Annotated in this window: 53 protein-coding genes (1 of these 53 running past the window's edge); 24 read left to right on the top strand and 29 right to left on the bottom strand. The window is 43.4% G+C overall.

Annotated elements, in window-relative coordinates:
• The 9 genes in view from LX64_RS08005 to LX64_RS07970 are tightly spaced (at most 55 nt apart) and all read right to left on the bottom strand, a layout consistent with a single transcriptional unit that may run on beyond the window.
• A protein-coding gene (locus LX64_RS08005; protein ID WP_211324772.1) for a CIS tube protein crosses the window boundary here: on the bottom strand, positions 1-322 show its 5' end (the start). It extends 392 nt beyond the left edge of the window; only the first 322 of its 714 coding nucleotides appear in the window; it begins with the start codon at positions 320-322; its stop codon lies beyond the left edge, outside the window.
• A complete protein-coding gene (locus LX64_RS26125; RefSeq protein ID WP_170132811.1) occupies positions 322-489 on the bottom strand; it encodes a DUF5908 family protein in 168 nt (55 codons plus the stop codon). Before LX64_RS26125 ends, LX64_RS08005 begins: the two co-directional genes overlap by 1 nt.
• A 19-nt stretch (positions 490-508) precedes the next feature.
• Positions 509-970, bottom strand: a complete 462-nt coding sequence (locus tag LX64_RS08000) for a phage tail protein (RefSeq protein ID WP_111597124.1) — start codon at positions 968-970, stop codon at positions 509-511.
• Positions 971-972: 2 nt separating this feature from the next.
• The gene (locus LX64_RS07995) at positions 973-1,416 is read right to left on the bottom strand and encodes a phage tail protein (RefSeq protein ID WP_111597123.1); all 444 of its coding nucleotides are present in this window, start codon (positions 1,414-1,416) and stop codon (positions 973-975) included.
• 41 nt (positions 1,417-1,457) lie between these two features.
• Entirely contained in the window at positions 1,458-2,303 is an 846-nt protein-coding gene (locus LX64_RS07990) for a hypothetical protein (protein WP_111597122.1), read from the bottom strand.
• Between the two features lie 39 nt (positions 2,304-2,342).
• A complete protein-coding gene (locus LX64_RS07985) occupies positions 2,343-3,296 on the bottom strand; it encodes a hypothetical protein (RefSeq protein ID WP_111597121.1) in 954 nt (317 codons plus the stop codon).
• Positions 3,297-3,351: 55 nt separating this feature from the next.
• Positions 3,352-4,758: a phage tail sheath family protein gene (locus tag LX64_RS07980; protein WP_111597120.1), complete on the bottom strand. Its 1,407-nt coding sequence runs from the start codon at positions 4,756-4,758 to the stop codon at positions 3,352-3,354.
• Between the two features lie 11 nt (positions 4,759-4,769).
• Positions 4,770-5,993 (bottom strand): hypothetical protein, encoded by a 1,224-nt coding sequence (locus tag LX64_RS07975; protein WP_111597119.1) that lies wholly within the window; start codon positions 5,991-5,993, stop codon positions 4,770-4,772.
• 5 nt (positions 5,994-5,998) lie between these two features.
• Complete coding sequence (locus LX64_RS07970; RefSeq protein ID WP_111597118.1) at positions 5,999-6,601, bottom strand: DUF4255 domain-containing protein; 603 nt, start codon at positions 6,599-6,601, stop codon at positions 5,999-6,001.
• A gap of 784 nt (positions 6,602-7,385) precedes the next feature.
• Between LX64_RS07970 and LX64_RS07965 the strand changes: the two genes are divergently transcribed.
• Positions 7,386-8,420: a TraB/GumN family protein gene (locus LX64_RS07965; RefSeq protein WP_148707241.1), complete on the top strand. Its 1,035-nt coding sequence runs from the start codon at positions 7,386-7,388 to the stop codon at positions 8,418-8,420.
• Between the two features lie 51 nt (positions 8,421-8,471).
• Here the strand turns inward: LX64_RS07965 and LX64_RS07960 are convergent, their stop codons facing one another.
• From LX64_RS07960 to LX64_RS07910, 11 genes are all read right to left on the bottom strand, one after another.
• Positions 8,472-8,780: a cupin domain-containing protein gene (locus LX64_RS07960; protein ID WP_111597116.1), complete on the bottom strand. Its 309-nt coding sequence runs from the start codon at positions 8,778-8,780 to the stop codon at positions 8,472-8,474.
• 104 nt (positions 8,781-8,884) lie between these two features.
• Complete coding sequence (locus LX64_RS07955) at positions 8,885-9,334, bottom strand: VOC family protein (RefSeq protein ID WP_211324771.1); 450 nt, start codon at positions 9,332-9,334, stop codon at positions 8,885-8,887.
• A 64-nt stretch (positions 9,335-9,398) separates the two neighbouring features.
• A complete protein-coding gene (locus LX64_RS07950) occupies positions 9,399-10,214 on the bottom strand; it encodes an AraC family transcriptional regulator (protein ID WP_111597115.1) in 816 nt (271 codons plus the stop codon).
• A 61-nt stretch (positions 10,215-10,275) separates the two neighbouring features.
• Complete coding sequence (locus LX64_RS07945) at positions 10,276-10,824, bottom strand: NADAR family protein (protein WP_111597114.1); 549 nt, start codon at positions 10,822-10,824, stop codon at positions 10,276-10,278.
• A gap of 188 nt (positions 10,825-11,012) precedes the next feature.
• Entirely contained in the window at positions 11,013-11,342 is a 330-nt protein-coding gene (locus LX64_RS07940; protein ID WP_111597113.1) for a hypothetical protein, read from the bottom strand.
• Between the two features lie 45 nt (positions 11,343-11,387).
• Entirely contained in the window at positions 11,388-11,837 is a 450-nt protein-coding gene (locus LX64_RS07935) for a MauE/DoxX family redox-associated membrane protein (RefSeq protein ID WP_111597112.1), read from the bottom strand.
• Between the two features lie 101 nt (positions 11,838-11,938).
• Positions 11,939-13,165 carry an ABC transporter permease gene (locus LX64_RS07930; RefSeq protein WP_111597111.1) on the bottom strand — a complete coding sequence of 409 codons (1,227 nt, stop codon included), beginning with the start codon at positions 13,163-13,165 and terminating at the stop codon, positions 11,939-11,941.
• 15 nt (positions 13,166-13,180) lie between these two features.
• On the bottom strand, positions 13,181-13,936 hold the full coding sequence (locus tag LX64_RS07925; RefSeq protein WP_111597110.1) for an ABC transporter ATP-binding protein: 756 nt from the start codon (positions 13,934-13,936) through the stop codon (positions 13,181-13,183).
• Positions 13,936-15,153 (bottom strand): efflux RND transporter periplasmic adaptor subunit, encoded by a 1,218-nt coding sequence (locus LX64_RS07920; RefSeq protein ID WP_111597109.1) that lies wholly within the window; start codon positions 15,151-15,153, stop codon positions 13,936-13,938. Before LX64_RS07920 ends, LX64_RS07925 begins: the two co-directional genes overlap by 1 nt.
• A 21-nt stretch (positions 15,154-15,174) precedes the next feature.
• On the bottom strand, positions 15,175-16,494 hold the full coding sequence (locus tag LX64_RS07915) for a TolC family protein (RefSeq protein ID WP_111597108.1): 1,320 nt from the start codon (positions 16,492-16,494) through the stop codon (positions 15,175-15,177).
• Between the two features lie 154 nt (positions 16,495-16,648).
• Positions 16,649-17,629: a hypothetical protein gene (locus LX64_RS07910; protein WP_111597107.1), complete on the bottom strand. Its 981-nt coding sequence runs from the start codon at positions 17,627-17,629 to the stop codon at positions 16,649-16,651.
• 543 nt (positions 17,630-18,172) lie between these two features.
• On the opposite strand from LX64_RS07910, the gene LX64_RS07900 reads away from it, so the two are divergent.
• Entirely contained in the window at positions 18,173-18,622 is a 450-nt protein-coding gene (locus LX64_RS07900) for a GNAT family N-acetyltransferase (protein WP_111597595.1), read from the top strand.
• On the opposite strand, the gene LX64_RS07895 is transcribed toward LX64_RS07900, so the two are convergent.
• Positions 18,623-19,489: a LysR family transcriptional regulator gene (locus tag LX64_RS07895; RefSeq protein WP_111597105.1), complete on the bottom strand. Its 867-nt coding sequence runs from the start codon at positions 19,487-19,489 to the stop codon at positions 18,623-18,625. It lies immediately after the preceding gene.
• 57 nt (positions 19,490-19,546) lie between these two features.
• On the opposite strand from LX64_RS07895, the gene LX64_RS07890 reads away from it, so the two are divergent.
• Positions 19,547-20,428, top strand: a complete 882-nt coding sequence (locus LX64_RS07890; RefSeq protein WP_111597104.1) for a DMT family transporter — start codon at positions 19,547-19,549, stop codon at positions 20,426-20,428.
• A 152-nt stretch (positions 20,429-20,580) separates the two neighbouring features.
• Positions 20,581-21,339 carry an SDR family NAD(P)-dependent oxidoreductase gene (locus LX64_RS07885; RefSeq protein ID WP_111597103.1) on the top strand — a complete coding sequence of 253 codons (759 nt, stop codon included), beginning with the start codon at positions 20,581-20,583 and terminating at the stop codon, positions 21,337-21,339.
• Between the two features lie 86 nt (positions 21,340-21,425).
• Here the strand turns inward: LX64_RS07885 and LX64_RS07880 are convergent, their stop codons facing one another.
• Positions 21,426-21,737 carry a protein kinase family protein gene (locus LX64_RS07880; RefSeq protein WP_111597102.1) on the bottom strand — a complete coding sequence of 104 codons (312 nt, stop codon included), beginning with the start codon at positions 21,735-21,737 and terminating at the stop codon, positions 21,426-21,428.
• 207 nt (positions 21,738-21,944) lie between these two features.
• Between LX64_RS07880 and LX64_RS07875 the strand changes: the two genes are divergently transcribed.
• Together LX64_RS07875 and LX64_RS07870 are read left to right on the top strand one after the other, a co-directional pair.
• On the top strand, positions 21,945-25,070 hold the full coding sequence (locus tag LX64_RS07875) for a SusC/RagA family TonB-linked outer membrane protein (RefSeq protein ID WP_111597101.1): 3,126 nt from the start codon (positions 21,945-21,947) through the stop codon (positions 25,068-25,070).
• 14 nt (positions 25,071-25,084) lie between these two features.
• Positions 25,085-26,590 carry a RagB/SusD family nutrient uptake outer membrane protein gene (locus tag LX64_RS07870; protein WP_111597100.1) on the top strand — a complete coding sequence of 502 codons (1,506 nt, stop codon included), beginning with the start codon at positions 25,085-25,087 and terminating at the stop codon, positions 26,588-26,590.
• A gap of 69 nt (positions 26,591-26,659) precedes the next feature.
• Here LX64_RS07870 and LX64_RS07865 read toward each other — a convergent pair whose 3' ends face one another.
• On the bottom strand, positions 26,660-27,763 hold the full coding sequence (locus tag LX64_RS07865; protein WP_111597099.1) for a calcium:proton antiporter: 1,104 nt from the start codon (positions 27,761-27,763) through the stop codon (positions 26,660-26,662).
• A 250-nt stretch (positions 27,764-28,013) separates the two neighbouring features.
• Between LX64_RS07865 and LX64_RS07860 the strand changes: the two genes are divergently transcribed.
• Positions 28,014-29,171 (top strand): MFS transporter, encoded by a 1,158-nt coding sequence (locus LX64_RS07860; RefSeq protein ID WP_111597098.1) that lies wholly within the window; start codon positions 28,014-28,016, stop codon positions 29,169-29,171.
• A gap of 57 nt (positions 29,172-29,228) precedes the next feature.
• Here LX64_RS07860 and LX64_RS07855 read toward each other — a convergent pair whose 3' ends face one another.
• Positions 29,229-29,666: a PepSY-like domain-containing protein gene (locus LX64_RS07855; RefSeq protein ID WP_158538576.1), complete on the bottom strand. Its 438-nt coding sequence runs from the start codon at positions 29,664-29,666 to the stop codon at positions 29,229-29,231.
• A gap of 128 nt (positions 29,667-29,794) precedes the next feature.
• Between LX64_RS07855 and LX64_RS07850 the strand changes: the two genes are divergently transcribed.
• Positions 29,795-30,619: an OmpA family protein gene (locus tag LX64_RS07850; protein ID WP_158538575.1), complete on the top strand. Its 825-nt coding sequence runs from the start codon at positions 29,795-29,797 to the stop codon at positions 30,617-30,619.
• 6 nt (positions 30,620-30,625) lie between these two features.
• Here the strand turns inward: LX64_RS07850 and LX64_RS07845 are convergent, their stop codons facing one another.
• From LX64_RS07845 to LX64_RS07835, 3 genes are all read right to left on the bottom strand, one after another.
• The gene (locus LX64_RS07845) at positions 30,626-32,230 is read right to left on the bottom strand and encodes an ATP-dependent DNA ligase (protein WP_111597095.1); all 1,605 of its coding nucleotides are present in this window, start codon (positions 32,228-32,230) and stop codon (positions 30,626-30,628) included.
• The gene (locus tag LX64_RS07840; RefSeq protein ID WP_111597094.1) at positions 32,227-33,222 is read right to left on the bottom strand and encodes a ligase-associated DNA damage response exonuclease; all 996 of its coding nucleotides are present in this window, start codon (positions 33,220-33,222) and stop codon (positions 32,227-32,229) included. Before LX64_RS07840 ends, LX64_RS07845 begins: the two co-directional genes overlap by 4 nt.
• A gap of 121 nt (positions 33,223-33,343) precedes the next feature.
• Entirely contained in the window at positions 33,344-33,814 is a 471-nt protein-coding gene (locus tag LX64_RS07835) for a carboxymuconolactone decarboxylase family protein (RefSeq protein ID WP_111597093.1), read from the bottom strand.
• Between the two features lie 307 nt (positions 33,815-34,121).
• On the opposite strand from LX64_RS07835, the gene LX64_RS07830 reads away from it, so the two are divergent.
• Positions 34,122-34,718, top strand: a complete 597-nt coding sequence (locus LX64_RS07830) for a hypothetical protein (protein ID WP_148707240.1) — start codon at positions 34,122-34,124, stop codon at positions 34,716-34,718.
• Between the two features lie 140 nt (positions 34,719-34,858).
• Here LX64_RS07830 and LX64_RS07825 read toward each other — a convergent pair whose 3' ends face one another.
• Positions 34,859-36,325 (bottom strand): aminoacyl-histidine dipeptidase, encoded by a 1,467-nt coding sequence (locus LX64_RS07825; protein WP_111597091.1) that lies wholly within the window; start codon positions 36,323-36,325, stop codon positions 34,859-34,861.
• A 239-nt stretch (positions 36,326-36,564) separates the two neighbouring features.
• Here LX64_RS07825 and proB point away from each other — a divergent pair, with 239 nt between their 5' ends.
• From proB to LX64_RS07750, 15 genes are all read left to right on the top strand, one after another.
• Positions 36,565-37,641, top strand: a complete 1,077-nt coding sequence (gene proB, locus LX64_RS07820; protein ID WP_111597090.1) for a glutamate 5-kinase — start codon at positions 36,565-36,567, stop codon at positions 37,639-37,641.
• A gap of 10 nt (positions 37,642-37,651) precedes the next feature.
• Positions 37,652-38,899, top strand: a complete 1,248-nt coding sequence (locus tag LX64_RS07815; RefSeq protein ID WP_111597089.1) for a glutamate-5-semialdehyde dehydrogenase — start codon at positions 37,652-37,654, stop codon at positions 38,897-38,899.
• A 215-nt stretch (positions 38,900-39,114) separates the two neighbouring features.
• Positions 39,115-39,678 (top strand): RNA polymerase sigma-70 factor, encoded by a 564-nt coding sequence (locus LX64_RS07810; protein WP_111597088.1) that lies wholly within the window; start codon positions 39,115-39,117, stop codon positions 39,676-39,678.
• Positions 39,679-39,778: 100 nt separating this feature from the next.
• Positions 39,779-40,267, top strand: coding sequence for a GNAT family N-acetyltransferase (locus LX64_RS07805; protein WP_111597087.1), 489 nt, complete (start codon positions 39,779-39,781; stop codon positions 40,265-40,267).
• A gap of 1 nt (position 40,268) precedes the next feature.
• Positions 40,269-40,754, top strand: coding sequence for a MarR family winged helix-turn-helix transcriptional regulator (locus LX64_RS07800; protein ID WP_111597086.1), 486 nt, complete (start codon positions 40,269-40,271; stop codon positions 40,752-40,754).
• Between the two features lie 44 nt (positions 40,755-40,798).
• Entirely contained in the window at positions 40,799-41,158 is a 360-nt protein-coding gene (locus tag LX64_RS07795; RefSeq protein ID WP_111597085.1) for a cupin domain-containing protein, read from the top strand.
• A gap of 266 nt (positions 41,159-41,424) precedes the next feature.
• Complete coding sequence (locus tag LX64_RS07790; RefSeq protein WP_111597084.1) at positions 41,425-42,570, top strand: FecR family protein; 1,146 nt, start codon at positions 41,425-41,427, stop codon at positions 42,568-42,570.
• Between the two features lie 183 nt (positions 42,571-42,753).
• Positions 42,754-46,215: a SusC/RagA family TonB-linked outer membrane protein gene (locus LX64_RS07785; protein WP_111597083.1), complete on the top strand. Its 3,462-nt coding sequence runs from the start codon at positions 42,754-42,756 to the stop codon at positions 46,213-46,215.
• A gap of 10 nt (positions 46,216-46,225) precedes the next feature.
• A complete protein-coding gene (locus LX64_RS07780; RefSeq protein ID WP_111597082.1) occupies positions 46,226-47,707 on the top strand; it encodes a RagB/SusD family nutrient uptake outer membrane protein in 1,482 nt (493 codons plus the stop codon).
• 161 nt (positions 47,708-47,868) lie between these two features.
• The gene (locus tag LX64_RS07775; RefSeq protein ID WP_111597081.1) at positions 47,869-48,600 is read left to right on the top strand and encodes a DUF4843 domain-containing protein; all 732 of its coding nucleotides are present in this window, start codon (positions 47,869-47,871) and stop codon (positions 48,598-48,600) included.
• Positions 48,601-48,620: 20 nt separating this feature from the next.
• Complete coding sequence (locus LX64_RS07770) at positions 48,621-50,147, top strand: PKD-like family lipoprotein (protein ID WP_111597080.1); 1,527 nt, start codon at positions 48,621-48,623, stop codon at positions 50,145-50,147.
• Between the two features lie 76 nt (positions 50,148-50,223).
• Positions 50,224-52,833 (top strand): zinc-dependent metalloprotease, encoded by a 2,610-nt coding sequence (locus tag LX64_RS07765; RefSeq protein ID WP_158538574.1) that lies wholly within the window; start codon positions 50,224-50,226, stop codon positions 52,831-52,833.
• Between the two features lie 6 nt (positions 52,834-52,839).
• On the top strand, positions 52,840-55,491 hold the full coding sequence (locus tag LX64_RS07760; protein WP_111597078.1) for a zinc-dependent metalloprotease: 2,652 nt from the start codon (positions 52,840-52,842) through the stop codon (positions 55,489-55,491).
• Between the two features lie 486 nt (positions 55,492-55,977).
• On the top strand, positions 55,978-56,235 hold the full coding sequence (locus LX64_RS07755; RefSeq protein WP_148707239.1) for a hypothetical protein: 258 nt from the start codon (positions 55,978-55,980) through the stop codon (positions 56,233-56,235).
• 182 nt (positions 56,236-56,417) lie between these two features.
• Entirely contained in the window at positions 56,418-56,954 is a 537-nt protein-coding gene (locus LX64_RS07750; RefSeq protein WP_148707238.1) for a hypothetical protein, read from the top strand.
• A gap of 65 nt (positions 56,955-57,019) precedes the next feature.
• Here the strand turns inward: LX64_RS07750 and LX64_RS07745 are convergent, their stop codons facing one another.
• Complete coding sequence (locus LX64_RS07745) at positions 57,020-57,349, bottom strand: hypothetical protein (protein WP_111597075.1); 330 nt, start codon at positions 57,347-57,349, stop codon at positions 57,020-57,022.
• Positions 57,350-57,671: the final 322 nt, after the last annotated feature.

The following is a 57,671-nucleotide window of genomic DNA, read 5'->3' as shown; positions in this document are numbered from 1 at the left end:
GCATTTTGTAAACGGTGCCGAGTAGTTTGTCTACCTGCTCGCGCACTTCTGTACCGTTCAAAATATTCCCTTCGATCGTACCCGTATTGTCCAACGTGAAGTCGAGCTTCAATTGTTCGGGCGCCGTGAATTTGTATTCCGGTGCACCGCCTTGGTTACCGCCGGTTGTTTTTTGCTTCGCTTCTACCTTGTAAGATTGGGAATAGTTTTCGGGGTTGATGGGGATGGTAAAATCTCCACCGGCCGACTTATCCTGCTTCTGGTTCAAGAAGGGTCGAATCACAATTTTTTCAACGTTCGCGGTTTCTTTATTGCTCGCCATTAGCGTTCTTTTTGTTCTTTAATCACTTCTAATACCTTCTCTACGCAAAGCTTTACAATCTCTTCAGGATTGCCGCCGCCTTGCTGCTCGCTGTTGCCGGCGTTTTGCTTGCCGGCACTTTCATCTACAGCTACTTTAATCAACAGTTCTCTTATTTCTACAGGCATACCGATTGCTTTTAGGTTGTTATTCCAAGGTGAAATAGTTATAGTTTAACTCGAAAGTTTCTATCACCACCTCGCCTTTATCAGCATTAAAATCTGCCACCTTCCAGCCTTTCGGCCATGCACGGTGTACTTTCCAAGTCATCAACGGCTCATGTTTTTCATTGAGGAGATTAATAACGAGGTCGACCGGTGTGAAGGTGAAGTTGTTAAATGCTTCGTGGCACCATTGCGAGATCGCGGAGTCTTTCGGTTTGAAGATGCCGCGGCGTAATACCAAATCCGTTACTTTACTTCTCAGTGGGATCGTGTGTTCGAAACGGTTTTCACCCCCTTCGCGCAATGAATCCGTTTGCATTTGATAATTGAGGCCCGACACCGATGCGAACATCACATCGTTGTCGGCTTGTTGTTGCGAGCCTTTTTTATCAAATAAAAACTCTACTTTGAAATGAAACCCAACGGGCGGATATACACTGTTCATGGCTATTTATTTTCAATCACCAAACCTTCATGCACCAACTCCACGCTTTCAATAGCGATCTCGTTTGCATCAGCTTTCAAATCGGCAGCTTGCACTTTAATTGGCCAAGCGTTTTTCACTTTCCATACGATGATCGGCTTGTGCATTTCATCGAGTAAGCTAATGGTGATGTTACGACGGTATTTACCGTTTTGTTCTTGGAAGAACACGGTTTCTTTCCACCAATCGAAATACTCGTTGTCGGATTGAAACGTACCACGTTTTAACGTGATGTTGCTATATTTCTGTAAACCGGGTTGCTTGGTTTTATGATATTCAGGGCTCGCACCATGACGGTACTCAATCGCTTCCGTTTCCACGGTTAAGCCTGTCACTTCCGTGAAACCGATGTTTTTTCCACCCCATTCTACTTGGAAGTGAAACTTTGGTAATGGATAATTTGCCATTGTATATTGTTTGTACGATTTAATAATTTATACCCGTTCCGCTATTTCTTCGCGTCGGCTTTTGCAGCCAAAGCAGCTTCGAGGGCTTTTTTCAACGCTTCTTTCTTCGCTTCTGCCATGGCACGATCACCGGCTGCTACTTCAATATCCTGTTGCAGGGTTTTGAGGCTGTTGCTTTCGGTGGTGTATTTTTGGAAGATGTCGGAATAGAAATCGTTTTGCGAATCATCCATCGGGAAGATGTCTTTATCGCGCGGCTTACAAGCGCTACAAGCCACTGCTTCATTCTTATTGGTACACTTGCCATTTTTATTAGCGTATAACAACAAGTTTTTCAAGTGTTTTACTTGTGTACCTAAGCCTGCAGGTCCTGCCAAGTGGATGCGCAGTTCTTTTTCTGAATGGAAGGTATCGAGCAAAGCATTTACAGCTTCTTTGGAAGCGGTAATGGCTTCGTCGATGCTCGTTTTCAAGCTATTCAAACTACCCATGATCGAGTTGTTGCCTTTTGCTACAACTTGGCCACCTATACGGTCGGATAATTTCTTCACTTCACCGGCTAACACTTCTAAGCAATCGAGCAAGCCTTTCGATTCGCAAATGAGGATGCGGATGGCAGCAAGGCTGTGTTTCGCATTTTCACCTACTTTATCGGTTTGTTTACCCGTGCGTTGCAAGGTGCCGAGGTATACCATTCCCAGTTTGTTGGTTTCTGAAATGGTATTCAACAAGTCGGAAAACACGGAACATAAACGGTTCACTTGTGTTAACTTGTTTACTTTTTGTTCTTCCACCGCCTTTGCTAGCGACCACGCTTGCTCGGCTTTGGTAGCATCTTCCGTTAAACGGTCGATATATTGTTGAACGGTATCGTTATTTTGAGGCATGATGTAAATTGTTGAAATTGAAAAATGAATGTTCCAGTACTATTGCTGTTTGTTTTGGCTTGGATTTTCGCTTACTTCTTCATCATTATTGAAGGATGCTTCAGCATCTTTAGCAATTTGATCCAAGTCTTTACAGCTAACGTTATCACAATTCAAATCTTTCAAATAAGTACCGATCTTGTTCACTGCTTCTAAATAATCGGTGGCCGTATCTTTCGTACTATTCGCTGTGCTAAGGCTTACTAAGGCTGTAGATAATACTTTCCTACTGTCTTCCAGTTTTTTCTGTACATCTTTCAGCTTCTTGTCAACATCTGACACAAACTTCGTCGCATCTTCGGTGATGGTTTTCGACAATTGGGTTAAACTGTCGATATTGATAAACTCGTTAATTCCGGCCACTTTAACGGCAGATTGCGCCACATCATCGGCCTGGTTAACAATACCATCTACAGAGGTAACGAATGCAGCAGATGCATCTTCGATGATAGGTGCACCGGTTTTCTTTAAGATTTCACGAATTACTTTTAGTTCTTCGGAATTGCTAGAATCGGCGATGGCATCATCCAGTTGCTCTGAATAGAGATTTACATTGTTCACTTTTTTCTTAGCATTCTTGATGGCGTCTACGGCTTTACCGTACCGAGATGTCATCTCCCCTCCTTTTACGACGATGGTTTTCGACAATAAATCTGCGATACCGACCACATCTTTCGAGGTGCTAACAGCAATGCAGTTATTGAGGAAACTGTACTCATCGACTGCTTTAATAAAAGCACGGGTAATTTTTCTTTCGTTGCAGGCGGTATCGTCGGCTTGTTCGAGTTTCTTAGCTAACGAGTCGTGTGAAGATTGCGCAGATTGTATTTCAACTTTTACTTTATCCGCGTACGCCTTTTTTAACTGCTCGAATTGTGAATTTGCAGGGGGATTGCATTTCGCCTTCGGCTTTTCAGCTGGTTTGATGTCAGCTTCGTTATTTCCGTTACTCATTGTAAGGATGTTTTGGGGGTGATTAGTTTGAGGTTATTCGAAACGTGGACACGGATTAAGATTCTTGCATTTTGTGGCTGAATCTTAAGATGATGAATTCTGCTGGACGAACAACGGCCAAACCGATTTCAATAATCATCTTTCCTTCAAGAATATCGAAAGCAGTCATGGTTTCATTAATACCTACTTTCACATAAAACGCATGTTCTGGTTTAGCACCTGCCAGCGCACCTGCGCGCCATTGGTTAATCAAGAAGTTCTCGATCATCGCTTTTACTTTTACCCAAGTATTGGCATCATTGGGTTCAAATACGAAACCTTCTGTGGCGTTTTTAGTAGATTCTTCTACCATGTTAAAGTAACGACGAACCGATACATAGCGCCATTCGTTAGAGTTACCATCCAATGTGCGGGCACCCCATATTTTAATGCCTTTACCCGGGAAGAAACGGATCGCGTTGATAGATTTACCGGCGTTGGTGTCAACGTTTAAGTCCTTTTGGATATCGTCGTTCACTTCGCAAGTTAAACCCGATACAGCAATCAACCCTTCATTAGCGGGCGCTTTCCAAACACCGCGGGCATTGTCAACGCGTGCATATACACCTGCTACAGAAGCACTCGGTGGCAAAATAATCGAGTAGTTAGATAAAGCTAATTTCACATTCGCTTTTTCCAAGTTGCTCAACCCATCGAAGTTAGAGGCAGTACCACCATTGATTAATACGGTAGATAAATCAACGGTATAATCGAACGTAGAACGTACATTCGGGAAATAAGCAGCACCATAGCTTACATGGTCGCTTACAGCACCTACTTTATTGCGGAATTCTGCTGCCGCGGCCAATACTTTAGAATCGGTATCTAGGTCTTGTCCATCGGAGAATAAATCCATTACCACGAAGCGATCTTTCAATTCGAAGCATTGTTTCAACGATTCGTCCAGCAAGGTAGCATAGGTATCTTTTGCCATAAACTGGCCTTCCGGGTAAATGATCAACGTAGGTTCGTTTTGTTTGCGCAACATGGCTAAAGCAGCACCATACGCTGTACCATCGGCAATGGGTGAACCGTGTGCTAGGAATGGACCAACAGAGATGATGTAACATGGGCCGCCACCGTTCGCGAAGAACTGTTGTAAGGCATAGTACATCGTGTGTTTAGAAAGACCTTTACCGTCTTCCTTGTTGTACGTAACATTATAACGCTTACCCAAGCGAGGGTCTTCGTCGATGTTTACGATGAAATTCACTTCGGGCTGCGCGGCGCCGAAAATGTTTACGTATTCGAGCAATGAGCTAATACGTATTGGCTTTAGGGTTACATCCAAACCGTCTTGTAAGGCAGTTTGCGTTGCACCAATGAAAGCCGGGATAGCCGTTTCAACCGCCGTAATGGAGGGCGGGAATTTTGAAACTTCTTCGATATACACCCCCGGGGTGTAATATGTGCTGTTTGCCATATTCGATCAATTTATATTGTCAATTTAGGAAGTAGAATTTCTGAACAGATTAAATCGCCCTGCTTGCCGAGGTTCTCCCCGCTGGGGTTCGGTAAAGGGATGGACGTATATTGTACTTTCTGGTAAGCTTGCATTAATGGATACGGTTGCTTGCTGATAAACACGCGTTTCATACCGGCAGGAACAGGTAACACTTCATCCCAATTCGCATCTACTTGAATAGGCGCGCTGTTTTGTAAGTAGTACTTCCAATACGTATCGCGGTTATCAAAACGCAACTCAAACGTAGGCCCTTGCGGTTGCACAAATTGATCATCGGCATCTACCAAATCGAAATTCGCATCACCTGCGTGCATCACTAAATCAATCACACCCCAACTATTCGGCTCGTACACCAGCGGGTTAATGTACACTTGGTAAGTACGCTCAAAACTGTTGTTGCCATTTACATGCAACGTGTAATAGCCTACCGGTACTTGTTGAAAATCCAAGTGAACGGTTTGCAAGGGCAGCGTGCTCGTAAACGGCAATTGCATCACGGCTACATTGCCTTGCAACAAGGTGAAGGTAGCTTGGGTAATGCCGCTGGTATCGAAAGTGAAAGGGAATTTACGGGGGAGCAACATCCGGTCGTTTTCATTAATACAAGATTCGTTGCTGATGGTCGACCAACTATTGGCCAATGTATTCGTTCTTTTTTGTGCGCGTGCCGGGTTATTATTCACGATAGCCGTTTCGCCCATTTCATACACCACGCCTTCTACAGCAGGTTGTAACGGGGCCGATAAGCTGGGGAATGTTTTATTACCGGTGATGGGGTCGTTTGTAAAGTAAAAACGTGCAGGCATAGCCGGGTTTAAGCGGATGTTGCTGCGCATGAGTACGGGTGGATGTAAGAGGCGGATATAAAATTGCAACCGTAGATCGCCACTAATGGGGATGGTTGGTACCAAGTTGCCATTTTCATCATACCCCGAAGAAACACCTAGCACAACCCCCATAGAAGTTTGTCGAAAAACGATCTTCTGGTTACGCATGGTTTTCTCGGTAAGCGGTGTCGGTACAATTTCAATTTCGTCGGATAAAGGGTACCTGTTATTTGCTAACAAATCGGCTAAACGGGATTGTTGATCTGTTGCGTTTAATGCATAGAAAGGACTCCCCTCTTTATCGAGATAGAAACTGTGAAAGACATTCACTGCTGCCAACCGCCTATAACTTATTTGAAACGACATGTATATTATTTTGAAAAGGATAGATTTTCGCGACCATGGATTTCTTCGATGATCGTACCGAAGCCGATGGTGCGGTTTTCGGTGATCGTTACTTGCCGTACTTTATACAACACGCTGGGCATTTGTTTGCCACCGAGGGCACCCCATAGGTGATTCAATTGTTCGAACGACAAGGAAAAGAGTTCCAAGATCAGTTGTAATCTTGCGGCTTCTTCGCCGAGATTGATATTACTTTCAGAAGGGGAATTTTGTAGCGTGAAACTATTTTTACCTTGGAAGAATTGCAATACTTGCGAGAGGCGTAGTAAAGCATCTTCGTAGTTTTTATAGTTTGCCGATACCAACATGTACAAGTTTAAATGTAGTGGTGGGTTGCTATAGGCAACAGATTGGTTACGACTGGAGAAGTGCATGCCATTTTTGAGCGTTGCTTCTTCTTCAATGTTCACCATGCTTAATATAACACGTTCTTCTGCACCTGGAGGTCGATCAGGTGTTTCTAACGTGGCCACATTATCCAACACTACGTGTGAATCGGCCGAGGGGCTTTGCGTTTGGATATAGCTATCCAATTGGTCTCTAAGCAACTTAAAGGCAGTAAAAATCATGACGAATGATTTTTAAGACCTGGACTGATGCGGGGCATGAAAATCCCAACCGGTGTACGGCACATCAAAACAGGTTATGTAAAAATGGGAAACAGCCGAAATATGCGAAATAATTCAGCCTTTTATGCAACATACAATGCTAATAATAAGATTGACTTTTGGGGCTTCAACAACTATGAGCGTATGTTACAGTGAAAACTTTTAATTACTTGAAAAAACCTTTCTAGTGACTCTTACGACTTGTGCTTTGAGGTTACGTGAAAACTTTTTTCATTCTTTTGGGAGCTCGAAAACGAGCCTAACAACAATGATGCGAAACTAGCATTAAATTCTAAATAAAAAAATTTTTGTTGACTAGATTGCAGAGATTCCGTAGAACTACGTATACGTAAAAATACTTTTCACTTCACATCGCCTAAAAATCATCTACAATAAATATTTAATTTTTATATCAATCTTTGATATATCATATTCATATATACGCTTACACCTCTTCATTATTAGCCATCCTAACCATTTACTTTCTGCAGGATATGATTATTACACGTTCCCCATCCCGCTCAATAGCCCGGGTAATTTTTCACTTTCTATGTAGAATAATTTCGCAATTATACCGGTAGGTATGTACCATCTTTTCCGCCTACCCCCAAAGGCTAAATATAGCATTTCATACTGCTACAGGTAGGCAATAAGTAGACTACAAGGGTATTTTAAGCAAAAGTTAACCTTCTTTTAGGCTATTTTTTGTATTATTGAGCCCTTTAGAAAGCAATCATCCAAATTCATGAAACAAAAAGTAGTAAGTTGCTTATGCCTGCTGGTGAGTGTTTTATTTATGCGATCCGCAACAGCACAAAACATCCATATCCCTGTGCAACCCGGTGATAGTACGAAGGTGGTATTACTATCGGAAGTACATAATGTAGGGGTTAACAAGGCTTTACAGTACGATATAATCGAACAGTTATCAAAGAAAGGCTTTCGGCATGTGTTGCTAGAAATGCCCTTCTCTTATAGCATTATTGCCAATGGCTATATGAAAACAGGCGATAAGTTCCTCCTGGAACAATTGGCCACTACTTGCGAGCAAAAGGCATTTTGGCAGAAAGCGTATGCTTTGCAACAAACCTTGCCGCCTAACCAACAAATTCACTTCTGGGGCTTAGATTTTGAAGTCGACAAAAACCGTATTCCTTATTGGACGTCGGCTTTACAAGTGCTCAGCCGCTTTTACCGCTACCCGCAAGAACTTAGGAATATTTTCATGAACCTACCGCCTAGCGCTTCTAAAAACGAAGTAATGACGGCCGGGTTTGAAATACAAACCTACCTGCAAAAGAACTTCCGCGATACCAGCGAAGGCATGCAATTATTGCGCATCCTCCTGAACAGGACGCCTAAAGCGCCCAAAAACCGCGACGCGGAAATGTACAAAGCCTTCCAAGAAATCGACGTCTTCATTAACCAACGATACGAAACGCCTAAATATTTCGGTGCCTTCGAAGTGGCCCACGTAAACCCTGCGAATAAATCGGCTTTCGCCATGAATATCCAAGGCGAAGCATCACAATGGCGAAACGCGGTGATGCTAATTGGCACACAATACGTGCATTGCAAAGCAAGCGCGCCAGGCGAGAAAGTAGCAGATATCGAGAATGTAGGCATGTTAAAAGGCAAACCTGCCGAAGCGCTAGATGCTATCGCCAAACAAACACAAGGTGCAAAGATCGAAGTGTACGACCAAGCTATACCTGGCCTGCAAATGATGTTGGTGATCTATAATTCCGATGGCGAGAAAGACAAATCTACTTGCCCTTAAATAATGTGCTATCATAGCAAAAAAGCGTCTCTACCGGTAGAGACGCTTTTTTTATGACTTCTCCGCGCCTATTAACACGGCCAATTGAATCACCGGCTGATCGGATCGGTTACTCCATGCATGGTTCGTTCCTCTTTGAATTACAATATCCCCTGGCTGCAATAACGTTTCGCCTTCCTCCATGATCAAATACAACGTTCCTGATAATATCACGATATAATCCAAAGTAGCCGTTTCGTGCATTAATGGATGAGGCTGCCCAATAGGTGCTTCAATACCCAAATCTTTATCCGGCGGAATTTGCACATACCGGAAATAAGTACCTGTTGGCGGCGTTTGCGGGAATGCACTATTCTCCATCTCGTGTACGCCACCTAGCGATGCGGGCGTTCGATCCGTAGCCCATACATCCGAAATAATCAGTCCAGGGAAATGCTCCGATACATCACTTCTATATTCATTCCCTATTCCGGTTGCGAATACGTTACAATATCAATGCCCACCCCGTTCGGATCTTGTATGGCAAAATGGCGATCGCCCCATGGTTCGTTTCTTAGTTCAATTTTAATCGGCACCTTTTTCTCTTTAAGGGTCTTATATACTTCATCTACATTCGGTACTTCGATGGTGAGATATACACCTTTGCCTTGAAACGGTGATTGAAATAAGGGTTGTTGTGAAGGATGATTAGGTAGTAAGAAACTCAATTCGGCCGATTTACCTGGCGTATGAAGCAAGAGATAAAACTCGTTCTCGAAGGTAACACCAAAATTAAGCACTTCCGTGTAGAACTTCTTTGTGGCGGCGATTTCGGATGTAATAATGCCTGCATTTAGTTTCATGTGCATGGGTTTTGATTGTGCTTGTAATGTGATATTGATGAATAATAAAATAACTGTAATGATGTGTTTCATATGCTTTGTATTGAACACAAAATTAGCAGGTGTAAACATCCCGGTATTGTAAAAAACGGACAACTTACTTTTCGAATACTTTATTCGGCGTTAAGCCATAGAGGGTTTTGAATTCTTTGATGAAGTGCGCTTGGTCGTAATACCCCGCATCTAAGTAATGCAAGTGCCGGCGTAGGGCTTGGTGAGAAGGTTTGCCTTGGAGCATTTTTTGGAAACGCACAATCTTTTGGAAGGTTTTGGGTGTATCGCCAATATAACGTTCAAACAAGCGGCGTAATTGACGGGCACTAATGCCTTCTTGAAGGTCTTTTTCTATGTGCAGGTGGGTATCGGCCTTCATAATTTTCTCCAACGATTCGTACAACCGGGTATCAATTTTTATTTCCCGTTGTAAAAGGATACGCAAGAAATGTGCATCAAGCTGTTCCATGATAGCGGACATATCCACGACCTCTATGTTACTACTTGCTAAAAACTTGGCCGTTTGGGGAATTACATCTTGTAACAAGGTAGCTTGTTGTGCAAGTTCATGCGCTTGTACATTGAAAAGCTGGGGAAACATGGTAGGTAAGAATCGTATGCCGATGTAATGAAAATCCCGGCCAACCGGGAACGCTGTATACCGATCACTAAATCCCATTACGTAAGCATCCGAAGGATTACGCCGATCGAAGAAAATATCCATACAACCATCGGCTACTACCCGGTATAAAAAATCTTGGAGTAAAGGCACGGTTGTATACAATTCCCAATAACAATAAATCAACGACTGTAAATGTTCGTCGGGCCAATACTCTTTGTATTGTACACCGGTGTCGGCGTGTTGTATGAGCGGTTGTACGGGTTTGAATATTGCTCGCATGTTCGGGATGATCGACATAGGGCGAAATTAGGGAAATAATTGGGTTACACCGTTGGATGTACCCAATTACTAATGAGTGCTAGGCTTTACGGAATTCGTCGCGCACTTCGGTTAATATAAAGCCAAGTAGGTTTTGTCCGCGCCAGGTATCTACGTGCAGTGCTTTCGGGTTGTCTTTTCCCATCCCGATGCCCCAAATGTCATCAAATGGGCTGGCCTCTACGAGAATTTTATCACCTGTTTTCAGCAAGCAAGCTTTCATTGCTTCGTTTTGTTGGAACTTGTGATAGGTACCTTTTTTTACTATTGCGTAAGCATGGGCTGTCCACTTGGCGGGATCAAAGTTTTTTACTTTACGACCCAAGGCTTTGGCTACGGCCGGTTTATCGGCGGCCAATATCTCGGCTAGCATTTCTTCGTCGTTAAATAGGCGTGCTTTCTCTGCCATCATCCAGTGTTCGGCGGTTTTGTAGGTAATGCCTTCTACTGTAAAAGACGCAGGAAACCATTGGGAAAAACAACTTGCATCTATGCTTTGTGGAGATTTAGGCGTATGGCCCCAGAAAAACAAAAATTCGGCATCTTTTCCTTCATTGAAATTCGCTTTCAACCATTCAATTGTGTACATGTCGTTTAATAATTAGGGTGCTTAGGTTAAATGGAACATACTTGTGTGTCCAATATTTTACGGCGACGAAGATACAACGAATTCTTATAATTGTGTAATTTCTACAATAAACATGTAAGCATAAAAAAAAGCCCAAGCTGCTATACAGACTTGGGCCGAACTGGATTATTAAACCGTTCAGAAATGCCTTATCTTGAAAAATAACGGTAAGCACTTACACCTACAATGCTAGAACCTGATGTAGGTAAAGTATGACTGAATCCTCCTCTTGATTGTGGTAACACGCGGGCATCCACAGAGCAAGGCCAGTTGTTCGTACCGGTACAAGTGTAATCTACGCCTTCGATCTGTGTTTCTAAAGGAACAGGATCAACGTAGTAGTAATCAACCCCACTTATATTCACAACACTAATAATGCCATAAGAGTGAACAATACGCTTTTCCATAGCACCTGCTATAGCGTAAGACATGCCCAATATAATTACAGCTAGGGTAACGAATATTTGTCTTCTTTTCATAAAGATAGTTTAAGGAAGTGAAAAAAAATAGTTTTATTTTTTTTATTATGCACTAGCCAGTTTCGTAGGCGCTTGTTCCACCGGCAGTTTTCTATTCCATATAAATGCCCATATTGCCAACGCTAAAAATATACTGTTCATCACCAAGTGCTGTGGCCAACCCAGTTGCGATATGATACCACCACAAGTACAAGGCACATGCTCAAACACGTTGGCCGTAACAAGCCCTACATACACGGTGAATATCAACATTAATAAGGCGGAGCCAAACAACCCCAAGGTGCGCGTTTTCGGTATTACCAGCAGTATTACCAGTAACACTTCCGAACCAGGGATCAGCCAAAACAACCAAGGTGTAAATTCCTCGCCGAAAGGCTGCTTGTTTAATTGGGCGGTAAATCGTGGAGGATCAATCCACTTAGAAGTAGCAGTATAAACAAACAATAGGATTAACAAGAGGGAAATGACCTCTACTGTAGTGCGTTTTAGTTTCATAATAGGCTTACATAATTAATGGACGATGAACACGGTACATGTTACACAGTTCCGAAATTAACAATGCCCACTGTAATGCCACCGCACTACACAAGATTAATTTATTCGTACCGCAAGGCCTCAATAGGATCTAGCCTCGACGCTTTTAAGGCAGGATAATAACCGAAGAATACACCCGTTATCGTACAAACCGCAAAGGATAATATGATCGACGATTCCGATACCAAGGTGGGCCACTTTAAGAAAATGGTAATGAGCTTCGCCGTGGAAATACCTAGCAACACGCCTAGTATACCGCCCGTAATGCTAATTAATATCGCTTCCGTAAGGAATTGCAACAAAATATCGATCCCCCGCGCACCAATCGACATGCGCAAACCGATTTCTTTCGTACGTTCAGTTACCGACACGTACATGATGTTCATGATGCCAATTCCACCTACTAACAAAGAAATAGCCGCGATAGCGGTTAATAGCACGGTGAGTAATTGACTCGTAGAGCTGAACGTATTGATCAACTCTGCTTGTGTACGTACCATAAAATCATCATCGTCGGTATCTTTCAACTTGTGGGTTTTACGGAGAATACTACTTATTTCTGCTGTAGCTTGTTCCGTTACGTTTTCATTCAAGGCGGCAGCATAAATGTTTTGTATGTAAGTAATGGCTAGTAAACGTTTTTGTACAGTGGCAAAGGGGGCAATAATAATATCGTCTTGGTCTTGTCCAAAAGCATTCTCCCCTTTCTCGGCTAATAACCCAATTATTTTAAAAGGGATTCTATTGAAACGAATAATTTTCCCAATAGGATCATCGCCGGGTGAAAAGAGGTTTTCGTACACGGTTTGACCAATCAAGCACACTTTCGCGGCACTGGTACCATCTTCATCCGAAAACACTACGCCTTGCTTGGTTTTCCAATCGCGGATCTCTAAGTAACCAGGCGTAACGCCTTGGATGGTGGTAGGCCAGTTGAAGGCGCCGTTAATCGCTTGTCCTTTTGAGGATACGGCCGGGGAAATACTGGATATATACGTTGCTTGTTTTTGAATGGCTTTTACATCGTCGAGGGTAAGGGTTTGTAAAGAACTGGCATCTAAGCGGGCACCGCCACCGGGCGAAATATTGGAACTGGGGCGAATGGTAATCATGTTAGAACCCATGCTCGACAGTTGGTCTTGGATGCTTTGTTTCGAACCTTGGCCAATGGCCACCATAGCAATTACCGCTGCCACACCAATGATGATGCCCAACATCGTTAAAAATGCCCTGAGTTTGTTTCGTTGCAAAGCTTTAAGGGCAATGCGCAGTAGATTGAAAATACTCATCTCTTACTCTTACGGTTAATAATCGTCTGCCGGTGGTAAATTATCTAACGCCTCGCGGGCGGATTTAATATCATTGTTGAAGGTATCTTTCAACACCTTCCCATCACGGAGGAACACCGTTCTGCTGCTAAACGCGGCGATATCGGGTTCGTGCGTAACGAATACGATTGTTTTTTTATCTACTTGGTTCAGCTCTTGGAACAAGGCCATGATCTCGTACGAGGTTCTACTATCGAGGTTACCCGTTGCTTCATCCGCTAAAATCATCACCGGTTCGTTTACCAAGGCACGGGCAATGGCTACCCTTTGTTGTTGCCCACCCGATAACTGGTTGGGCGTATGATCTAAACGATCGCCCAGTTTCACTGCTTCTAGGGCCTTTATGGCCCGTTCCTTTCTTTCGTGGGTAGAAATCTCGGCATTATACAGCAAAGGCAATTCTACGTTCTCTAGCGCCGTTGTACGCGGCAGCAGGTTGTACGACTGGAACACGAAGCCTATTTTGTGGTTACGTAACCGGGCTAAGTCATTCCTGCTTAAACCACTTATCTCTACCCCGTCGAGTAAATAGGTGCCACCTGTAGGTTTATCCAAACAGCCGAGAATATTCAGCAACGTAGTTTTACCCGAGCCGCTGCTACCCATAATGGTTAAAAACTCGCCGGGTTCTACGCTGAAAGTAACGCCTTTCAATGCTTTCACCACCTCGATACCCACTTGAAAATGGCGTTCCAGGTGCTCTGTATGTAATATGTATTTCTCTCCTGCCATTAGTTTCTTCTTTGGTTACCCCGTGGCCTACTAGGCATGAACGGGCTCTTCACTTGTTGATTCCCTTTCGCTTCTTTAGCGCTTACAAGCGTAGCATCGGTGATCACGTTATCTTCCGTGGTGAGGCCATTGAGTACTTGTACATGTGTTTCGTCGTTCATACCGATCGTAATGGTTTTTCTTACGATATTCGAATCTTGCTTCACCCATACCGACGCATGTTTAATGCTACTCGTATCGTTCTCTTTCTTCCTGGGATGGGGCGGGCCGGGTATAATATTGTATGTTTTACCGAGCATACTTGAATCGGGTTTGAATTGAAGGGCGCGGGCGCTGATTAACACGGCATCTTCTACTAGTTTCGTGTAAATGGTAATATTGGCTGTCATACCCGGTTTCAGCTTCATATCTTCATTCGCTGTTTCGATGATGGTGTTATAGGTAACCACGTTAGAACTGATAGAAGGGCGCAGCCAAATATCTTTCACGGAACCTTTGAACACATCTTCGGGGTAAGCATCTACCGTGAAGGTTACCTGTAAGCCTTTTTGTACATTGCCGATATCGGCTTCATCTACGCTGGCTTGTACTTGCATTTTTGTTAAATCTTTCGCAATTACAAACAGCGTGGGCGTATTGAAACTGGAGGCCACGGTTTGACCAATGCTTACGTTCCGGTACATCACCACGCCATCAATAGGCGAGAAAATATCGGCGAAAGATAAATTCTGTTTGGCGGAACGTAGTTGCGCTTGTAAGCTGGCTACGCTCGCCTTGGCAACATTGTAAGAATAAGTAGCAGTTTCGTAATCGGCCCTACTGATAGCCCCTACATCGAATAATTGCTTTTGGCGGTTATAGTTTTGTGTTTGATAAACGAGTTGATCTTTGGCAGAAGTGAGGTTGGCCGTAATTTGATCGACCGTAGCTTGTAGCAACGATTTATCAATCTCGGCAATGAGCTGTCCTTTCTTCACAGTTTGATTAAAATCGGTGAAGATGGCCTTTACTGTACCAGAAATTTGCGTACCTACCGACACGGTATCTACGGGTTGAATAGAACCGGTGGCGGTAACGGAATTAGAAATGCTGCCTCTTGTAGGATGTTCCGTTTCGAAAACTACTTGCTGTGCGGGTTTTCGTAAGAAGAAAAACCAAACCAGCGCGATCGCCAGCACTGCTACAAGTACAATAATGAGCCATTTATATTTTTTCATTACTTACCTAATTTATCGTTCTTAAAGTGTAACGGCTATGCCCATGTAATAGTCGTATATCTTGCGTTGTAGAATGTTTGCATATTTCGCTTGCAGAAAAGCTTGCATACTTTGTATGTACAAATTCTTCTGTTGTAAAAGCTCCACCAAGTTCGCCCCGCCTAAACGTAATTGCGCTTGCACAATTCTATAGGCTTCTTCTGTGGATGTTACTTGTTTTTGCGCTGCGCTATATTGACTTTCCGCGTTCAACAACCCGATATATGCTTGCTCGATTGCTTGGGTAAGCAACGTGCGCGTATTCAGTAAATTCAAGTTGGATTGGGAAAGATTAATTTTTGCTTTATTCTCCGCCGTTCTCACCGTTCTATTGGAGAAGATGGGAATCCCTACCGTGAGCGAGGCCCGTTGGTAGAAGTTATTATTCAACTGGTTGAAATATGCTTCCGTGGTATTATCGGTATACCCCGTAGATAAAGTACCGCCGAGGCTTACCGTGGGGTAATGCCCTGCCCTAGCCATGCGTATTTGGATTTTGGCAATCTCGATGGCGAGTTGACTGTTTTGTACTTCCGGGCGGGTGCGCATAGCCACGTTAATAGCAGTATCTAGCGGCGGTGCATCAACGGGTATTTCAACTTTATCTTCCACGAGGATATCGAAATCGCTTTCCATGGGAATTTGAAGTAGTTGTTGAATGGTGAGCAAGTTATTGCGGTACGTGTTCTTTGCGGCCACGAGGTTATACTCATCTGCGGCTACTTGTGCTTCGAAAGTGAGGTAGTCTTTTTTCGCGATACTGCCTGCATCGTAGCGTTGCTTCGCTTGAGTGAGTTGGGCATTGGAAGTTTCCAGTACATCTTGCAGGTAAACGATATTCTCGCGCGTTAACAAAGCTTGTAAGAAAGCTTGGGTAAGTTGTAGGGTGATATCGTTTTCGGTTTGCAGGATGTTGAGGTCGGCCGATTGTAGCAAAAGTTTCTTTTCCTTGTAGCTGTTTTGTAAGTACCCTGCGTTAAAGAGCGTAACGGAGGTATTTACGCCGTAATTCCCGGCCCAGCTCGATTGGGTTTGGAAGCCACCAATAACAGGATCGGCATTCTTACTATTGGTAAACGATTGCGAAGCCGAACCCGCCAAGCTGGGAATACGTGCGGCACGGGCTTGCAGCACATCTTCATTGGAGGAGGCTCTTGTTAACCGGAGGGTATTGATGCTAATATTATGTTGCTTGGCATACGCTATACATTCTTCTAATGTCCACCGGCTCGAATCTTGCGCATTGGCATGTTGTACAACCCAGCATACTGTGATCCATACTATAAATCCCAATTTTCTCATGATCGGAGGCTTATGCTTAGAAAAAGAGTAACACGGAAAGGTGCGGTTTGGATTAAAATTTTAAGACTATTTAACAAAATGCTCGTTCATGGGCATAGTTCGCCCAGCCTCGTACCTTGTACCAAGCCATGCTAACCGTGGTGGATATACGTTTTTATTCTATGGGAACAATGGCAGGCTGTAGCGTTACCTGCTTACGTTTGGATTTGTTGGTGGGGGGATGAATGAAGGAAGGAATTTTGTTGCGACGAACCGGCTGGGTAGCCATCGTAGGTTTGGGTGTTACCTTGGGCGGAACGGGTGTTACCACGTCTACTTGTTGCTTCGCCTGTTGGCGGATAGCCACTATAGCCGGTATACATTTTCCTGTTTGCACCACCGTGGTATGAGCCACTTTAGTGTACACCCCGGCAATACTCATGGCATTTTCATGCCCGCCTCGTACGGCATATTCGCGACCATGGAGGTGTTCTACGAACTCGATGCCTATGGAGATGAATACGTGGCGAGGATCGTGTGCAGGTAGCTGTAGCTCTAGCGTAATATCATCTTTCAATGTACTATCTAATGGGAATGCCGTGGTGGAAGTGTATTTGGATTGCGCATCGCAGGTCTCGAAATTGATCGCTTGTGCTACTGCCACTAGTTTAAAGTGGGTGGCATTCTTTGGGATGCGTACTTCGCTGCTTGGTTTGAAGGCGGGTATTTGTACTTGTGCGCGGCCCGTGGTGCGATCAAACGCTACAGCATACTTTGCTTTAAAAATACGGTGAAAATAAGCGTCATTGTTGAATTCGAACCGTGTTAATGCGGTTACATCGCCCGCTTCTACCGTACGTTCTCCCCTTATGTTGGTATGATCGTTTTTAATGATAGACAATAACTGGGAAGAGAAACGACGGTACATCGTTTTATCGGGTATTAATTCAATAATTTGCTTGAAAGCCAACCGTACTTGGGCGGCGGTTTGTGCAGCGCGGCCAAATTCTTTACGGTGGGCACGAATTTTATCATAACAAGCATGCTCCCAGTTCGTAGCTTTTCGCTGCTTTGTAGTGGTAAGGTAGCCATTCGCTGTTGGATAAAAAGACACTTTCTGCAAGTGCTTAGGATGAAGGTATAACGCTTTACTCATGGATGTAGATTGAAGGTTAATAAAACAAATTTTACCACCTAACAACGTCAAATTTGGGGCCTAACATGCCGGATTCATATCATGCCAAAGCATATTTAAACTCGCTATATATACAGCATTCATCCCATCGATTATTATGTTTTTCACCGCAGTAACAAGCAGCTGCCATACGCTCGACATGACATATTCACTATATGACAAATAGCCGGTAAGGCTATCTAAAGTAAAAAGCAAAAAAAGTAACAACACGCTTTCTATTGAAATACAAGGCGATGATTGATCAGATAGCATATTGTCACTTGGCACTTACATAGAAAATACATGGAATTTACTTGGAAAGTACCTAGGATTTACATGGAAAATAGTAGAAAGGCACGATAAAGGGTGCAGAAGAACACGACAAAACGCCAGGTATTGCTTAGGCAGCATACGAAACAGGATACACCCACCAATATAACATTCATTATTAATGCATTTACCGCATCACATGATGGCAAAAAAGCATTTTATAGCATTAATAGGCTACTTACTTTTGCGCTAGTTATGGAGTTACGATATATTATTAAACCATTTAGTGCATTAACTACACAAGAGCTGTACGAGGTATTGCGTTTACGTTGCGAGGTATTCGTGGTAGAACAAAACTGTCCTTATTTGGATATGGATAACAAGGACCAGGCTAGTTATCATTTACTGTACTATGCCGATCACCAGTTGGCAGCGTACACCCGTTTATTGCCGAAAGGAATTTCCTACGAAGATGTATCTATTGGCCGCGTTGTAAATGCACCTACACATAGAGGTATTGGATTGGGCAAAAAATTAATGGAGGCATCTATTGCCGGGTGTTACGAAAAGTTTGGACACTCCCCTATTCGCATTAGTGCGCAGTTGTATTTATTGAAGTTCTACGAATCGCTCGGCTTTGTGGCCGTAGGCGATACGTACTTGGAAGATAATATCGTGCATATTGAAATGGTGAAGGCTGTTTAATCAACGCTTTCCAATTTTTTTGAGCACGTTGGCGAGAATGGGATTATGATCATCTTTCCGCCAGTTTAAGTATAGATCGGTTTGCTGTGGCAATTGAATAAAACGTACACCGGGTGTTTCGTGGTGCATGTAAGAGCTGGGAAGAATAGAAACCCCTAAGCCTTTGCGAATAAGGGCGAGTATGGTAGATCCAAAATCGCAATTATACACAATATTGGGCGTTACTTTATAATCGGCAAATACTTGGTGAATGAGGCGGTTGTAACTACTATCGTTGTTATTGATGCTCATGATGAATTTTTGTTGCGCGAGCGATGCCGTGGTAATATCCTTTGCTTTTTTAAAAGGATGGTTTACCGGTACAATTAACGATAGGTGTTCGGTGGATATTTTGCGTTCGTTGATGTTGCTCGATTGTGCTACATCGCGGGTAAGGGCAAGGTCGATTTTATAATTGAGTAAGTACTCGTCTTGGTTATCGTACGAAAGTTGTAACAATTCTATTTTCAGTAAAGGGAAAGCGCTAGAGATATTTTGCAAGATAGTAGGCAAAATGGACGCGGAAATAGACTCGGGGTAAGCAATACGAATGGTACCACTTTCGCCCAAATGTATTTGTTTGGCAAACTGGTGAATGAAGCCGATTTCACTCAATTCAATCTCCCATTTATCCTTTAAAAACTGGCCGGCGGCGGTTAGCTTCACGCTACGTTTATTCCGGTCGAATAATTGCACATCCAGCTCACTTTCCAAGGCTTGTATGTGCCTACTGAGTGCCGACTGGGTGATGTTCATTTTTTCGGCTGTATGCCAGAAGTGTAATTCTTTGGCCAGTGCAAGGAAATACTTGATTTGTTGTAAATCCATTGATGCATTTTAAGAATAAATAATCAACAATATTAGCAATTTATTGCATTACTAAGTATGGGTAAAAAGAACTTGTTTTTACTTTTATTAATTGTAGGCACGGCATTTTGGGGTATTTCGTATTCCGTTACGAAGTATGCTATTGGGCAGGCTTCTTACGCTACTTTCCTGTTCTACCGTTATGTATTGGCTACGGTGGTACTGGCACTCATTTTTAGCAAAACAGTGCGCCGCCTTAAACGTGCCGATATAGTAACAGGTGCGTTGTTGGCGTTCCCGCTATTGGGTAGTACTTTATTACTTACCATAGGGTTGCAATACACCACTGCCTCGCAAGCTTCTTTCCTTACGGGCACTTGTGTTATTTTAGTGCCTATTCTTAAATCCTTCATCTACCGCAAAGCACTGCCGGGTAAAACGTGGTTGGCTAGTGGAATGGCTTTATTGGGGTTGTTTATTATTTGTATGAAGGAACAATTCTCCCTTTCCATGGGCGACTTATTGACGTTGGGTAGCGCGGTTTCTTTTTCGTTGTATTTGATTTTTGTAGAACGGTTAGCAGCGAAGCGGAATATCTTCCCTACGATTGTGCCTATGTTTGCTACTTGTGCATTGATCACGTGCTGCTACGCGCTGTTGGATACAAGTGCTAATTGGGCGCCTGTGACCCTTGGGTTTTGGATGAGCATCGTGTATTGCGCGTTGTTTGCAACGGCTTACATGTACACCGTATCTAACGTGGCACAAAAGTATTTAAGTGCAGAGAAAATAGCGATCATCTATTTGTTTGAACCGGTGTTTGGGGCGCTAGCGGCTTTTGTTATGTTAGACGAAGCATTGTCGTGGCGTTTGTTAATCGGGGGCTGTTTAATATTTGTGGCTACTTTCATTTCACAAATTGACTTCCGTCAGTATTCCCTCCCATTAACAAAACGTTAAAGCGTTGATTTCCTGATGTAAGTCATACATTTCTCCTTTCTAAAAGTAGTATATTTGCATTATCCTATTCAGAAGCACATCCCACTTCTCTAATATCCCATCCTTCATGCGCATACAGGATAGCATTGTAAACTATTTAAAGAATAAAGATTATGAAAAGATTGGAAAACAAAGTAGCCCTTATTACAGGTGGCGCAGGTAGCATTGGACAAACAACAGCGAAATTATTTATCGACGAAGGAGCAAAAGTAGTATTGGTTGACCTCAACGAAGAAGAACTTAAAAAAGTAGCTGCTTCCCTTGGCGAACATGCAGCATACGTAGCTGCCGACGTAACAAATTCAGCCGACGTACAACGCTACGCAACAGACGCAGTGAAGAAGTTCGGTAAGATTGATATTTTCTTTAACAACGCGGGTATTGAAGGCGCGGTAAAACCGATTGTTGATTTCCCGGAAGATGTATTTGATAAAGTAATGGCTGTAAACGTGAAAGGCGTTTTCTTAGGAGCCAAATATGTATTGCCCCAAATGAATGATGGCGGTAGTATGATTATTACTTCCTCTGTAGCAGGACTAGGTGGCTCACCCGATTTCGTGGCGTACGTAACTAGTAAGCACGCAACATTGGGTATTATGAAAGTAGCCGCACTTGAAGCCGCTGCACGTAAAATACGTGTAAATACCATTCACCCATCACCGGTAGATAACCGCATGATGCGTTCTATTGAAGAAGGCTACCAACCTGGTCATGGTGCCGAGATGCAGAAAAACTTTGCAGCAGGTATTCCATTAGGTAGGTACGCGGCACCATTGGAAATTGCGAAACTTGTATTATTCCTTGGTTCCGACGATAGCCAATTCATCACCGGTGCACAATATGTGATCGATGGTGGTTCAAATGCGAAATAATTAAATCGAGGTAAACTTCCACAAGCTTCTCATACAACAAAACAAAAGGTCGTTTCATGTTCATCATGGGGCGACCTTTTTCTATTTTATTGCCATGCTATTTTCAAATCAACAGCTATTTGTTGCATTTGGCGTATAATGTTCTCTTTAGCCATGTAAATGGGAATACCTTTATAATCTTCAGCATAATGTGATACGGCATCGAAATACTCATCGACTTCAATAATAAAAGCATCATCAGACCATTCCGTGTCGATCAAACGAACTATTCCAGGCAAAACATTTTCGACTATGAAATATTCCGGCGAGCGTACACAAAAACCAAGGTTGATATGATCTTCCTCTAAAGCTTTACGTAAAGCAGGTAAGTATATTTTGTAAAATTCAGTCTTATTCATCCGTCATCAAAATACACATTCATATCCATATATTTAACCCCGCGCGCGTTATTTATATAGCACTGCATTCACCACATGGTAAGTATAAATCACGTGGATAATAAAAGTTTATGCTTAGATAATCCGAGAAAACACTTCGCAATCCTGATCTATTACATTTGGATAGAAATATATCCCTGCGCGATTTAAACTACAACCAAAATTATTATGAAGAAAAAACAACTACTCTTCCTCGTACTTAGCTTGTTTTTTGTTGCAACTGCATTTGCACAAAAACGAGTGGTGAAAGGCACGGTCGTCGACGACAAAGACCGTTCACCCATTCCCGGTGCTACCGTCAGGCAGGTAGGCACGAAAGCAGCTGCGCTCACAGATGGAAACGGACAATTCACGCTTACTACGCAAGACAATTCACCTTTAGAATTTTCATTTATCGGGTTTAAAACACAACGGAGCAATTTAGCCGATACGGCATTGTTCATCAGGCTACAGGCCGATGATACCAAGTTAGGCGAAGTGGTGATTACCGGGTACGGTGGTACTACTAAAAAAGCATTTACCGGTGCGGCCACTACCATTAACCGTGAACAATTCAAAGACATTCAAGCTACTTCAATTACCGACGTATTACAAGGTAATTCCAGTGGTGTATTGGCCATTAGCAGCTCGGGGCAACCGGGTGAAGAGCCCACCATTCGTATTAGGGGTGTAGGCTCGTTTAACGCCAGTAGTGCGCCCCTCATTTTGTTGGATGGTGCGCCTTACAGTGGTAGTTTAAACAGTATCAATCCTGCCGATATTGAAACCATCACGATCTTGAAAGATGCCTCTTCTACATCGATTTACGGTTCGCGCGGTGCCAATGGTATTGTGCAAATTACTTCCCGTAGGGGTAAGGGCAAACCGAAATTAGATTTCGCGGTGATCAATGGTTACTCATCCAGGGCAGTAAAAGAATACAGAACGGTGAATGAACGCCAGTATTACGAGCTTACATGGGAAGCCTTACGCAATGATGCCATTAGGGACAATTCATTACTGGCCACGAACGGTGTTACTACACCGGCGGAATATGCGACCAAACTAACACCGCAGAAATTAGTGTACAATCCTTTCGATAAGGCACAGCCATTTGATGCCGATGGTAAAATACTCAGCGATGCGAAATTGAGATGGAATGAAGATTGGTTAGATGAAGTATTGCACAATGGTTTAAGAAGGGATTATACTTTAAGCATCTCTGGTAGCGATGCGCAGAACAAAACAAACTATTTCATTGGTGGCGGCTTTTTAACCGATGAAGGCTTGATTAAAGAATCGAATTTCATCCGCTACTCCGGTAGGATGAATTTAAATACGAAGATCACCGATTGGTTTGAAGCAGGTGTGAACTCCAGCTTTTCGAAATCCGATCAAAACTACCCTTACCAAGGTAATGCCGGGGCATCGAACGTATTATCGTTTGCCCGGAATATTGCCCCTATTTACCCCGTGCATTTAGTGGATTTTAATACCGGCGAATTTATACTCGATGGCCAAGGTAATAAGATCTACGATTTTGGTAATAATACAGCTACTTTGGGCGAGTTACGTTCTACCTTGTATAGACGTAAATTCTCGGAAGGTCAAAACGTGGCAGCCACTACTTCCCTGAACCCTATTTCTTATAGCAGGTTAACAGCGAGTGGACAAGGTTTCGCGAATATTCGCTTCCACAGAACCCTCTCTTTCAACTCTACCTACACCATGAACTACAATAGTACCAAGAACGATATGTTCTGGAACCCGTTCTATGGCGATGGTACAACCAGTAGCGGTTACTCCGGCAGGTTCATCACCAACTTCTTAACCCAAAACTTCACCAATACCATTACCTACAATAATAACTTCAATACCATTCACCACGTAAACGTGGTAGCAGGTTCTGAAGCGTATAAAGCCTATGCAGAAAATGTGGGTGCTTCTACTACCGGCTTTACGTTCGCTTATCCAAGGGAAGTAAGTTATGGTACTACTCCTTCTGCTTCGGGTAGCATTGACGAAAACAGGTTGGAAAGTTACTTCACCAGGTTGAGTTACGATTTCAAAGAGAAATACCACTTAACAGCATCGCTTAGAACAGATGGCTCTACCCGCTTTGATGCAAACCATCGTTGGGGCGTATTCTATGCAGTGGGCGCTTCTTGGAATATGAACGAAGAAGGCTTTTTTAAGCAAGTGAAGGACGTATCGTTGTTGAAATTAAAAGCGAGTTACGGTACATCGGGTAACCAAGCTTTGTCGGGTAGTTTCCCTTATTTAGGTACTTATTCTTCGGGGGCTAATATTGGTACAAACCCGGGCGCTGTTATTAATACAGTGGGTAACCCATTCTTGTCATGGGAAAAAACAAGCCAAGTAGATATCGGTATCGACTTTGGATTTTTACGTGATCGTATTACCGGTTCGTTCGATTACTTCGATCGTAGATCGAATAACTTGTTATTCGACCGCCCGTTGCCTAGCTCTTCCGGTGTAGGCGAAGTGGCCGATAACTCGGGTGGTGTAAAGAACGTAGGTTGGGAATTCGACATTACAACTATCAACATTCAACGTCCTCATTTCACATGGAAAACCATGTTCAACATTACCAAGTTGCGTAATGAAATATTAGAAGTGGCGCCGGGTACTACCCAAGTAAAAGGTAGAAGCTGGTACGACTATTACATGAAGGAATATGCAGGTGTAGATCCTACTGATGGTGAAGCCACTTGGTATGTAGATAAAGCCGATGGCACCAAAGGTACTACCAAAGTATATGGCGATGCTACGCAATACAACGTAGGTAACCGTTTACAAGATTATACAGGCGGTATTTCATCGTACATGAAATACAAAAACTTCGATTTCTCCATCTTGGCTTCCTTTGGTTTGGGTGGCGAGTTTTACGATGGAAACTACCAATCGTTAATGGGTGGTATTACCGCGTATGGTAACAATGCATCTGTTGATTTATTGAACAGGTGGCAAAGTACCGGCAAAACTGGTTCCGACGGTGTATCTATTTTAAGAACAACGAGTAATAATGCCAACAGCACCTCTACCCGCTTCTTGTACGACCATACCTTTATGCGTGTGAGGAATATTACCATTGGTTACAACGTTTCTTCTTCTTTGATGGAGAAAATTAAGTTGAGAAATGCCCGCGTGTATTTCAACGTACAAAATGCGTTTACGTACTTCCCGAATGCACCGAAGGGTGCTGATCCAGATTCGGGTATTAATGCGCAAGCATCTAGTAGTAATACAACGCCGAATAGGTTCGTATCATTTGGTATTAACGTGGGTATCTAAAAAAGAACAGCAACATGAAAAAACTATCCAATATATTTTTACTCGCCTTCGTGATGATGTCGTTGTTCTCGTGTAAGAAAGATTTCTTGAACGAGCCAACGCCGAAGAATGGCGATTTAACTGATAACATTATATTCTCTACCAAGAACGGTGCAAGAAGTGCTTTAACAGGTACTTACTGGATCTTCCGTAGTGAAAACTACAATGGTTATGGTGGCGGTGGCCCCGGTATTTTAACGAACCGTGGCTTACAAACTACCATGTTCCATTTTGAAATGAAGGGGAACGACTTGCTGGATATTTATGCCGGTACGTATTGGTGGGGGAACGAAGCTACTTGGGCCGAGGGTTATTATAACCGCGATGCCAATGGCTCGAGAACGCCGCAGGTATGGGATATGTTCTACAAGGTGATTAACAACGCCAATGCCATCATCAAAAATACCCCTGGCATTACCGATGCCAGCGACGAGGAGAAAACCCAGTTTATCGCGGAAGCAAGAGCTTTACGTGCATACAGCTACTTTTGGTTGGCCAGGGTATATCAAAAATCGTACGCGGTGAACCCCGATGCGCCGGGTATTCCTGTATATACAGAACCGGCGAATAAAGATGCGGAAGGTAATAAAAGAGCAAGCTTGAAAGAAGTATATGCTTTGATTACAGCCGACATTGAATTTGCTGTAACACATCTTACAGCCGATCGTTCCGAGAAATTCATTATCAACCTCAATGTAGCACAAGCCATTGCTGCCATGATTTACCAAGAATTAGCCATGGCAGAACCATCTTTATGGGAGAAAGTGATTACGAATGCAAAAGGGGCTGTGAATGGTTACCCATTAATGTCGAACGCGCAATATAAAGCCGGTTTTAATAGCTTGGCGAATCCTGAATGGATTTGGGGTGCACCTGTACCATCCGACCAATCGTTGACTTACTATTCGCAGTTCTCTTACATTGATCAAACGAACGGGTATTACAAAAACATTTATGCAAACGTGGCTTTGTATAATTCCTATTCAGCCACCGACGAAAGAAGAACGTTGTTGATTAGCCCGGGGTATAGTCCTACTACTTACCCACTCTACCAACGCTATACGAACAAGTTTAAATCGCGTACAGCGGGTGTAATGGAAGGAGATCTTTTGTACATCCGTTCTGCCCAGCTGGTATTAATTGAAGCAGAAGCGTATGCACAAAAAGGCGAAACGCAAAACGCGATTGATAAATTGTACACCTTGCAAGTATTACGTGATCCATCGGCGGTGAAAATGGCATCGAGCGCTACGAAAGACGAGGTGATTAACGCGATACTTTCAGAGAGAAGCAAAGAGATGTACGGGGAAAATGGCGGCTTGTATTTTGATTATAAGCGTTTGCGGAAAACGTTTGTAAGAACAGGCAACCATCCCAATAAAGTAACGATTGAACCGGATGATGTGCGCTGGTTATTAAAGATTCCACAGAAAGAGATTAATGCCAATGTACAGTTAACAGAAGCAGATCAAAATCCTTAATCATATCGCGAAATAACAAAAGCCGTTCCCTAGCAAGTAGGGAACGGCTTTTTGATTATAGAACAGCTATTAAGGTACGATAGTAGTAAATAAGTACGTAGCAAAGATGGTGAGTAACACCAAGCCTTGCAGTACATTTGTTCTGCCTGCTCCAAAAGAAATACTGATGACGAAGAGCGACAGTACCAGTAGCAAGGTACTACGGGTATCAATCCCTAAACTCACATGTAAATCAGTAAAGTTTGTTACAATGGCCACCGCTGGAATGGTTAACCCGATACTCGCTAATGCAGAACCCAACGCTAAATTCAAGCTGGTTTGTAAACGGTTGCGGGTAGCGGCGCGGATAGCTGCCAAACCTTCCGGTAATAGAATGACAGCGGCAATGATGATACCTACTAAGCTTTTCGGTGCCCCGAGGTTCACCACGATAGCTTCAATAGAAGGCGACAATTTCTTCGACATTAATACGACGACAGCCAAACCAACTAATAAGAGTAACAGGCTTGTAGTGGTTGTGGCGGCACTAGGCGGATGTGCATGTTCTTGTTGTTCCTTTTCATCTTCCGGTAGAAAATAATAACGGTGACGAATTGTTTGTAAGAACACGAAACCCATGTAGAGCACTAGCGAAATAATAGCCACAAACAGTAACTGGCTATTGGAATACGTAGGGCCTGCGCTGGTGGTGGTAAAATTAGGTAATACCAGTGTGAGCACCGTAATAGCGGTTAAAGCAATTAAAGCGGCACTCACCCCTTGTTTGATGAATACTTGTTCTTTGAATTTATACCCTCCAATTAGCAAACATAAGCCAATGATCCCCGTGAGGAGAATCATAATGGCAGCAAACACCGTATCGCGGGCCAAAGTGGCTTGTTGCGACATATCCGTTAGCATAATGGATACAATGAGGGATACTTCAATAACTGTAATCGCCAAGGCGAGAATGAGCGTACCGTATGGCTCGCCCACTTTATGGGCCACCACTTCGGCGTGGTGTACGGCGGATAATACTACGCTGATTAATACGGCTCCCAGCAATGTCGCGAACAGCGGGCTGGGCTCTTTGCCGGCAAAAAACAACAAAATTAAACCTAGCAACGGGCTAATAACACTCCATAACGGCAATGCGACCTTAAATCTCCTGTACAAAAAATGTTTCGACGGCATAACTTCCTCTATTTATATTAACAAAACGGAATCCATAAAAGAATGTTGAGGTGGAACAAGGATTCTCTTGGAAGACCAAATAAATAGCTCAGTCGGTGCTTAAGATATTAAAACTTTCCTTCAAACCGAAATTAAAATCCCCTAATGTGGGTGTGTACAAATGACATTTAAAGTGCAAAAGAGGTTACCTAGCTGCTAAAAAACGCTGTACCTTTGCCCCCGGTTTACCGTAAAAAGCGGGTTGGTGTAGATGTATATACAAGTAGAAAAAGAAACCAGTGCCCGGCAATACCGTATTGCCACGGCTGTGTTTTTCTTCATTTCGGGGTTAGGATATTCTTCCTTCGTATCGCGCATCCCCTCTATTAAAGAACAATTACATTTGAACGATGCCGAGCTAGGCGCCGTTCTTTTCGCCTTGCCTATAGGGTTGATGTTAACGATGCCGGTAACGAGTAAGTTGCTGGGCAAGTTTAGCAGCCGGAAGATTATGATTTACGGGGCCTTGTTTTTTAACTTGGTGCTGAGCGTACCTGGGTTTACCAATAGTATTTGGCAACTGGCCTTCGTGTTCTTCTGCTTCGGGTCGGCTAGGAACTTCTTGAACCTGTCGATGAATGCCCAATCGGTGCAAGTGCAGAAACTATTCCCCCGGTCGATCTTAACCACTTTCCACGCCATTTGGAGTATCGCGGGATCGGCGGGCGTGGCACTGGGAAACTTGGCCGTTCGGTTGCATGTACCGGCTACTTACCACTTAATGTTTGTGAGCTTTTTGTTGTTGATCGCTACTTTCCTCTTTGCTCCTAAAACATATCCCGACCAGCCGGTTATTTCAACGCAAAAGAAAAAAGCGTTTACCCTACCCCCTAAGTCGTTATTACGCTTTTCGTTTATCTGCTTCTTTTGCATGGCTACGGAAAATACGATGTACGACTGGAGTAGTTTATACTTTAGCCAAGTGATTGGCACTACCGAGGCGGCGGCTTTAAACGGCTTCCTGGTATACATGGTGGCCATGACAACGGGTCGTTTGTTAGGCGACCGTATCGTACATAAGCTGGGTATAAAGCAAATGTTGCAATATAGTGGCTGGCTTGTATTTGCAGGTTTAAGCACGGCGGTATTGTTCCCTTACAGCATACCTGCGGGTATTGGGTTTATTCTCACGGGCTTTGGTGTAGCCTGCGTAGTACCCTTGATTTTTAGCTTGGCGGGAAAGGTGAAAAACACGAATAGTGGGCAAACCTTGGCGGCAATTTCTACGATTGGCTACTTGGGATTTTTGATAGCCCCCCCGCTGATTGGGTTTATTTCGCAAGCCTCTAGTTTGCGGGTATCGTTTGCCGTGATGATCATTGGGAGCGTGTTTATTATTTGGATGGTAAGTGGATTAAAAGAAGAATAGGACATACAGTATATATCATCAGCCTTCTGCCTTATTGGGTAGAAGGCTGTTTCTTTTTTACCAATAAGCTTGGGTGGTATCTTCTTTCCCGTTGCCGGTGAATACGAGTTTTAGATCTGGTTTACCGTCGAGTTCTACTTGGTAATAAACATTCTTGCCTTTTACGACCTTCTCTACATCGTCGATCTTATAATCTTTGTACTTATTGCGGAGGGTGTTTTGCACACCTTGTGGGAGGTCGATTTGGCGGATATCCTTTTTGTAGATGACGAGATTCCCGTCTTTGCTAAAATGGGCTTTATGTTCTACACGGTTTACTTTGAATTCGGCTTCGTAGAGGTCGCCTTTCATTTCCCACTCTACCTTACCGGCAGTGGGGAACTTTGTTTTGAAGGTTTTGGTAACCCCTACGGGTACTTGGCTGGCTGGGATGTCTTGCGCGTAGACGCTGAACGCTAGGCAGCAAATTATCCAGCTAAAAATGAGCTTTTTCATACTGGTGAGTGGTTTTACCTTGTACAACAACGCTGCGTTGGGATTGTTGAAGGTACATGGGCATCCTTGGCCCAATATTCTACGTACATTCGTATAAACCATTCTTCACCCCTACTAAGCTACCGTATATGAAAACGCCATTTTTGCTATGCTTTTTGCTTTTGCTATATACCGCTATTTGGGCACAACAATCGCCTTGCGATCAGCCTCTCTTCAACCCGCTTCCACAACATAGTGTAAGAACTTGTGATGATAAAGCCTTTGATGTGATGCAGTTTTATGTAACCGATGCTAAGCGTGGGCGCATGGAAGAAAGTAAGAAAGGGCATTTTACGAAGATCATTTATAAGTTTGAAGGTGATTGGGCAAAGCGACCAGCTACTGTGCAGATAGTAGAGAATTATGCCAATGCCATTCAAAAAGCAGGCGGCAAGGTATTGTACAAAAGTGATAGTTATGTATCGGGTACTTTGAAGAAAAGTGGTAACACTTACTACGTGATGGTAAATTCGGATGGTAGTGGTGATTATACATTTACCACCGTACAAGAGGAAAGTATGCAACAAGAGGTGGCCTTGAACCCTGCTGCCATACAGAAGAATATACGCGAAGACGGGAAAATACTGATTTACGGGATTTACTTCGATACGAATAAAGCGGAAGTATTACCCAACTCTAATGCTACTTTACAGGTAATTGCAGACTATTTAAAAGCCAATCCCAACCAGCCAGTATTTATTGTTGGTCATACCGATAACACGGGCGATTATAACCAAAACATCCAGCTTTCGAAAAACCGGGCTATGGCCGTGGTAAATGCCTTGGTGAACGATTACAAAGTACCCAAACAGCAGGTTACCCCGGATGGTGTTGGGCCTTTAGCACCGGTAGCGAGTAATGATACGCAAGAAGGTAAGGCGAAGAATCGTAGGGTTGAATTGGTGAAGAAGTAAAGCGTATTAACTACCATATAGCACGAGCATTTCCAGTAAATCGGCTTTTGTATTGGCATCTTGGGCGGTTTTATCTTGTCGCCACCGTAGGATACGTGGGAACCGTAAAGCAACGCCCAATTTATGGCGCGTGCTTTTGTTGATTCCTTCAAATCCTATTTCAAATACTTGTACGGCTTGTACACTTCTTACGGGGCCGAATTTCTCTATTGTATGTTGCTTGATCCAACGATCGAGTTGATCTATTTCTTTATCCGTTAAGCCGGAATATGCTTTTGCAAAAGGCACCAATACATCGCCATCCCATACGGCAAAGGTGTAATCGGTGAATAGGTTTGCCCGCCTGCCATGACCGCTTTGGGCATATATCATCACCGCATCGATACTTAAAGGATCGGTTTTCCATTTCCACCATCCGCCGCGTTTACGGCCGGTTTCATAGATGCTGTTGCGTTTCTTTAACATCAAGCCTTCGCTGTTGTAATGGCGGGCGGTATTTTTGAAGGCTTTCGCATCTTCCCAGGTGGGGAATACCATTTCTTCCGACAATAGTAATACATCCTGTAGGGCTGGGTTGGCTAATAATTCTATTAATTGCGCTCTTCTCACTGAAAGTGGTTCGGTACGCATATCTTTTCCTTCGAATTCCAATAAGTCGTAGCATACCATTACAAGTGGGGCTTCTTTGAGGAATTTGGGGGTGACGTTCTTTCTACCAATCCTTGTTTGCATTACGCTAAATGGTAATGGTTGTCCATCTTTCCATGGAATAATTTCGCCATCGATCACCGTGCCGTTGGGCAAGTATTGTTGGAGGATATTGAATTCGGGGAATTTATCGGTGAGCAAATCTTCCCCACGCGACCATATGAATAATTCGTTATTGCGGAAAATGATTTGGCCACGGATGCCATCGAGTTTCTTTTCTAGTACCCAGTCTTGAATGTGCCCGAGGTCGTCGAACGATTGATCTAAAGGGTAAGCTAAATAGAATGGGTACGGGGTATGGTGTGCGATGGCGGCTTCGCTGGCGCTGAACATTTCGTTGAACTGTGTGCTGAATGGGTTCCATTTACCCATCATACGGTGCGTAATGGCGCCTTCATCTTGTTCGAGGTACTGTGCCAATGCTTTGATAACGAGTTTCTTCGATACACCTACCCGTAAGCTGCCGGTAAGCATTTTATTGAATAGGAATAAGCTGGTACCCGTAAGGCGGCTCCATTCTTTGTAGATGGCTTGTTGTTGTTCAGCGGCTTCCATTTTTTGCAAGGCAATGATTAAGGAGAAAACGGCCGACAGCGGTTGATCTTCTTCATTCCCCATATCTACATTTCGATCTACCACGAGGGCAATGGTTTCCCCTAAATCGCCCGCTACGAAATAGCTTTCTTCGAAGAGCCATAACGGAATACCTGCGTATTCTGCGGCCCATTCCCTAAGTAAGGTGGTACTAAAAGGGCGCTTCGGTTTGTTGCCGGTGAGAATGGCAATGGCAAACATTTTATCTTCATCGTGGGCACTGCGGAAGTATTCCAACATCAGTTGTACCTTGGTGTTGGTTTTAGTTGTTTCGTCGAGTGCTTCGAATAATTGTGCAAATGCATTCATTCGTCTTCTTGTTCTGCGTTGTCGTGTTGGGTTTTCATTACTTGTGCATTGAGATGGTATTGTTCCCGTAACCATTGCACGTATTGCGTTTCGTAGCCGTGGGTAACGTACACATTTTCGGCTTGTGATAATTGTACGGCCTCGTTTAACGAGGAGAAATCACAATGATCGGAGTATACAAATCCCTTCTCCACTCCCAGCCTACGGCGCTGGCCGCGCAATTGCATCCAGCCGCTGCACATCGCTACTTCATAGTCGCCGAATTTGCGCATCCAAGGTGTGCCGAATGCAGAAGGGGGTGCTAATATGAGGGCGCCCTTCATGGATTCTTTGTTGGTATCGCTGCTGATTCTCTCCCCTACAAAATGGTATCCATTTTCACTAAAAGCATCATTTAAATTCGCGACGGCACCATGTAAATAAATGTTGTTGGGATGATCGCGTAAGTGATGCAAGATAGCTTGTGCTTTACCCAGCGAATAGCAGAGTACTACGGTATTGAGGTTTTGCGATTGGTTATGTTGCCACCATTGTACAAGCTCATCAAATATCAATGTAGGTGCTTTGAATTTATATATGGGTAAAGCGAACGTAGATTCTGTGATGAAGTGATGGCATTTTACGGGTTCGAATAAGGGCGTGAAGCCATCGGGTAATAACTTGTAGTCGCCTGTAATAACCCAAATTTCACCTTTGTATTCGATGCGGATTTGGGCGGAGCCTAGTACATGACCAGCCGGGTGGAAACTGAATTGTACACCATTGATGTATTTGGATTCGTTGTATTGCACGGTTTCACAAACAATCTCTGGGCCTAAGCGGGCTTTCAATACCGGTTTCGTATCTACATGACAGAGATAGTATTGATGGCCCGGGCGGGCATGATCGCTATGGCCATGGGTAATGAGTGCACGGGGTACTGGTTTCCATGGGTCGATATACACATCGGCCTGCGCGCAATACCAACCATTTTCCGATACGGTTATCAGCATGGTGAAAGATTTAACTTGTCATACAAATATGCGGCGGATTTGTTGAAATATATACACACGAAAACGCCTTACCTAGTTCGTACAAATTTCGAACCGGGTAAGGCGTTTTGAGCAGGTAAATTTATACAGCTTGTTCGAACTTGTTCTTTGCGGGTTCGTACAAACCGGGTGTGGGGCGAAATACGGCATTGATGCGGTTGAAAGTATTGATTACCCCAATTAGCAAAGTGATATCAGCGATTTCTTCCTTGGTAAAGTGTTCTTGTAAGTTGGCGTACGTTTCGTCGCTTGCTTTACAGTGCTTTGTGAGGCTATCGGTTAAAGCCAATACTGCCCTTTCGGCCGGGGTATAATAAGGCGCTTCTTCCCAAGCGTTTAAACCGGTGATACGTTGAATGGTTTCGCCATTTTGCATAGCATCTTTGATATGCATATCAATACAAGGCGCGCAACTGTTAATGAAAGAAGCCCGGATTTTAATCAACTCTTGCAAGGTATTGCTAATAGTGCCGGTAGCAATATGTTGGGCTAATTTCATTAAGCCATCTAAATATCCTTTACGGGTTTCTTTAAAAGTGATTCTTGGTTCCATGATAGATCGTTTTTAATTGTTTTTGTATACTATATAGAGGGCAACGGGCAAGAAAACGTGACAGGGAATGTGGCATATTTTTTAGAAACATGCAGTCACTCATCCAACAGCTTGACTAATAAGCTATTCTACAGGCATAGGTTAAAATGCTTTATGTAGAGCGTATACTGCGAAGGGATTTTTTGCGATATTAAGCATGGCAAGGAGGAAAAGAATCTAATAAGAATACCTATTTTAGTGCTCTTAAAACATCAACCTGGTATGGTACCCCTTAATACTTCATACCGTTAAACAATTAATCTCGAGCATGAAAAGACAAACCCCCATTTCCCAGTTAGTCCTGGTAGTAGGACTATTATTCGCTGTATGTATGATTTCTTGTAGTAAAGATGGTTCCGATGGTGTAGATGGCGCAACTGGTCCTGCCGGCCCAGCTGGCCCTGCGGGTCCTCAAGAACCTAAAGGTGATCCAGGTTCAGGTAATATCATCTATTCTACATGGTTAGATGTAGCCTTTAAAGCTGATACGAGTCATACAGCAGGTGGTGGTATCGACACTGTTGGCTACTATGCAACCATCGATGCGCCTAAATTAACAGCTGCCTTGTTGAGCACAGCCGATGTAAAGGTATATATCAACGCAAACACGGCCGCTAGCCCTACCATATATCCCCTGCCGTATTACAATGCGTATAGCGGGCTAAGTATCGAAATGTCGGCATCTACGCAGAAAATTGATTTGTATTCCAATGGGAATATGAGTACGATAGTAGGTAATGGTGTAAAGTACCAGCAATACAGGTATATGATTATCCCGGGTAGTGTAACAGCAAGATCGGCGGCACCGGCGGTAGATTGGACGAACTATGCAGCAGTACAAGCTTACTTGGGATTACACGATTAGGAGGTAAGCGGTGTATAAAAAAGTAATGACGAAGTGGGTATCTCGAATTGGGATACCCTTTTTATTTGTTTGCCTTTCACACGTAAATACGAAGGCTGCACCTTACGGTACAGCCTTCGTATAGACCAGTTTTAGTTATTTTATTGTTTTACGGGAATCTCTTTCAAGATATCTAGTAAATAACCGTAGAATTTCTCTACAGAAGAGATTTGCACGGTTTCGTTAGGCGAGTGTGCACCACGGATGGTGGGTCCAAAGCTGATCATATCTAAGCCGCCATGGAAATGTGCACCTAGGATACCACATTCTAGTCCTGCGTGGCAAGCACCCACATGCGGGGTATGATCGAAATGTTGACCGTATTGTTTGAGCATTAATTGCAACAAAGCAGAATCGGCGTTTGGTTTCCAACCGGGATAATCGCCGTTTTGAACGATCTCGCAGCCTATTACTTCGAAACCGGCTTTTACAGCATTGGCCACATCGCGTTTTGTACTTTCAACACTACTGCGTTGTAAAGATTGGGTAATGAAAGTACCTTCTTTCACAATTACGCGGGCTAGGTTGGTAGACGCTTCAACAAGGCCGGCAATATCTGGACTCATGCGGAATACACCGTTTGGAACGGCGTATAGTACGCGAACAAGCTGGGAGAAGTATGCAGGGTCCATCACCTTCGCAGGAAGCTCGGTGTGCTCGCAAGTAACTGTTAAGTTGGCTTCGAGGGATGTATATTCTGTGGTGATAGTAGCCGTGTAATCTTTTACTAATTGTTCGAAGGTAGCTTTATCGGCACCGTTGATAACTACTACAGCGCGGGATTCGCGGGGAATTGCATTGCGTAAGCTACCACCGTCGATGCTGGCTACTGTAACAGGAATGCTACCAAGTACCGTGTATAATAAGCGGTTCATGAGCTTATTGGCATTGCCGCGGTACTTGCTGATGTCCATACCGGAGTGACCGCCCATAAGACCTTTAACTTCTACTTGGTAAGCTATGCTGCCCGTGGTGGGTGCTACTTCTGTGTAGGTGCCTTTCGTATTGGTATCGATACCACCTGCGCAGCCGATCGTTAATTCGTCTTCTTCTTCCGTATCTAAGTTCAAGAGGATTTTACCGCTGAAATTGGATGGATCGAGTTGTAGGGCGCCCGTCATACCTGTTTCTTCATCGATGGTAAACATTGCTTCGATAGCGGGGTGAGCAATATCTTTGCTGGCGAGCACACTCATAATTGCGGCCACACCAATACCATTATCGGCGCCAAGGGTGGTGCCTCTTGCTTTTACCCAATCGCCATCAACGTACATATCGATGCCTTGGGTATCGAAATCGAAAGTGGTATCGTTGTTTTTTTGGTGTACCATATCGAGGTGCGATTGGATGATGACCGTTTCGCGGTTTTCCATGCCGGGTGTAGCGGGTTTCTTTATCACCACGTTACCGATCGCATCTTTACGGGTTTCTAAGCCTAAGCTGTTGCCGAAGTTCATCATAAAAGCAATCACGCGTTCTTCCTTTTTAGATGCGCGGGGTACGGCATTCAGGTCGGCGAAACTGTTCCATAACAAGCGGGGCGACAAATCTCTAACTTCTTGTGACATATTAAAATAGTGTATGATTAAACTTGAATATTTCCCCGCGAAGTTCGGAAAACAATTGTAATCTACTTTCCTATGGGCGAATTAATTCAACCTCGCAGCGCAAAATCGCTATAGAAAAGGCTTTGATAAACGTACAATAAACACCCTACAAATTTTATAGGTTTTCTTTGCTAAACGCTATCACCTTGTATTGATATTGATTACATTTACGGTCATTTCCAACTAGAACATCTACGCACATGGCTTCGCAATACAGAAAGATCGTGGTAAAGATTGGCTCGAACGTACTTACGCAGAAGGATGGCCTACCCGATCTTGCCAGGATTCAAAACATAACAGCACAAATAGCCCAATTACGCAGCAACGGCATTGAAGTGATCTTAGTCTCGTCGGGCGCCGTGGCATCGGGCAGAAGTATTATTACCGTGCCGGACAAAACCGACACGATTGCTGCCAGGCAATTGCTTGCCGCAGTGGGACAGGTTAAATTGTTACATACCTATTATACCATGTTCGCCGAACATGGCGTGGTGTGTGCCCAGGTATTGGTAACGAAAGAAGACTTCCGCGACCGCAAGCATTACTTGAACATGAAGAACTGTTTCACAGCATTGCTACAAAATAAAGTGGTGCCCATTGTGAATGAGAACGACGTGGTATCTGTAACGGAGCTGATGTTTACCGATAATGATGAATTAGCAGGATTGGTAGCGGCCATGTTGAACGCGGATGCATTGATTATTTTATCGAATGTAGACGGGGTATTCAACGGTGATCCTAAGCAGGCCGGCGCTACCGTGATCAAAGAAATTCACGCTAAGGAAACAAACTTCGCCAGTTTTATTGCGCCGGGGAAATCCCAATTTGGACGCGGTGGTATGGTTACCAAGTCGGCCATGGCGCAAAAGGTAGCGCGACTGGGTATACCTGTGCACGTAGCCAATGGAACGAAAGACGATATTTTACTAGGCCTTTTATCGAATGATGTGGAGCATACCAAATTTGTTCCGGGCAAAACTGCTTCGGGTACGAAAAAATGGTTAGCCACAACGGCGGAAGCTACGGGTATTGTGCAGGTGAATGAAGGGGCTAAAACGGCATTAACTTCCGGTAAAGCCATTAGTTTGTTGCCCGTGGGCATTGTAGCTATTAAAGCCGACTTTAGCAAAGGAGATATTATTAAAGTGGTTGATGAAGCAGGTGTATTGATTGGCTTTGGCATTGCACAATATGGCGCCGACAAAGCCCGTGAGCGAATTGGAGAGCGTAACCAAAAGGCGCTCGTGCATTACGATTATTTTTATCCATCGATTTAAACGTACACATATGTCGTACCAAGCATACTTCGATAGGGCGGTTGCTGCAAGCCGTTCTATTGTACAAATCCCAACGCAGCAAGTAGATCAAATCCTCCGCGATGTGGCCGACGCATTAGAAGCCAACACCGCTTCCATCCTAGCAGCGAATGAAAAAGACTTAGCTCGCATGGATGCGCACGATCCTAAGTACGACCGCCTCACCTTAACGGCCGGTCGTATTGCCGATATTGCAAAAGATACCCGCAACGTAGCGGGCCTTCCTTCGCCGTTAGGACAAGAGATTGACCACCGTGAATTACCGAATGGCTTGAACATTTCGCGCATTCGCGTGCCTTTGGGCGTAACCGGGATCATTTACGAGGCAAGACCTAATGTTACCATTGATGTGTTTGCCTTGTGCTTTAAAACAGGCAATGTAGCCATTTTGAAAGGGGGCTCGGATGCGGCGGACTCCAACACGGCAATCATTGCCGTAATACAGGGCGTATTAGCGCGGCATGGTGTTGATACGAATATTGTGCAGTTATTGCCGCCAGAGCGTGAAGCAACGGCTGCATTGTTAGCTGCAACGGGGTATGTAGATGTATTGATACCGAGGGGCAGTCAACAATTAATTAATTATGTACGCGACAATAGCAAGGTACCCGTTATAGAAACAGGTGCCGGTATTGTACATACGTATTTTGATGAAACAGGTGATTTAGCCAAAGGCAGCAACATCATACTCAACGCTAAAACACGCCGGGTAAGTGTATGTAATGCCTTAGATTGTTTATTGATACATCAATCAAGGTTAGGTGACTTACCTACCTTATTGCAACCCTTGGCGGAAAAATCGGTATTACTATATGCCGACAAGGAAAGTTTAGCCAGCTTAGAAGGACATTACCCAGCAGAATTATTAAAAGCAGCGAACCCGGAGCATTTCGGTACAGAATTCTTATCGCTTACACTGGCTGTGAAAACCGTACCTAGTTTCCCGGCGGCATTGGAGCATATTGCCCAGCACAGTTCCAAGCACAGTGAAGCCATTATTACAGAAGATAAAGCCCACCAAGCTACGTTCTTGCACCAAGTGGATGCCGCGGCCGTGTATGTAAACGTATCGACCGCCTTTACGGATGGCGCACAATTTGGCTTGGGTGCTGAAATAGGCATTAGTACACAAAAGCTGCATGCCCGTGGCCCGATGGGTTTGGCAGAGTTGACCAGTTACAAGTGGTTGATACAAGGAGATGGGCAGGTGCGCTCATAAAAAGGAGCAACTACCTTATTATACAGGGGTGCTTGCCGAATGGGTAAGCATCCTTTTTTTATAAGTACTTGACAATTAGGATCACTGACTAAATCTTTCAACCCACACATTTAACCGTTTATCCCCTACAGCCGTTCATTAAATAATTACTGGAAATTCAATCTTTAAATTTTTACATTTGTTACATTCTAATCCTGCCTGAACTAAATCAACACGTGCCAGCGAACGACGAGTACACTTTAATCAGTTTGATCCGCGAGGGTAATGAAGCGGCTTTTGCAAAGATGTATCATCAATTTGCAGGCGAGCTATTGGATTACGCGGTGAAAGTATTAAAGGATGAAGCCGCAGCGGAAGATATTCTACAGGAGCTTTTTGCCAACATATGGAAATCACGCGAACGCTTACAGGTGCACACTTCACTCCGCGCTTATTTATATGCCGCTAATAAGTACCTTATTTTAAAAACGATCCGCGACAGGCAGAAGGAAGAACAGCTATTTTCACGACTTGAAGAACGTATTTGGGGGCCGGCAGATCCCGAAAACCTGTTGTACCGTAAAGAACTAAAGGAACGCATTGCCTTGCTTACAGCCGATTTACCGGGGAAGTGCCGTGAAATATACCTACTCAGCCGCGAACAGTTCTTGCCTAATAAAGTGATCGCCGCACAATTGAACATTTCCGAAAAAACGGTGGAGAATCAATTGACCATTGCCTTGCGCAAATTGCGGGCAGGCATGGGTTATTTATTAGCAGCCTTACCTCCTATCCTCTAGTTTCCAGCTTTCAGACATAGCTTATAATGGTATCAAAAAGGACTCGATATTTGGATATATGTAGTTAACTACGTAGTTTTGTACTATAATATTCAACATCATGGACATCGAGATAAGAACCTTGGATGATAGTTATGCTTCGCAAGTGATAGACTTGGTACTACATATCCAGCAGCAGGAGTTTAATATTGCCATTTCCATACAGGATCAACCGGACTTGTTAACGATAGAAGACTTTTACCTACAACAAGGCGGCAACTTTTGGGGTGCATTTATAGACGGGGAATTGGTAGGCACGATTGCCTTGGTAAAGTATGACCAACACGCGGGCGCTATTCGCAAGATGTTTGTGAAGCAAGCCTTCCGGGGGAAGGAGTATGGGATTGCACAGCAGCTTTTAGATGTATTATTGGCTTATTGTAAAGCACAAGGCATTCAACAAGTAAGTTTGGGTACGGTGTCGGTATTGAAGGCGGCTCAAAGGTTTTACGAGCGCAATCATTTTGAGAAAGTAGAGAAAGCTGCCCTTCCTGCTAACTTCCCGTTAATGAGTGCTGATAATGTTTTTTATTCTATTCAACTAGCATAAGATGAATGTAATTAATGATGTAGGCATCCTTGCCTTATCGACGCGCCTACAAAGGCTTAGCGAACAGTTAAGGAAAGATGGTGCTTTGATTTACGAAGCTTTTGGGATTGATTTTGAGCCAAAATGGTTTCCTGTAATATTTACTTTGCACCAGAAAGGAACGCTGAGTGTAGTGGAAATAGCGAACGAGATAGGCTATACCCACCCTTCTACCATTTCCCTCTTAAAAGAGGTAGAAAAAATAGGGCTGATTAAGTCGAAAAAAGACAAATCGGACGAGCGCAAACGGTTAATTCTCCTCAGCCCTAGAGGGCAAGAGTTAGTGAATAAAATGCAGCCCGTTTGGCAATTGATTGCACAAGTATTGGGCGAGATTTCGGACAATACAAATAACTTATTAAAAGCCATCGACGAAGCAGAAGATAAGATCGCCCAACAATCCTTCTTACAAAGAGCCTTACAGCAAAAAAATACGACAGCATTGTAATACCGGTTCCATATTCTTTCACCCCCAAACCAAAAAATACGCACATGGAAAAAGTAAACTTCGAGGAGAAATTCCCTTTGTTTAACGATTACTGGAGCCCCAAGATTGTAGGGGAATTAAATGGTCAACTTGTAAAATTTGCCAAGTTCAAAGATGAATTTGTTTGGCATAAGCATGATGAGGAAGACGAATTATTCTTCGTTTTAAAAGGGACGCTTGACATTGCCTTTAGAGATAAAACGGTGACCCTCCAACCGAACGAGTTTATGATTGTTCCGAAAGGTGTGGAACATAAACCTATTGCAAAAGAGGAAGTATGGGTGATGCTTTTCGAATCTGCTTCCACCCTCAATACAGGCAATACAGTAGGCGAATTAACGAAAAGGGATTTAGACCGGCTGTAAGTTCCATTTTAAAACGTATTTCCTACCACTACCCCATTTACCGAGCTTATTGGTAAGTACAGTAATTGCTAGTCACCACCTTGGCGACTAGTTTTTCTTGCTTCCTCCAATTTTCCCAAGCCCTCAATCTATTGGTAATAAACCACTTACTCTACTCCCCCGTATAATTTTAAAAAATATTTTGCTTCGCTTTGGGGGGAAGACGACTTTCTTGACTCTTTACTTATATACGCCCATATTTTTGGCGGCGTTGCAAAATATAACTCGTGGAGAAACAAAACTTTTTAGCGCTTATAGATAAATTCCTTGCCGGTAAAGCCGACCCAGTAGAACAACAGATGATTGAAAACTATTTGGCCAGCTTTCAAAACGAGGATATCCAACACCAAAACGATCGCGCAGAACGCATTCAAGCCATCTTGCAGAAAGTGCTCGATGAGGGTCGCATGGAAGAGAAGGCCCCACGTAGGCTTGTTTCATTCCGCAGAGCATTACCCTATGCAGCGGCATTAATTGTAGCATTGGGCACAGGCTGGTGGTTATTACAACGTAACAATACACCTACTGTTACTACTCCTGTGTTAGCGCAAGTAGAGATTAAACCTGGTGGTAATGGCGCTATTTTGGAGTTAGAAAATGGAGAATCCGTTTCGCTCGATAGCACATCACACTCGAACATCCAATTAAACCAGCACGGTGCACAAGCTATTGCAGGTAATGGTATGTTACGGTACGATGGTACTGCACAACATGGTCAAGCAGGATTTAATAAAGTAACTACGCCGAAGGGGATGCAGTTCAAACTACAATTACCCGATGGTACCGTGGTACATTTAAATGCGGCTTCATCGATTCGTTTCCCTACCACGTTTGATAACAACGAGCGACGGGTACAGGTGACAGGAGAAGCATTTTTCAAGGTGACGAATGATGCGGCGAAGCCTTTTGTGGTAAGTACAAGGTATCAACAAGAAATAAAAGTATTAGGAACGGAATTTAACATAAATGCCTACGACGATGAGCCTTTCGTTAGAACTACTTTGATCAGTGGGAAAGTAATGGTACAACACCAAGCTACTACCCAATCTTCCGTCATTCTACAACCTGGCCAAGAAGCACAAAACGGGGGCTCAACAATCGTAGTGCAGAAAGACGTAGATATTGAGCAATCAACAGCATGGTTGAACAACATGTTCACCTTCAATAAAGCAGATATTAAAACAGTGATGCGACAAATAGGTAGATGGTATAATGTAGATGTGGTATTCGATAAAGACATCCATACTTCCTTTTCTGGAAGCCTCTACCGTAGTGGAAACATTAATGATCTATTAGACGCTATCGCGTATTCATCCAACTTGTCTTACTCCTGGGAAGGAAGGACATTGCATTTGCAACCAAGTGAACAGTAATTTCTATCACCTATAAAATTATTAGCTACATGAACAGGGCGGAAGCCCGCTAACATTCCAACACAACGAGACGATTTCCTTCACAAAAAAGCGAAAATGCTGGGAACATTTTCGCTGGGCTTGGAAGGAATTAAAAACACATGAACTAGCATTTTTGAATTATCAACCAAACTGATTAAAAGTATGACTTTACTTTTAAATGGCCAACTATTGCGCCTATTATCAACCAAAGCGCCCCTGGATGCAGCTGCTTGCTGTAAGCGGGGACTGCATTCAGTTGCTATAAAGCGACTTATTATGCAGGTGAAACTTATAACACTGTTACTCTTCCTATTTTTAGTCGACGCACAAGCTAAGGTCGTAGCTCAGAAGGTAACTATTAACGTTAAGAATGCATCCGTAGCATCGGTTTTTAAATCGATCACCCGCCAAACTGGGTATGTATTTTTTTACAACGACGATGTCATTAATGCACAAGATCCAGTAACGATTAGTGTAACCAATGAGGATTTAGATGTTGTATTAAGAAATCACTTCCCTAAACTGGCCTTGAATTTTACAGCCGCCAACAAAACGATTGCCGTAAAAGCAGTTACAGCACCTATTGCAGGCTCGCGGATATCCAATGCCGTAAGTATGCAAGGAAAGGTACTCGACGCACAAACCGGCTTACCGATTCCGTTGGTGAATATCGTGGTAAAGAACAGTCAAACCGGTGTTGTTAGTAATGAAACCGGTAACTTTTCGATTATTGCACCGAAAGGTAGCATCCTTGTGTTTTCTTGCTTAGGGTATGAAACACAGCAGGTAGAAATTAAAGCTGCCACCGATGCTGTGATTCGCATGAAACCCGCTGCGCGTACACTGGGCACTACCGAAATTGTGACGGGTATTTATAACCGTAAGAAGGATAGTTACACGGGTGCTGTTGTAACCATTTCTCAACAAGAATTAAAGAAGATGGGGAACGCTAACCTGTTCCAATCTTTACGCAACATTGCCCCGGCTATGTTTGTCGATAATTTCGCCCTCGGTTCTTCTCCGAATGCATTACCTACGTTGCAATTGCGAGGCACCTCTACATTGGGTGATCTTTCTACTTCTACCGGTGCAACTTTAAAAGGGAATTATATTAAGAGTCCTAACGAGCCATTATTTATCCTCGATGGTTTCGAGGCTACATTAGAAAGAATATTTGATTTAGATATTAACCGTATCGAATCAGTTACCATATTAAAAGACGCGGCATCGAAAGCAATTTATGGTTCCCGTGCAGCCAATGGTGTAATTGTTGTTGAAACAAAGAAGAACACTTCCGGCACTGCATTGGTGACTTATAATGCCAGCTTGGACATAGAGCTGCCTGATCTTTCTAGTTACAACCTTGCCAATGCTACAGAAAAAATTGAAGCAGAGCGCATCGATGGTATGTACTTGAGTAATGATCCTGCCGCGGCTGTAGCCTTACAGCAATTGTATGAATCGCGTAGAAAGCTAGCGCTTGAAGGATTGAATACCGATTGGATTGCCAAACCTCTTCGTAATGGCGTGGGCCAGAAACACACCATTGGTGTAGAGCTGGGTGGTAACGAATTACGCTTATTAGCCGATATCTCCTACCGTGATGTACAAGGTGCTATGATTGGATCGAACCGGAAGAATATTACGGCCAACATGCAAGGTTCTTACCGTTTGAAGAACGTTTTGTTCAGGAACATTATGAGCATCAACAGCAACCAAACGAAGGAGTCGCCTTATGGTAAATTCAGCGACTATGTGAAAATGAATCCATATTGGAAAGCCACTAATTTAGATGGTTCTATTCCTTTCTATGCAGAAATTGGTCCGAATGCCGTGTACACCAACCCTATGCACAATGCTACCATTAATACAAATATTACAACCGATTACTTAAACTTTACCGATAACTTCTATTTAGAATGGACATTACGACCAGGTTTGAAGGCCGTAGCTAGAACAGGTGTAGATATTAAAACATCTGGTGCCGACGAGTTCTACCCTGCTTCGCATACCAACTTCGTATCGTACACATCTGAAGAGATGAAAAAGAGGAAAGGTGCTTACACGGTCAATAACGGTAAAAGCACTTTCTTATCTGGCGACTTCAACATCAACTATTCAAAAACCATTCGCCGCCATACTTTCTTTAGCAACATTGGTTTCAACGTAAGCGAAAGGAAATACTTCGAAACCATTCACCATGTAGAAGGTTTCTCTAGTGACAAGATGGATAATATTCTTTTTGGTAGTGCTTATGCATATGAATCGAAACCTACGGGTACAGATGGGCTAGCGCGCGAGATTGGATTTTTAGGAGCGGTATCCTACATGTACGACAATCGTTTCATGACAGACGTTACCCTTCGTAGAAGTGCGAGTTCCTTATTTGGTGCTGATAAAAAATGGGGGAATTTCTGGAGCGTGGGTTTGGGTTATAATTTACACAACGAGCAATTCATCCGGGAGAACTTGCCATTCTTTGAGCAGTTCAAAATCCGTGGATCTGTGGGTGTAACGGGTAACCCTAACTTCAAATTGAACGCGTCGGTTCCAACATACTTATACTACCTAGAAGCTTTCTACCAAGGCTACCCGGGCTCTTACTTATCTAACCTAGCTAATAGTTCGTTACAGTGGGAATCTAAATTGGATTATAACATTGGTGCAGACTTTAAAATCCAACGCTTAACCGGTCGTATTGATTACTATCAAGGCTTTACAAAGAACTTGGTAACCGTAATGACCATGCCGGGTTCTACAGGTTTTAATTCATTAACAGAGAACCTTGGTAAAGTGAAAAATGAAGGGATGGAATTGAACTTGAATTACCTCGTATACCAAAAAGGCAGGAACTACTTAGGCTTGAACTTCGGTGTGGAAACAAATAAAAACAAGATCATCGAATTATCCAACGCGATGAAATCGTACAATAGCAAGATGGACGAATTAGCGGGCGATAAATCGAATGGCAAACCGGTGAAGAAATATGTAGATGGCCTTTCTATGAACGCTATTTGGGCAGTGCCTTCTTTAGGCATTGACCCTGCTACGGGTAATGAAATTTACTTAAAACAAGATGGTTCAACTACCTATAACTGGAACGCGAATGATATGCGCGTAGTTGGTAACTCGTTGCCTACTTACCAGGGTACGTTCGGTATTAGCGGTGAATTTAATCGTATCGGGTTCTCTTTAAGCGGCCGTTACCTCGGTGGTGGCGATATGTATAATGCGACATTGGTTGATCGTGTTGAGAACGTTGATATGAATTATAATGTTGACCGTAGGGTATTGACGGGCAGATGGCTGTACCCTGGACAGGTAGTGCAGTTCAAACGTTTGGGTACATACGACAAGCCAAATGAAAATGGATCTGTTACACCAACAAAAGAAATGACACGTGCTACTTCCCGCTTTGTACAAAAACGCAATGAAGTAACTTTTGGCGCTGTAAACTTATACTACTACCTCAGCGATGACTTAGCACACCGTTTACGTTTACAACAGTTAAAAGTAGCTATGAACTTAAACGAAGTAGGCACTATTTCTACGATTCGGATTGAACGCGGAACGGATTATCCATTCGCGAAAACATTATCATTCTCCCTTTCAGCCACTTTCTAATATGTCATTTATGAGAACATCAACTTATTTTAAATACTTGCTGCCTATATGCTTCTTCGCGCTATTGGGTAGCGCATGTAAAAAAGGCTGGCTCGACGAAACCCCTTCTTCTCAAATCAGGGCCGACCAACAATTCGAAACCGAAGGCGGTTTCCGTGATGCATTAATTGGTGTGTATATTGGCATGACCCAACCCGGTTATTATTCCCGGGAAATGTCGTGGAATATCGTGGATCGTTTAGCCATGATGTATGCCCCATATGCAGCCAGCAATATTTATTCAGAATTCCAGAACTACAATTATAAAGCTACTACCAGCAGAAGCTTTATCGACAATATGTGGAATTATGCTTACACCGATATTGCCAACATTAACAATGCGTTGAAATACATCGATGAGCGTAAGCAAATTCTTGATCCTATCAATTATAACCTCATTAAGGGCGAATTGTTAGCATTGAGAGCCTATATACATTTCGATTTAGTACGTTTATTTGGGCATAGTAACTTTGCCGGCCGTCCTGAACTAGCGGGTAAACTTGCGATTCCTTATGCTACAGAATACGGGAAGAAAATTGCACCACAATTATCTTACACCGATTTGTTTACAAAATTGGAAGGGGACGTGAACGCGGCTTTGGAGTTGTTGAAAAAAGATGATCCCATTTACGCGGGTAACCAGCATCCTAAAGCGTATTACAGTTACGTTAATAGCGACGGTTTCTATAACAACCGCAACTTACGTATGAACTACTATGCAGCCTTAGCACTGAAAGCCAGGCTATTGCAATGGCAAGGCTCTGCCGCAAAAATGGCTGCGGCTCGTGATGCTGCAAACGAAGTGATTCAATACGCACCGGCGAAACTGATTACCAATGCACCATCTGGCAACACGGTTTTACGTGGCGAAGATCTATTCTCTTTAAACGTGCAAGCCTTCAATAATCTCACCGACAATTTCTTAACGGCAACCGATGCTACAAATACCTTCGCCGTATTTATGTTGCAAGCCAATGCTGAGGAATTGTATGAAACGAGTCAACCTGAAATTGGTTTAGCCGATTACCGGTTTAATACAATGACGAGCTTACAAATGCGTGGCCGCGTACCGGTGAAATTGCGTCAAGATGCCAATAGCTTCGATTCGCGCAACCGTATTCCATTGATCCGTATTTCGGAAATGTATTACATCGCGGCAGAAGATTATAAGCAAACGAATAAAGCGAAAGCCATCGAGTATTTAAATACGGTTCGCCAAGCACGCGGCATTTTGAAAGACATTGCGGCTAGTGCATCGAGTGATGACATACAAACTGAAATCACGAAAGAATACCGCAAGGAATTTGTTAGTGAAGGACAGTTATTTTATTACTATAAGCGTCGTGGTTTTACCACTTTCCCAGGTTTATCTGCCGGCAAAGTAGCCAACGACGAGCTATATATGCTACCCTACCCTGATAACGAAATTGAGTTCGGCGGTAGAGTACAATAAAAGCTTTATTCAATAGGGATGCATATCGTCATGTGACTGTTTACCAACAGCCGATCGCTATTCGCCCCCCGTTGTGTCACTCCCTTCAACGGGGGCCTATAGATGGGCTGTGTACAAGCAGCCATGCATACATTATTTGCTATACTATTAAATCATTCATCATGAAAAGATACTTTGCTATTTGGGGCTTTGCAGCAATGCTGGCAGCATCCTTGGTAGCTTGCAAGCGCGAAGAGTTAGCGACTTATAGCGCTTCCCCGGCCGTGAACTTCTCGACATTAACGATGGAATACAGCTTCTTGGGGAATGCCAGTGGCGATTATATCCAGGAGATACCTGTAAAAATTAGCGGCTTGGTATCGAAGCAAGAAAGGCATTTCGATGCATTTGTTGTAAACGATTCTATTACAACGGCGCCTGCCGGGATGTACGAGTTATTGGGTGGAACTGTGCCGCCTAATTCGCTGGTAGGAACGTTTAAAATCAAACTAAAAAACGATTCTACCTTGCGTAAAAAACGTATCGCGGTTAAAATCCAGTTAGGCAATACACCCGATTTCGTAAGCGGCAACGTAGAAACACGCCAAGCGAAAGTACAATGGTCGGACCAAATTGTTATACCGGCATGGACTTACTACCGTTATTTCTTCACTACCCAAGCCAGCACAAAAGCCTACCAACTCATCGTGCAATCTACCGGTTTAACCACCTTCACCGCGGCCCAATACCGTGCACTAACACCGGCAGGAGCTGAGGCTATGGGGGTTGTATTCGGCGACTACGTGAAGCAATGGAATAAAGATCATCCGAACGAGATCCTCAAACACGACGATGGTACCTTGGCCGGTCAACCGATTGTGCCACTTTATTACTCACGTTCGAAATTCGATTAGTAGACCATTCAATCTTCAACATGAAAAAAGTATCTCTTTATATAGCCGGTTTGCTGAGTTTGCTATATGCTTGTAAAAAAGACGACAGCACCCTCAATACCCAACATGTAGGCAGCGTTTACATTGATACTGCCGGGATTGGTGCACAAAGTGTATACCAGTTCGACACCTTACGCATTCGCCCTAACTTGCAGTTCGATGGCCAAGTAGAAAGTGATTTTACCTACGAATGGAAAATTAACATGGCGCCGAACGATACGATGTACCAAGTACTGGGCACAGCACGTGCCTTAGCGGCAGAAATTCGTTTTCGCCCTAATAGCGCTAGCCAGTACCACCAATTGGTATATACCGTAACCAATAAGGCGAATGGCTTGCGTTATATTATGCCATTTAAAATCACTGTATTAAACAATATTGGTGAAGGATTGGTGATTGCCGACAGTGAAGATGGCCGGGAGAGTGACATCTCGCATTTAATGATGCCATGGATTACTGCAAACGCTACTACCACTAGTTTAAAGCGCAACGTATATTCGTCTATTAACCATGGTAAAATTGGGGGTATAGTGAAGCAAATGCGTTATTATAGGTCGTACACTACGGATGTAATAACCGGCATAACGGATTCTTCCATCTTCAATATCAAAACACTCGATTATACCTTTGGTGGTAAGAACAATGATTTATTCTTTGCGCCCCGTGGAGCTTTCAAGCCACAGTCGTTAGGCAGCATTTACCAAGGCGATCTTTACATTGGTGAAGGCAAGTTTACGGGTACTTATATGGGTGCATCGCCTAAATACCCTACCCCATTTGATAATAACTTTGCAATACCCACCCAATTGGCCCTCAACCCATTCAATTACGATGGCTTGGTAGTACGCGTTAACTTCTATGATGAAGTACACGGTCATTTTGTGTATCTTTCTACTATAGCAAGTTATGGCGATCGCGAAATGCATAGATACCCCGTGCAGGCAGGCGCTGCCTTCAATGCTAACAACCTTCCCGGCAAACAAAACCTTGCTGCAGGTCTTAGCGTTGACAAGGATTTCTTGCATTTGTTGAAAGACAAAACAACGGGTAAAGTAAGCTTGTACATCTTTAGCCCGGGTATTGATGATTATCCAGATATTATACCGCCATCACCTAAATCAGTTATTGATCTAACCAATGCACCTGGTATTGCAACTGCGCACCATTTTGTATTTGCAGAAGATCAAAACGTGATGTATTACGTAAGTGGTAATAAAGTATATGCAATGTTGTACGGCACAGCTACCCCTACTTACCATGAGCGTTACACATTGGCAGCAGGTGAAGAAGTGACTGTATTACAGGTTTACCAACAAGGTAACTACCCGCATATTGAACCTACATTGAGCACAAACAACAAGATTTTGATTATGGCTACTTATAGCGGCGGTAAAGGCAAATTGTACTTGTTCCCGATGTTGAACTTAGGCTTAGGTAACCTTGATATTAATAACCGGAAAGAATACGGTGACTTTGGTAGAATATCCAGCGTCATCTCTCAAAAATAACCTAGCAGAAAATGCTTTCCCGCAGCCTGCTTGAATGTAGGCTGCCGGGTGGCATTCAACCATACAAAACATGCATATGAATTACGCATCCTTCAAAACATTGTCGTTAGTAACGTTCCTCGCTGTAGGTACACACGCTGCTGCGCAATCGACCGAACCAACGAAAAAAGAATCACGGAAATCGAAACGTGGCGCTAAAACGGAAGTTGTTACACCCGCGCCCGCACCTGCTGAAAAGAATGGCTATGCCAGCTTATTGAAATCGCCGCAGAAACAATCTGCCGGTATGATGAACTTGTATTACAAAAACCAAAAGCTGTACATGGAAATTCCCATGCAGCTGATGGAAAAGGAAATGCTCCTTGCCTCTACTATTTCAGAAATCAGTGACAACCTCGATGGCCTCGTAGGATCGAAGCCGCAAGATCCATTGTACGTAAAATGGATACATAGCGATTCGAGTTTACTACTCGTGAAATTGGAAAGCAACAACATCACCGATAACGATGCGAATATTAGCGATGCCCTAGCGAAAAACAACCTGGGCGCTATTTTGAAAATATTCCCTGTTCAAGCATATAATGCCGATAAGTCGACTGCTGTTATTGATGTAACAGATTACTTCTTGAACGATATTAAAGAGTTATCGCCTTTTGGTGCATTTAGTATGTACCGTGGTGCCGGTTACCGCGTATCTGAAAGCTTTAAACGTGACCGTTCCTTCATTGGCACCTTTAAATCTTTTGGTGATAACTTGATGATTAAAAGTCATCTTTCATACGAAAACACGCTCAGCAACGATAAAAGAACACTGGTAAAAGACAAGCCGGTTACGGTAGTGCTTACCCGTACTTTGTTATTGTTACCAAGTACAGCCATTCGTCCTCGTAAGGCTGATCCGCGTATCGGGGTGTTCACCACGCGCAAAACATTGTTTACAGCGGCGAACAATAAATCGGAGGCAGTATATTTTGCTAACCGTTGGAACTTAGTACCGAAAGATGAAGCGGCCTTTGCGAAAGGACAATTAACAGAGCCCGTGCAGCCGATTATCTTCTACATCGACAGTGACTTTCCGGCAGCTTGGAAGCCTGCTATCCGCGAAGCCGTGAATAGCTGGCAAAAGCCTTTTGAAAAAATTGGCTTTAAGCATGCCATTATCGCGAAAGACTTCCCGGTAAATGATAGCACCTTTGATCCCGACAACTTGAAATATAACTGTATCCGTTATCAACCGGCAGCCGTAGCAAATGCCATCGGGCCATCGTGGGTAGATCCACGTTCTGGTGAGATCATCAATGCATCGGTTTATGCCTTCCATGATATTGCGAAATTGTTGAACAACTGGATGTTTGTACAAACAGCGCAAACAGATGCAGCGGTACGTAGTAAAGAATTGCCACAAGATTTATTGATGGATGGGATTAAATACGTAATTAGGCATGAAGTGGGTCACTGTTTAGGCTTTATGCATAACATGGGCGCTTCATCTGCCATTCCTGTAGATTCGTTACGCTCGCCTAGCTTCACGCAGAAATATGGTACCACTTATAGTATCATGGATTATGCGCGTTTCAATTACGTAGCACAACCGGGCGATTACCAACGCGGTGTGAAATTAACACCTCCGGAATTTGGTATTTATGATGAATACGCCGTAGACTGGAGTTATAGCTACTACCCAGCTTCCGTATCAGCAGAAAAAGAAGCCAAACAGCAAGCAGCTAAAATTACAGCCAAAGCAGGTGATCCCCGCTACCGTTATGGTGCACAACAAGGCATTCCATTCGATCCATCGGCACAAACGGAGGATTTGGGTGATGATGCCATGAAAGCTTCGAATTACGGGGTGAAGAACTTGCAATACATTATGCAAAACCTCCACAACTGGCTTGGTAAAACAGACAAAGATTACACTTACCGCCAGGAGATTTGGAACAACATCTTATCGCAATATGTACGTTACGTAAACCACGTGTATGCAAACCTGGGTGGTATGTACGTGTTTGAAAAATACGCAGGAGACCCTGTACCCATGTATCAATCTGTTCCCCGTGCAAAACAAGTAGCAGCCATGAACTGGATGTTACAGCAATTACGGGATTTAGATTGGATCGAGAACAAAGCAGTATTGCAGGAAATGTCGCTCGTAGGTACCCCGTCGATGGTATTGCGCAAGCAAATGATCGAGGCCTTGTTACAAGCACCGCAAAAAGTATATCTCAGTGCGTTGCGTTCAAACGAGAAAAACCCGTTAACGAGCGAGGAGGTGATGAAAACATTGTATACAGAAGTTTGGGGCAGCACAGTAAAAAATGCTACGCCGAATGTAACAGATCGTGAACTACAAAAAGCATACGTTTCCGCATTGATAAAGCAATCCAAATTAGGCAGTGGTACCGGGGCTAGCAATGCATTAGCCTTTAACGGTACTTTCCAAGCGCCTATTGAAGGATTACAAGAGGAATGGGCTTGCGGGCACAATCACGGTGTAACGGCATCTAGGGATGCTTTCGGTGGAGGATCGGTACAATTTGCCCTCTCCCCTTCTATGGAAGCTACTTATTTCGCGGCTTTAAAGAATTGTCAAACTTTGTTACGTGGTGCTGTTGCGAAAACAAGCGACTTACAAACACGTATGCACTACAGGTTCTTATTGGAACAAATTGAAAAAACGCTTAAATAACCCGGGATGCAAACATTACAATCAAATACCCACCATACAAGTTGCATCCAGTATAAGGGGATGCGCAAAAAGCTAGGCCTTTTACTGGGCATCGCTTCCTTTGCGATGGCAATACAGGCAAACGGCCAGAAAAAACCGGCTGCCGATACAACGAAAAAGGTAACGCCTTACGAGAAACTGTTTAAAGGTAAGAACGTACAAACGTCGAAAGGGATGATTACCCTACACCAAGCACAAGGCAAGGTGTATTTTGAAATGCCGATCCAGCTACTTGGAAAACCCATGTTAATTGGTTCGGTAACAGAATCGGTGAGTCACTCCGACGATGGTGCTGCTGGCGAACAGGCCCATGATCCGCTCTGCGTAATATTTGAAGAGAAAGATTCGATCATACACATTCGTCAAATGAATTACGATCAACGCGTAGGCGGCAGTGAACCGGGTGACTTACAAAAGAGCCAGGTGGCACCTATATTAGCATCGTATAAAATATTGGCAGTATCGCCGGATAGTAGCTCATTGGTGTTCGATCCTACAAACTTCTTCCTCAGTGGCAATACCAATATGGACCCTTATATGCCAGTTGGAGGCTTAGAAAGTAGGCGTACTAGTTTTAAACCGGATCGTTCCTTATTGGCAGGTGCCAAGGCATTTAAAGATAACATTACCATTAGTAGTTACATGAGCTACGGGGTAACGAAAACGTTCTTTGGTTTTGTTACGGCAGAAGATAGACCTTCTACCGTGTTAATGAAACGTAGCATTTGTTTATTACCGGAGGTGCCTATGCAACCCCGTTTGAACGACCCGCGTATTGGGGTGTTTTATACGAAATACGACCATGTAGATGCGCGTAATGGAGTAGAACCGGTTTACTATGCTAACCGTTGGCGTTTAGAACCTAGCAACCCTACTGCATATGCAAAAGGAGAAAAGGTTACACCTGTACAACCCATTGTATTCTATATCGATAATAAGTTCCCGGCTAGCTGGGTGCCTTATATCAGGCAAGGTGTTGAGCAATGGAATGTAGCTTTCGAAAAAATTGGGTTTAAAGATGCGATTGTAACGAAGATGTACCCGGAAAACGATTCAACCTTCGACCCCAACAACATCAAATACAATTGCATTAAGTATGCGCCTACCGCTACGCAGAATGCTATGGGCCCATCTTGGGTAGACCCACGTACGGGAGAAATCTTAAACGCTTCTGTGTACGTTTACCATGGCATTACGGATGTTTTGCGTGATTGGTTGTTTATTCAAACTTCGCCGGCCGACAAACGTGCACGCACAGCTAATATGTCGATGGAACTAGTGGGCCCTTCTTTGCGTTACGTGTTAACACACGAAGTTGGTCACTGTTTGGGTCTCATGCACAACATGGGTGCTTCAGCTACCTTCCCAGTTGATTCGTTACGCTCTCCTAGCTTTACACAAAAATATGGTACAACCCCTTCGATCATGGATTATGCGCGCTTCAACTTCGTGGCACAACCTGGCGATATGGAGAAAGGAGTTAGCATGACACCGCCACCATTGGGTATATATGATGAATATGCGATCGATTGGCTATACCGTGTATTACCGGGGAACCCGTCGATGGAAGTAACTGCTAAAACCTTAGAGGCATTTGTAAGCGAGAAAATCAAGAACCCCATGTTCCGTTACGGCAAGCAGCAATTTGCCGGTAATCTTGACCCGAATGCATTATCGGAAGATTTAGGTGATGACCAAGTAAAGGCTACCGCCTACGCCATGAAGAACTTGCGTTACGTAATGGAAAACTTCAATAACTGGGTGAAAGATGAAGATGAAGACTATTCTTTCCGCAGGAAAATGAACTTCAATATCATCAACATCCAATTCTATTGGTATTTAACACATGTACTGAGTAATCTCGGTGGTATTTACCAATATGAAAAGTATGAAGGCGATCCCTTCCCGGCATATACTGTTGTTCCAAAAGCTAAGCAAAAAGAGTCCCTCAATTTCTTACTATCCACCCTTGAAAATGCGACTTGGCTGAACAACCCGGAAATCGACCAGAACATTGATGCGATCAATGGCAATGCGGCACAATACATGCAAACCATTTTATTCCCTTACATCATGCGTTGGGTCAATAATATTGGTTATAGTGAAGCCAAAGGCGGTAATGAAAGCTATACACAAGCAGAAAGTTTGGCCGATGTATTTAATTTCATTTGGAAGGAAACCTTGTCTGGCAAGGCTGCATCTGCAGAAAAGCTGAACATGCAAAAGAGCTATGTGCAAGTACTTACCCGTTCCCCCGGCTCGCTTCGTACAACGAATGGGAAAGCGGATGCCTTTGTAAATGAAGATGAATTAGCACCTGTTAGAAATATGCATTACCTCGCTATGCAAAAAGGTTTAATGCCTATTGGTTGTTCTCATATCGACGAGCGTACGCAAGTAGCACCATCGCAGAACTTGGCTTTACAGGGCGACAAAGCGGGCTTCGAATTTGCAACGCGCATCTTATATCAAACTGAAGATATCAGCCATTTGTATTACAGCTGGCTGGTAGAAACACAACAAACTTTACAAAAAATCGTGCAACAACCACTTGGGAAAAATAAACTCGAATACGAGTATATGTTACTGCAAGTTAACCGTGCACTGAAAGTAAAATAATCATACGCATAAAGGCTAGTCGTACGACTAGCCTTTATTTTTTTCATTCAATACGAACTTACTTTACTTCCGCCTTTCCCCGCTACTTTTCCATCTCCCATTTTTAATTGACACATCAATTATCAGCCACAACATCTAACGTTACAACACCTGTTTAATTTTCCACAGCCTGATTGTTGTATTGAATTAAATTTTATATTCGTATTGATAAACATGTAGTTATCTACCCCAATTACCCGGAAACCGTATTGGTGCGTAAGCAATCAAAAGAATTATGTCTACAGGAAACCTGTAACCTCAGTTATGTGAATATTTCCCGACAGGAAGCCTCCATTCATTGAACCCAACCTGTAAAAAGGCTTGCTATTGTTTGTAGTACTGAAGTTGGCTGTATCGCATGTACAGCTAGGCACTGTTGTATGTAATACTGAAATATCCGAACACAATAAAACTTCATTCATCACCCACAAAAATCTACTGAAAAAGATGAAAAAAGCGACGCTACTCATTGTATGTTTCCTAGCTGTAATCGCTACCGCGATTTCATTTCCACGCTATACTACGAAGGAATTTACGCCTAATAAATTGGGCACATTGGCACAAAATGTAGCTTCACCCCACGGGAATAACCATCGCTTTGCAGCGAACAATTGCCAAAGTTGCCATAGCCCAGCGGCACTACAAGCAAACGAACTATCATCGAAAGGGAATACGCGTTATGAGCGTGTTTTCAAGATGCTTTAAGATGGTTTAACAATCAGCTGCATAAAACAATCATCCCCCGGGCTTGCTGGCAGGTTCGGGGTTTTATTTGTATATCAATGATTGACAATGTAAATACCGTTCTCACCGCAGTGCTATTGTATAACTTTAAAGCTACCCATCAAGCAGCTTATTTATTTTTCATCCAAAATAGCACTCAATTTATGAAACTACGCGTTTTTGTATCCTTTGCTTTACTCAGCTTTATTGCCAGTGTAATTAGCCTAACTGTCTTTACCGACAACTCCTTCGCCCAACAACAAAAAGGCAAAATTGGCCGTATCCAGTTTGGCGAAAACTCTATTGAAGCCATTGTTAAAGATGGTTTTGTTACAGCAGCCACCACTTCAGGGCCGGTGCTCATTCCTTGCCTCGATCTTGTTAAGGGCGGCGATTGTGGTGAACCAGTGCTGTTCCCAGGCACTACCGAACCAGCGCCAATTGCTTGTGATGGGAAAACGGCTACTCAATTATGGAATGAATTACACAATGCCCTCCAGTTCTTTAAAACATCTCCGGCAGGTATATCAGCACAACAAAGGGCTGATCGCACTTGTGTTACACAATTCGTGATTCTACAGAATTGTAAGTATTCTATGGTGGTAAGGGTGAACCCCAATCCTCCTTGTCCTAATTATGATTTGAGATGGTCTTTAACGAACGAGCCTTATCAATATGGGCCAATTGTAGAGTTGTTCTAGCTTATTTGCCAACTTAGATTTATATGAAAGAAAAACGTCCCGTCTAACCAGCGGGACGTTCCTTTTTATTCGTCATCATCATTTTTATCGGTGCTATACTCGTTATTCTCCTCATCTTCATCTCCAATGGCTTCTTCATCATCGTCTAGCTCCGCACCGGGAACGTCTAGTTCATCATCTTCATTGAGGGGCTCGCCGTCATCGTCAAGCATATCTACCTTGCCTTGGTGCATGCGAATTTCTTCCGTGTAGGAAGGATCGGTGGTAGAAGCTTCTTCTAGCAATTCCCGTTCTTCGTCAGACACATCGGCGTCGTTGGGTTCGTTATTGCTATCTTGGATAAGATCGTCGTCTTGCGGCAATGCTTGCTTATTGAGATCATTTTTCTTTGCCATACCTGTAGGTTTTAATACTTGAGTGAAATTATCGTGCCATGCGGGCCGTACGTATAAAACAGCTTGAAAGGGAAAAGGTTGGGGAAAGCCTGCTACAGGATTTGTGGGGGAATGGGGAGATTCGGGGTATTTAATCCTAAGTAATTGCGAAATACCTGTATTCGAATAACCATTCCGCCAGTTACGTTAGAAAACCATCACGAAACTATGAAACAGCTATTGAATGCATGTCTAGTCCTGCAAAAAGTTTACACCCACAAATGAAAAATGATGAAAAGAAGCAAATTATTTGGACTAAAAGGTCTTGGGGGTGGTCAATCGA

The sequence above is a fragment of the Chitinophaga skermanii genome, from assembly GCF_003259335.1.
In the GTDB taxonomy this organism is placed as follows: Bacteria; Bacteroidota; Bacteroidia; order Chitinophagales; family Chitinophagaceae; genus Chitinophaga; species Chitinophaga skermanii.
This window is presented reverse-complemented; position numbering and strand designations above follow the sequence as displayed.

Excerpts from the sequence above, each read along its gene's own strand:
- LX64_RS26125 (WP_170132811.1), bottom strand. The coding sequence starts at position 489 with ATGCCTGTAGAAATAAGAGAACTGTTGATTAAAGTAGCTGTAGATGAA.
- LX64_RS08000 (WP_111597124.1), bottom strand. The coding sequence starts at position 970 with ATGAACAGTGTATATCCGCCCGTTGGGTTTCATTTCAAAGTAGAGTTT.
- LX64_RS07995 (WP_111597123.1), bottom strand. The coding sequence starts at position 1,416 with ATGGCAAATTATCCATTACCAAAGTTTCACTTCCAAGTAGAATGGGGT.
- LX64_RS07990 (WP_111597122.1), bottom strand. The coding sequence starts at position 2,303 with ATGCCTCAAAATAACGATACCGTTCAACAATATATCGACCGTTTAACG.
- LX64_RS07985 (WP_111597121.1), bottom strand. The coding sequence starts at position 3,296 with ATGAGTAACGGAAATAACGAAGCTGACATCAAACCAGCTGAAAAGCCG.
- LX64_RS07980 (WP_111597120.1), bottom strand. The coding sequence starts at position 4,758 with ATGGCAAACAGCACATATTACACCCCGGGGGTGTATATCGAAGAAGTT.
- LX64_RS07975 (WP_111597119.1), bottom strand. The coding sequence starts at position 5,993 with ATGTCGTTTCAAATAAGTTATAGGCGGTTGGCAGCAGTGAATGTCTTT.
- LX64_RS07970 (WP_111597118.1), bottom strand. The coding sequence starts at position 6,601 with ATGATTTTTACTGCCTTTAAGTTGCTTAGAGACCAATTGGATAGCTAT.
- LX64_RS07965 (WP_148707241.1), top strand. The coding sequence starts at position 7,386 with ATGAAACAAAAAGTAGTAAGTTGCTTATGCCTGCTGGTGAGTGTTTTA.
- LX64_RS07960 (WP_111597116.1), bottom strand. The coding sequence starts at position 8,780 with ATGGAGAATAGTGCATTCCCGCAAACGCCGCCAACAGGTACTTATTTC.
- LX64_RS07955 (WP_211324771.1), bottom strand. The coding sequence starts at position 9,334 with ATGAAACACATCATTACAGTTATTTTATTATTCATCAATATCACATTA.
- LX64_RS07950 (WP_111597115.1), bottom strand. The coding sequence starts at position 10,214 with ATGTCGATCATCCCGAACATGCGAGCAATATTCAAACCCGTACAACCG.
- LX64_RS07945 (WP_111597114.1), bottom strand. The coding sequence starts at position 10,824 with ATGTACACAATTGAATGGTTGAAAGCGAATTTCAATGAAGGAAAAGAT.
- LX64_RS07940 (WP_111597113.1), bottom strand. The coding sequence starts at position 11,342 with ATGAAAAGAAGACAAATATTCGTTACCCTAGCTGTAATTATATTGGGC.
- LX64_RS07935 (WP_111597112.1), bottom strand. The coding sequence starts at position 11,837 with ATGAAACTAAAACGCACTACAGTAGAGGTCATTTCCCTCTTGTTAATC.
- LX64_RS07930 (WP_111597111.1), bottom strand. The coding sequence starts at position 13,165 with ATGAGTATTTTCAATCTACTGCGCATTGCCCTTAAAGCTTTGCAACGA.
- LX64_RS07925 (WP_111597110.1), bottom strand. The coding sequence starts at position 13,936 with ATGGCAGGAGAGAAATACATATTACATACAGAGCACCTGGAACGCCAT.
- LX64_RS07920 (WP_111597109.1), bottom strand. The coding sequence starts at position 15,153 with ATGAAAAAATATAAATGGCTCATTATTGTACTTGTAGCAGTGCTGGCG.
- LX64_RS07915 (WP_111597108.1), bottom strand. The coding sequence starts at position 16,494 with ATGAGAAAATTGGGATTTATAGTATGGATCACAGTATGCTGGGTTGTA.
- LX64_RS07910 (WP_111597107.1), bottom strand. The coding sequence starts at position 17,629 with ATGAGTAAAGCGTTATACCTTCATCCTAAGCACTTGCAGAAAGTGTCT.
- LX64_RS07900 (WP_111597595.1), top strand. The coding sequence starts at position 18,173 with ATGGAGTTACGATATATTATTAAACCATTTAGTGCATTAACTACACAA.
- LX64_RS07895 (WP_111597105.1), bottom strand. The coding sequence starts at position 19,489 with ATGGATTTACAACAAATCAAGTATTTCCTTGCACTGGCCAAAGAATTA.
- LX64_RS07890 (WP_111597104.1), top strand. The coding sequence starts at position 19,547 with ATGGGTAAAAAGAACTTGTTTTTACTTTTATTAATTGTAGGCACGGCA.
- LX64_RS07885 (WP_111597103.1), top strand. The coding sequence starts at position 20,581 with ATGAAAAGATTGGAAAACAAAGTAGCCCTTATTACAGGTGGCGCAGGT.
- LX64_RS07880 (WP_111597102.1), bottom strand. The coding sequence starts at position 21,737 with ATGAATAAGACTGAATTTTACAAAATATACTTACCTGCTTTACGTAAA.
- LX64_RS07875 (WP_111597101.1), top strand. The coding sequence starts at position 21,945 with ATGAAGAAAAAACAACTACTCTTCCTCGTACTTAGCTTGTTTTTTGTT.
- LX64_RS07870 (WP_111597100.1), top strand. The coding sequence starts at position 25,085 with ATGAAAAAACTATCCAATATATTTTTACTCGCCTTCGTGATGATGTCG.
- LX64_RS07865 (WP_111597099.1), bottom strand. The coding sequence starts at position 27,763 with ATGCCGTCGAAACATTTTTTGTACAGGAGATTTAAGGTCGCATTGCCG.
- LX64_RS07860 (WP_111597098.1), top strand. The coding sequence starts at position 28,014 with ATGTATATACAAGTAGAAAAAGAAACCAGTGCCCGGCAATACCGTATT.
- LX64_RS07855 (WP_158538576.1), bottom strand. The coding sequence starts at position 29,666 with ATGAAAAAGCTCATTTTTAGCTGGATAATTTGCTGCCTAGCGTTCAGC.
- LX64_RS07850 (WP_158538575.1), top strand. The coding sequence starts at position 29,795 with ATGAAAACGCCATTTTTGCTATGCTTTTTGCTTTTGCTATATACCGCT.
- LX64_RS07845 (WP_111597095.1), bottom strand. The coding sequence starts at position 32,230 with ATGAATGCATTTGCACAATTATTCGAAGCACTCGACGAAACAACTAAA.
- LX64_RS07840 (WP_111597094.1), bottom strand. The coding sequence starts at position 33,222 with ATGCTGATAACCGTATCGGAAAATGGTTGGTATTGCGCGCAGGCCGAT.
- LX64_RS07835 (WP_111597093.1), bottom strand. The coding sequence starts at position 33,814 with ATGGAACCAAGAATCACTTTTAAAGAAACCCGTAAAGGATATTTAGAT.
- LX64_RS07830 (WP_148707240.1), top strand. The coding sequence starts at position 34,122 with ATGAAAAGACAAACCCCCATTTCCCAGTTAGTCCTGGTAGTAGGACTA.
- LX64_RS07825 (WP_111597091.1), bottom strand. The coding sequence starts at position 36,325 with ATGTCACAAGAAGTTAGAGATTTGTCGCCCCGCTTGTTATGGAACAGT.
- proB (WP_111597090.1), top strand. The coding sequence starts at position 36,565 with ATGGCTTCGCAATACAGAAAGATCGTGGTAAAGATTGGCTCGAACGTA.
- LX64_RS07815 (WP_111597089.1), top strand. The coding sequence starts at position 37,652 with ATGTCGTACCAAGCATACTTCGATAGGGCGGTTGCTGCAAGCCGTTCT.
- LX64_RS07805 (WP_111597087.1), top strand. The coding sequence starts at position 39,779 with ATGGACATCGAGATAAGAACCTTGGATGATAGTTATGCTTCGCAAGTG.
- LX64_RS07800 (WP_111597086.1), top strand. The coding sequence starts at position 40,269 with ATGAATGTAATTAATGATGTAGGCATCCTTGCCTTATCGACGCGCCTA.
- LX64_RS07795 (WP_111597085.1), top strand. The coding sequence starts at position 40,799 with ATGGAAAAAGTAAACTTCGAGGAGAAATTCCCTTTGTTTAACGATTAC.
- LX64_RS07785 (WP_111597083.1), top strand. The coding sequence starts at position 42,754 with ATGACTTTACTTTTAAATGGCCAACTATTGCGCCTATTATCAACCAAA.
- LX64_RS07780 (WP_111597082.1), top strand. The coding sequence starts at position 46,226 with ATGAGAACATCAACTTATTTTAAATACTTGCTGCCTATATGCTTCTTC.
- LX64_RS07775 (WP_111597081.1), top strand. The coding sequence starts at position 47,869 with ATGAAAAGATACTTTGCTATTTGGGGCTTTGCAGCAATGCTGGCAGCA.
- LX64_RS07770 (WP_111597080.1), top strand. The coding sequence starts at position 48,621 with ATGAAAAAAGTATCTCTTTATATAGCCGGTTTGCTGAGTTTGCTATAT.
- LX64_RS07765 (WP_158538574.1), top strand. The coding sequence starts at position 50,224 with ATGAATTACGCATCCTTCAAAACATTGTCGTTAGTAACGTTCCTCGCT.
- LX64_RS07760 (WP_111597078.1), top strand. The coding sequence starts at position 52,840 with ATGCAAACATTACAATCAAATACCCACCATACAAGTTGCATCCAGTAT.
- LX64_RS07755 (WP_148707239.1), top strand. The coding sequence starts at position 55,978 with ATGAAAAAAGCGACGCTACTCATTGTATGTTTCCTAGCTGTAATCGCT.
- LX64_RS07750 (WP_148707238.1), top strand. The coding sequence starts at position 56,418 with ATGAAACTACGCGTTTTTGTATCCTTTGCTTTACTCAGCTTTATTGCC.
- LX64_RS07745 (WP_111597075.1), bottom strand. The coding sequence starts at position 57,349 with ATGGCAAAGAAAAATGATCTCAATAAGCAAGCATTGCCGCAAGACGAC.